Genomic DNA, 57,671 nt, shown 5'->3' with positions numbered 1-57,671 from the left:
TCTTAACCAATTTTGAAGAGCATTGTTTTCTTCCCTACTAAACCATTTAAATGTACCTAATCCAAGAGAATCTAACTCTCCTTGTAGTTGTGCTTTTTGGGCTTCGGATCTAAGCTTGATAACAATGTATTTCAAGTCGCCTTTCCCTAAGTCTTCTTCTGCAATACCTACTTCACCGCCTATTTGTGAGACAATATAGCCACGAATAGTTTCCCTTGGTTTTGTTGTGTATTCAAAAATATGTCCTTCTACAGGATAATAGTCTGTATTAGAATATCGAGAAACTTTACTATCTTCTTCCCAACTATCTTTCCTAGTATCATGACCTGGTGAGCAAATAATTACAGCATAAGCACCAGAATCAGCTTTATCAGTAGGATTTGTTATTTTATAATTTAGGGTTGTCCCGCTATCCCATGCTTGCCAGCTAGTAAAATCTAGCTTGGATAGGTTTGTATAGTTAAGTGGATTTGGAGTTATTCCTAATACCCCATCTTTTTTAACCCAAATGACATCTTTGCCCCCATACAAGGATATTTCATCATAGATAATAGGCATGATGACATTACCCTTCTTATCTATTAAGCCAACCTTATCATTTTTATATACTACTGCCATACCATTGTAAAAATCGGAGGCACCATCATAAGTCATAGGAATAACAACCTTACCTGTCTTATCTATAAAACCTGCTTTACCATCTTTGCTCACACTTATTACGCCTGTTTTATAATAATCTGAAATATAATCGTAAATAAGAGGTACTATGGCTTTGCCAGTTCTGTCTATAAGCCCATATTTTTCGTCTTTCATAACCAAAATCAATTCTTCATCCATAATTTCTATATAATCGTATATAGTAGGTACTATCTCTTTACCAGTTTTATCTATGCACAACCATTTATCATCTTTTCTTACTCGTGCCACTCCATTAATAAATACTACCTCTTGATCATTATGAGAATAGTCGTAATAAATATATTCATATACTATTGGTGCAACTACTTTACCCGTCTTGTCTATAAGGCCCCATTTGCCGTCTTTTTCTACCCTAGCCAATCCTTGATTAAAATTTCCTGCATCGTCATATATAAAAGGTATAATTTCCTTACCTGTATTATCTATATATCCATGTTTTTTCTCTTTGGCTACATGTGCTAATCCTTCACTAAAGAAAAACGCATCATCATAAATCATTGGAATAACTAATTTACCTGATGTATCTATGTATCCATTTTTGTAGCTCACATTGTAATACTGGTTAACCTCTTCTATACTAACAATTGCATAACCATTTTTAAAATAAGATACGCTGTCATATATAGCAGGTACAACCTCTTTACCTGTATCAGACACAAAACCGTATTTACCATCTATTGTCATCCTTGAAAAGCCTTCGGATATATCAGCTACACTATCAAAATTAGTAGGTATAATTGTTTTACCCTTATTATCTATAATCCCCCATTTGCCATTTACCTCTATTTTAGCAAGTCCATTTGAAAAGCTATGTGCATATCCCTTAAGATTTATAGTTACCTTTCCTGTTTTGTCTATAAAATCCCATTTGTCACCTTTTTTAACTAAAGCCAAGCCATCTCTAAACGCATAGGCCTCATCATAAATAGCTGGTACTACCATCTTACCATTAATATTTATGTAGCCCCATTTGCCATCTTTTTCAATGTTTGCCAAGCCTTCGTTAAAATAGCTATATTCCCCGTCCATGTTATACCCTTTGCCTAACCAAATAACATTGTCTGTTCCTGCTGCAAAAGCATTAGAATACATAGATAAGCTTAGAATTACTAATGCTACTAGCACAGCTGTGCTCTGTTTAAATGTTTTTTTCATAAATTTGCCCTCCTATTGCTGATTTTTTATATAGACACCATATATTATGGTAATCTTTTCACATCAATCATTCTCACTCATTATTGTATTGAACAAAGTTATTATTCAATGATTTTGTAGATCCAAGCTACCTCCCACGGGAGATTGTTAATATACATTGCTATTTAATTTAAATTTTTTTGCTTTTTTTATTTCTTGAGTATGCATAGGCACCTCCAAATAAGGCAACTAGTGCTATTGCACTCCCTATAATAATTCCTATAGGACTATTAGGCTGCTGCTCTATTTCCTCCATCTCAACTTCTATTGGTGAAGTTTCGTATAGTAGCATAAATAGCTTATATAGTATTTCTAAGCCTTCCCTTCGACTCATCTCCATTTGTGGCATTAAAATACCACCATTATCTATTAATCCATTTTGCACCGCGATTGCTATGTCTTCTATAGCCCAGTCAGCAATTGAATCACTGTCTACAAAACCTAAATAGTCCTTTGGGTTTTCTGGATATACATACCCTTTTTTATCTACAAGAGTTCTACCACATAATGCAATAAGCTGCTCTTTAGATATATTGATTTCTCCTCTAAATGTATTGTCAGTAAAGCCCTTTACTATTTGGTCTTTTTGAGCAGAAGCTACATAAGGATAGTATTGATTTAATTTTTCAATATCAGTAAATGTTGCTTCAAGCTCCCTATCTAATGCAAAGAACATTTTTACAAGGGCCATTGTAAAGTCATAGCGATTTAAAGGAGCTTGTCCGTTAAATTTATCTCCATCAAGCTCAAAGTATCCCTTAGACACCATAAACTTAATTGCCTTTTGCTGACTTTCTGTCAGTTCTCCTATATCACTAATATTGATATTATTTTCTATTATACTATACTCTCCTGAATACCTTGTACTAAACTCAATAGACTTTGTAGTACTGTTATACTGACCTCCCCAATTATCATTGCCACCCTTATAGCTTACAAATATGGTTGCAAGCTCATTGTCTGCTGGAAATGAAAAGCTAATAGGATATGGCAGTTCACTTATCTCTTTTCCATTGCTATCTACAAATACTATTGTATAGATTCCTTTGTCTTTACCCTTTTGTATTTGCAATGTAATATTCCCTATTTTGTTTCCAAGATTTCTTACATCCTCACTATTTATGTAAACTGTATGCTGATTATCTCCCAAAAGGATACGTATGCCATTTGCTGTTCCTAATGAGTCAACAGCTGATTTATCAATAATTACAGACATTACCTTGTTTGAGTTTAGATTTTCACCCCTTACTCTAAGTACAATTTCAATATTCTTGTTTAAGGTAATATGATTACTTTCTAGGATTTTATTGAACTCTGACTTTGTACTTTCTGCACTGTTTAATGCTTGTTTTAAGGTGACCTTATCAATAATGACTTTATTCTTGCTGCTTTTCAAAGCAGTAGTACTAGAATTTTCTATTGCATATTGAATATATGTTACAAGCTCACTATTGGCTCTATCATTTGGTTGTTCGCCTTTTAATCCTGCTATTATATCTCTCAGAAAGTTTATGAATTCTCTGCTCTCTTTAAAATCTTTAACCTTAGAGTAATCAAATGATAGGTTAGGTTCTGGATTCACCTTTGTTATGTACTTACTGAGCTGCTCCTCTGTTAAATACTCTCCATTTTTATTGTACTTTATAAGCTGATAAGACTTTTTGCCCTCATTGTTGACTGCTTTGATGATGGCATGCCCCTGACCCATTTGATAAAAATTTGCTCTTATATTATATGGTAATTCTTCATATAAGCTGTTTAATATAAGATCCATATTATCATAATCCCATGTTTCAAAGGTTTGAATATGAATATAGAACAAATTATCTCCTAAAGGATAGATTTTATTTATCTTTGTAGTAAATAATGATGATGCGTCCCAAGGTTGATGTACATATACATATCCGTCTTTATAGCGTTCTGGTAAATGTTTTTGAAAATCCACATTTACGCCAAATAACTCCACAGCTTTTTTATTAATATCTATTTCTTTATATTTCTTTTGTTCTTCCCACTCTTCATATTTTTCATCATCTAAGTCAACATCTTCATATTTAAGCAATGTTTCCTCTCTCGAAAGCAAATCAATCATAAACCATGCAAGGACTTCCTGGTCTAAGTTACTAATGTCAAATTCTTCATGATAGAAGAACCTAAAATTATTTAAGAAATCCATAATATCCATTTTCTCTTCTCTACTTTTATCTTTGTATATGTCTTTCATATTAGAAGACATAAGCATGCTTTCTAAATTGTTTATAAAATCATCTAAGCTATAGTCGTATATCTCTATATAAGGTGCACCCCTTGAGTTGTTAATTAAAATCTCACCTTCATTCAAAGAATATTTATTATAGATTTCTTTATACTCCTCTGCAGTTATGAACTTTCTATTTTCGTAATTTTCTCCTTCAGAGTATTCTTCAAACTTTAGTCTTTCATATGATTCATCATAATGCAATATGCTATATAAATTTGCGGTAGCTTTTAATTCTTTTCCTTCTACTTCCTTCACTATAAAAACAATGTCCTCTATGAACATTTCTTTATCATCTTGAATATCTGAGCGATAAGTAATGTCTTCATAACACAAATATGTCTTGTTTCCCTCTTGTTTTAAACCAATGCTTACATTATTCATTGTTCCATAAATAGAATATGTATTTTCACCTATTATATATGCCTTTGAACCATTAAAGCCCCATATTATGTCTCTATGTGTGAAGCTATCCTCAGCATAAAGTAAATATAATTCCTTCTGTCCGTCTCCATCAAAATCTATTAAATCTGCATAATATAGTCCTCCGCTATTTCCCACTTGATAATCTTCAATAATAGCTACTCCATGTGTATCTGTACTTGATTTAATAACGTCTAAATATGCTTGTGCCATTTGTGGTGAGACTTTATCTCCCCTTTCAGTATTCATAGCTTTTGCTGGTACTGATGTTATAGAAATCAATAAAGAAAAAACGAGTACTAGACTGATTAATTTTTTCATAATTCTATCTCTCCTTAGCTACATTATACTTCTCAAAATTTTAAACTGCACAAAATAAAAAACCTTAAAGCATTACTTATTAATCATTTTTATGTCGTATATATATTAAGATACAAATAACGCCCTCTAGGTTTTATTTATTAAAATATTTTTTATAATAATATTCTATTTATTATTTAACATCTCTCTTAAAGTATCTGCAAAGCCTGTTCCGCCAATTACCATTGCATAGTTTAAAAACATAACCTCATCTATTTCCTTTTCCTTTATAAAGGTTTCAATGTTTAGTTTAAACTGTCTTGGGTCTACTATATATATTTCTTCATAATGTGGTATTAGAAATGGAACAAAAGGATTTGCATATGAATCTTTAATTACAACTATTTTTTTACCATTTTTAACTTCCGTTCTTATCCTGCCCCAAGGTCTATCTCCACTAATAAATATTCTATACTTTCGCTCCTTTGATGCATGACTCATATCTAAAACATTCATCTTTAATGGCCCTTCATAGTAAATATGATATTCATTTTGGATAAATGGTTTATATAAATATATTGTGTCTGGTGATTCTTTAACTTTTTTGTCTAAGGTTATTGAATATAGGGAACCCAGATAATTCTCTACCTTTTCCACCTCGTACTTGTCAAGAGCAACAGGCTCATCATCTATATGCTTTGCAAAGGCTGTATATGCGTAATAGGCTCCAAGTGCTGTCCAATGATGGTCACTTCTAAAGTATATATATTCATCAGCCTTTTCTTCTAAAATATCATATGCATTAACAGGCTCTATTCTATCATTAAAGTTGTCATTGACAAACTTTATTGCATCTTTCTGAGAGGATGATAAATCTTTATATTTTTCACTCTTTATGAATTCAATTTGTGTAGGAACTAGCACAGAGTATATCTTTACATCACTATCCATCTTATCTGAAAAGTCATTAATTACATTAGCATAGGCCTTTCCACCTGCTTCATTAGAATAAAATATTTCCATTATCTTGTTGTTCACAATGAGAACACTACCTACTTTTCTCTCAACATTATTTTCCTTTTCTGCAGGAGTTACATTTTCTTCGGAAGATTTTTTGTCTTCAGGTGCTTCTTCTTTTTCAGGTAGCTTTTCTTTCTCCTCAATGTCACTATCAGAGCTTAATTTTTCGCTTTCTAATTCCTCTGCATCTGCTACTAGCTCTTCACCCTCTCCTTCCTCATAAGAAGGCTCCGTTAATTCCTCTGTATCTATCGGGAATTGACTTTCAAAAATATTGGCTCCTTCATAAGTAACTATACTTACTTCGTCCCCTGTCCCTATACCTTTTAAATCCTTGAGCTCCATACCTAATTTAACCATGCTTTCTCTCATTATAAAGTTATCTGTAAAATAATCTTCAAAATCTCTAAAATAGTTTCCTGATAATACATTCTTTATTGTGAATTCCGGCTTTGATTTAAGACTTCTATTTTCTAACTCGGATATTGTTTGTGTTTTTGGCATAGTTATATTTAGAAATCCTAGTAAGGTTATGGGAAGAATAAAGAGTACTATTCCTAAGTTAAGCTTTTTCATAGGCTCACCTCTAATCTGTAATCTAAAACCTAAAATATAAAAATGGATTATATGTCATACCAATTAATAATATTGTTGATATTGCTAGCATTGTTAAATTAAGTAGTGGCCGTCCTACTTGCATATAACCATCATGCAAAATAGATTTTTTTGATAGCAATAAGTTTATATATTTATGTACGTTCTTTAAAAATGGTGTACAGGCTATAGTAGCCAGCAAAATAATATATATGTTATTGGCAAAATTAATTTTAAAATATGTATCTACTAGCTGACTATTCCCATATCCAAACATTATTCCAATATATTTGAAGGCATGTCCTAAGTCAGTGAAATAGAAGAATACCCAGCCTACAGTAACTGCAAAAACCAGATATATGTGAGAAAATATGCTTGGTATTCTTTTAAGTATATTTGAGAATACCGCCCTTTCAAAGAATATTAAGACAAAATAATACAAGCCCCAAGCTATAAAGTTCCAGCTTGCTCCATGCCATAATCCAGTCAAAAACCATACTATTAGAAGGTTACGAGCTTCGTATTTTCTATTTCCTCCTAAAGGAATATACACATAGTCCCTAAAAAACGAACCTAATGACATATGCCATCTTCTCCAAAATTCTGTAGCAGACTTAGATATATATGGATAGTTGAAGTTTTCTTTGTAGTTAAATCCAAACATTTTTCCAAGGCCTATTGCCATGTCTGAGTAGCCTGAAAAATCAAAATATATCTGAAGTGCAAAAAGGAATATTCCTAGCCATGAGCCTAAAACTGTCAGGTCTGTTAGCTCTGATTTAAGAAATAGCTCTGATATTCCTCCTACGTTATTTGCTATTATAACCTTTTTGCTTAATCCAACGAGAAATCTGTTGATTCCTTGATTAAAGGTTTTAGCCGTAATCTTCCTATTGTCTATATCGTATGCAATATCCTTGTATCTAACTATGGGGCCTGCTACCAGTTGATGAAATAATGACACAAACAGCAGCATTTTAAAGGGTGATTTTTGGGCTTCTACTTCACCTCTATAAACATCAACCACATAGGAAATAGTTTGAAATGTATAGAATGAAATTCCTATTGGTAAGTTAAAGCCAGTGTAAGGGATTTTTACGTTCATTATGTACTCTATATTTTGGATAATAAAGCCTGTGTATTTGAAAAGGATTAAAATAAAAAGGTTTATGGTTATAGATGATATCAGTGCTGCCTTACTCTGCCACTTACCCCTATACTTTTCTACAATCAAACCATGATAATAGTCTATAGTAGCACTAAAAATCATTATAGTTATCCATACTGGCTCTCCCCAAGCATAAAAAGCTAAAGATAAAATTATTAGTATTGCATTTCTGTATGTCTGATTTTTAGAAATAAAATATAATATTAAACTAATAGGTAAAAACAAATAAATAAAAACTAAGCTTGAAAAAACCAATCTGTCTCCCCCTTTAAGTCGTAAAATCTGTGCTTATAATTACCTCATCCTCCTTAATATGACAAGGCGCTACTGTTAGTTTAGCTTCTGTATCTATAATTGTCAATTATCTGTGCTTTTGATTTAATATACTCAAAACATTATTACATCCATCAATTTATACTGTTTTTGAAAAAGGAAAATAAAGCATCAAATTCTAACCTCATTATTTCGTTTTTTAAATGAATAAAGTTAAACTCTCTTTGGATAACAAAATCCTGAATAGTAATTTCAGCTAACTCTCCTCTTTTTATTTCTTCACGGACTGCATCCTCATACATAAAGCTAATCCCTATTTCTTTTTTTATCATCTCCTTTATGACATTAACATTTCCTATTTCAATAGTTTTTTTAAAATCCTTTAAGGTATGATTTTTATCAAAAAGTCCCCTTTCTAGGACTTCTCTAGAACCAGAGCCTGCTTCTCTAATGATTACTGTTTCATCCTTAAGCTCATCTAATAAAACAGGCTTTTTCTTAACTAAATGATGGGTAACAGGTGCTACCAATATAAAAGGAGCCCTTTTACATAGTCTAGTTTCATAGTCAGCTTTGTTAAAGAGACCTTCAATTAATGCAAAGTATATTTCACCATTTTCTAGCATTTGAAGCACTGTCCTTGTATTATCAACATACATGGTTATATTGTATTCTTTGAAGGTGTTCATAAACTCACCTAGTATAGGTGGTAAAGTGAATTCTCCAATCGTCAAGGTAGCTGCAAATTTTAATGTCTTTTTCTCATTATTTATTTCTTGAAGCTTCTGCATAATAACCTGCTCATTTGCTTTTGCATTTAATATATGCTTATAAAAAAGTTCGCCTGCGGCTGTGAATCTTAGCTGTCTATTAGAATACTCAAAAAATTTACAGTTATAATGCCTTTCCAAAGATTGAATATGCTGAGTTATAGCAGGCTGGGTTATAGATAACTCTTTTGAAGCTTTTGTATAGCTTTTATTTTTACATACAGCTAAAAATGAATCTATTCTCATATCTAGCATTTTTCTCACACCTTTATAAATTTATATTATAAACATATAATTATTTATAATTAGATTTTATAATTAGTAGATGTTAAAATCAATATTGAGTTTAATTTTAGGGAGTTGATTTTATGACATTTATAAAAAGAAATACATTAGGAATATTCTTCACAGCTATACTTGCATATATTTCAGTATTTATAAGTAAACTAATGCCCTACAACCTAATAGGTGCGGGAGTTTTTGCTTTATTAATAGGTATGATATTAAATCCTATAGTTTCTAAATACAAAATATTGCATAAGGGTTTTGAATTTACATCTAAAAAAATACTACGCATTGCTATTATACTTATGGGACTAGGTCTTAGCTTTAAACAGGTAGTAGAAGTAGGCAAATTTTCTTTAATCGTTATGATATTTACTCTAGTTACCGCATTTGGTGGTGGATATTTACTTGGTAGGCTTTTTAATATGAATTGGAGATTATCAAGCCTTATTTCTGCTGGAACAGGTATATGTGGAGGTTCAGCAGTTGCTGCTATTGCACCAGTCATTGATGCAGAAGAAAGTCAAATCGCCTATGCAATTTCTGCAACCTTTATATTTGATATTATTATGGTAATTCTCTTCCCTATAATGGGAAGGTTCTTTAATATGTCAGATCTAGGCTATGGACTATGGACAGGAACTGCTGTAAATGACACATCATCAGTGGTTGCAGCAGGCTATGCTTTTTCTGATATAGCTGGAAACTTTTCTGTCATTGTGAAGCTTACTAGAACCTTATCTATTGTGCCTATTGTACTAATTTTTTCTTATATTAATGAAAGGCTCCTTAGAAAAAGCGATAAAAGCTCTTTAGATAATAATATTAATATTAATACTCATACTAGAAAAAAAATTAATCTCAAGAAAATCTTCCCCTGGTTTATTTTAATGTTTCTGGTTATGGTAGCTATTAAAAGTACTGGTACAGTACCACAGGCCATAAGTTATTCTGTTTCAAATATAAGCAAATATTTTATGGTCATGTCCCTAGGAGCTATAGGTCTTAGAACAAATTTTAACAAACTAGCGAAATCAGGTTTTGCGCCAATGCTACATGGATTTATTATATCTGCATTAGTTGTAATAGTTTCCTTCTTAGTACAAATGGCTGTGGGACAAGTATAAAATATGTAATCGTTTTCTATATATTTTATCCCTAGCCTTGTTTTGTAAATAATTTAATCCATTTTTGCAAATAATTAATGTATTAGAAGTTATCATATAAGTAAAATTTGTGCTAGGGAGGAAGATTAATGAGTAAAGTTCTTTATATCAAAGCAAATGCAAAGCCTGAGGGCATCTCAAGAACCTTTAAGCTCTCAGATAGTTTTATTGAAGCATATAAAAGCAGTTACCCAAATGATGAAGTAATAACTCTAGACCTATATAAGGAAAATATAAAACCTTTAACAGAAGATGATATCAGTGCTATTTACAGCCCTAAAACTGACCAGAGCAGGAATCATCCTGTCTTAAGGTATGCATATGAATTTGCAGAAGCGGACAAATATGTTATTGCAGCACCTCTATGGAATTTAAGTATTCCTGGCATACTAAAGCTATATTTTGATTATGTCACTGCTACAGGAATTACATTTAACTATACTTCTGGCGGAGGTGTAGCTGGATTGTTAGAAAATAAAAAAGCAATTCACATTGTGACAAGAGGTGGAGAATATTCAGAGCCGCCAATGTCTGAATATGAAATGGGAGATAAGTATTTAAGAGTCCTATTAGGCTTTTATGGTGTAAATGATATTAGCACATTTGCTGTTGAAAATATGGATCGTAGTGATACAAATGTTGAAGCAGTATTAGAAAAAGGAGTTAAAGAATTACAGGAAAAGGCTAAAGACTTTTGATAATTAATATTATAAAACTGTTTTCAATTTATCTAAGTTATCAGTTAAATCTGATAACTTTTTTTATAATAAAATTTTTAAAAATTTTTTTAAAAAAGAAGGATTTTTCATTTTTGTGTCAAATATATATAATCAAATGTAAACGTTTACATTTTTAAGATTTTTAAAAAATCAGTAGTCTGCACGAAAAAATATAAGATTTTTTATATTTTTTTATCTTAAAATGTAACTGGTTACATAAATAAATTAAAGGGGGATTTTAAATGTCAGATTTAGCAAGAAAAAAGGCAGTTGATACTGAGCACTCGCTATCAGCGGTGGATGCTGCTAGTAGACAAGGTTTCTGGGCAGTACTTGTAGTTATGGTGGGCTTTACTTTCTTTTCACCTAGTATGACAGCTGGCGGTAACTTAGGAATAGGCCTTAACATGAAAGACTTCTTCCTCGCAATGATTTTAGGTAATGCATTTTTAGGTATTTACACTGGAGCCCTAGCTTATATTGGTCAATCTACAGGTCTTACATTAGACTTACTTGCTCGTTATTCATTTGGAGAAAAAGGTTCTTATTTATCTTCCGTCCTAATCAGTTTTACTCAAATAGGTTGGTTTGGCGTGGGCGTTGCTATGTTTGCATTACCCGTAGGAATATTACTAGGTATTAATACTACTCTTCTAATTATAGTAACTGGAGTATTAATGACAGCAACAGCTTATTATGGAATCAAAGCACTTGCAGTTTTAGGTTCTGTAGCAGTTCCTCTAATAGCTGCATTAGGAATTTACTCAGTAAATTATGGTATTAATCAGGTAAATGGTTTTGCTAACGTTTTTGCAGACGTTCCTGCAGCGCCAATCACTATGGCAGCAGCTCTTTCAATAGTAATTGGAAGCTTTGTTAGTGGTGGAACTAGTACTCCTAACTTCACTCGTTTTTCAAAAACTTCTAAAATTGCAGTATGGGCTACTGTAATAGCTTTCTTCATTGGAAATAGTATCATGTTTGTATTCGGCGCAGTAGGCGGAGCAGTTACAGGAACTCCTGACATATTTGATATACTAATCACTCAAGGACTTATGATACCTGCTATTATTGTATTAGGATTAAACATATGGACTACAAATAACAATGCACTATACACGGCAGGACTTGGACTTGCAAACATAACTAAAATTCAAAGTAAACCAATGGTACTTGTTGGTGGTGGAATTGGAACAGCAGCAGCACTTTGGTTATATAACAACTTTGTATCATATCTAAGCTTGCTTGGTGGTATGATACCTCCAGTTGGAGTAGTTATTATAATTCACTTCTTTATGAACAGAAAACAATATGAAACTGAAGGTTTCAAGCCTGTTTCTGTAAATGTTGGTGCTATAGCAGCTGTTGTAGTTGGGGCTGCGGCAGGAGTATTCGTTAAATGGGGTATTGCACCAGTAAACTCTCTTGTAGTTTCTGCAGTAGTATTCTTCATAGCTGAAACTATGAATAAAAAAAGAGCATAAATAAAAATTATCATAAATGCTAAAACACGAATCAAATTAAGAAAGGAGATATTAATATGTTAATTAAAAATGTATTTCTAGAAAACAGCACTGAAAAAACAGACATTCTTGTTAAAGATGGTAAATTTGAAAAAATAGCTCCTAATATTACAGCTCCAGAAGGGGTAGAAGTTATTGATTGTGATGGTTGTATGGTATTACCACAATTTATAGAGTCTCACGTTCACCTTGACTCTGCACTAACTGCAGGAGACCCAAGATGGAATTTATCAGGAACACTATTTGAAGGTATAGCTTGTTGGTCTGAAAGAAAAGAAAAATTAACTAAACAAGATGTTAAAGACAGAGCTAGAGAAGCTATAAGAAAGCAAGCATCAAATGGTATCGGTCATGTTCGTACACATGTTGACGTAACTGACCCAACACTAGTTGCTTTAGAAGGACTATTGGAATTAAAGGATGAATTAAAAGATGAGGTAAATGTTCAAATAGTTGCATTCCCTCAAGAGGGAATTATGAGCTTCCCTAATGGTGAGCAACTAATGGAAAATGCAGTTAAAATGGGTGCTGACGTTATAGGTGCTATACCACACTTTGAATTTACTAGAGAATATGGTGTTGAAAGCTTAAACTTCATAATGAAATTAGCCGAAAAATACGATAAATTAGTAGACGTTCACTGTGATGAAATAGATGATGAACAATCACGTTTTGTTGAAACTTTAGCAGCAAGAGCTTATGAATCTGGATTAAAAGAAAGAGTTACTGCAAGCCATACTACTGCAATGCACTCCTATAACAACGCGTACACATATAAGCTGTTTAGGTTATTACGTATGAGCAAAATGAATTTTATTGCTAACCCATTAGTAAATACTCACCTTCAAGGACGTTTTGATACTTATCCAAAACGTAGAGGAGTAACTAGAGTAAAAGAGCTATTAGCTGATGGTATCAACGTTTCATTTGGTCATGATGATATATTTGACCCATGGTATCCATTAGGAGATGGCAATATGAGAGATGCTCTTCATATGGGATTACATGTATGTCAAATGATGGGCTACGAAGAAATTCTTAATTCCTATAGGATAATTACTCATAATGCTGCAAGAACTCTTAACCTAGGCGAAAGCTATGGAATTAAAGAAGGAAATCCAGCAAGCTTTATAGTTCTTAACTCTGACAACTTCTATAATGCGCTTAATGAGAAAAAAGAAGTATTATATAACTTCACTAAAGGAAAATTAATAGCAAAAACTGAACCAGCTAAAAAATCAGTTCTATTTTAATAAATAAGAGCAAAACAAAAGGAAAGGGGTCCCCTTTCCTTTTGTTTTGCCTAATTATCTATACTACTGCACCCAACAACAGCACTTCTTCATTCTGATTATATATTGTAGGAAATTGAGAAATAGGTAGAGGATTTACTCCCCGCCCAACTTCAATTGTATATCCTGGTCTTCTATACTCTTGAATAAACCAATCCTTATATCCTGCATAAGCTGCCTCTCCTGGGTTCTCAGATATAGGATAGCCACTAGCTCTTGAAAGCATTCGTCCAATAGTTAAGGCCTCAGGGGGAGCTAGGTTTTGAAACTGATAAAAAATCACCTCTCCCTGTGTATGATATGCAATTACCAGCCTGAAATTATGCTGCCTAGTGAAGCTTGCCATAGCAATAGATTCAGGCTCTGATAAGGGATACGGCCCACCGTAGTCTCTAGGAGCAGGCCCTGTTATTCCTTGCTTTATTTCTAATTCTTTTTCTTTTTCCCATAATGCTGGATAATTTAGGTTTAGATCTGTACCTCTAATATTCGCTTTCCATACCCTTGGTAATGGCAAGCCTGTCGTATTTAACCTAGCAGCCTGTTCATATTCTTCATTAGGGTAGTTGGGCCAATAGTTTACTAAATCTACCCCATCAGGATTGACCATAGGTATAATATAGATGCTACTCCTGCTCCAAATATTAGGAACATTATACCCTCTAATATTCTCTTTGTTTGCATATGCCTTAGAAAAGTTTTCAATAAATTTCATTAGTAGGGTTGTAGTTATCCATTCATTTGCATGATGGGCTGCATTGTAGGTCACCTCATTAGGTCCATCACCTAGCTTTATGCAATATAAATTTTTGCCCATAGAGCTATTTCCAATGGAGCTTACTTCAATAAATGGATATCTCGCCTTTAATCCGCTTATTTGCCTTTCAAGAATATCATATGTGTAATCAATATCTGTAAATACAATATCAATCCCATAAGGCACTACTATTCTCTGACCTACAGCTAGATTATTAGGAGCAATTCCCGGATTAGCAGTTAATATTGCACTTACAGTTGTGTAAAACTTAGAAGCTATACTGTATAATGTATCTCCTGATTTAATAGTATAGGTATCATGCCCTAATAAAAGTCTGTCGAATACCTTCCACGTTGCAGGACCTACGATGCCATCAGGGGTTAATCTATTATTTCCTTGGAAGGCTATGACAGCCTGCCTAGTTTGAGCACCAAATATTCCATCTACTGCTCCTGGATTATATCCTATCTTGTTAAGAAGACTTTGAACCAGCTTGACATTTGGACCTCTTGAACCTAAAGTCAAAGTTTCCATTATCATTCCACCTTTTCCCTTTTTAATATATCTTATAAATTAGGAATGAATTTGTGGCTGTCCAATTTCCTTTTATCTTAGGGCCAAAATTAAAAACCTGAAGATTTTACTCTTCAGGTTCTCTTTTCTTAGTCAATTATAATATTGTAATGTTTTCAGCTTGTGGGCCTTTTGCACCTTCAACAACATTAAAGCTTACTTTTTGACCTTCTTCTAAAGTTTTGAATCCTTCTTTGTTGATTTGTGAAAAATGAGCGAAAACGTCATTTCCTTCTTCTGTAGTGATAAATCCAAATCCTTTTTCTGAATTAAACCATTTTACTGTACCAGTCATGCTTTATTACCTCCGAAATTTTTATTCCTTTAATTCTCTGTAATATTAAATAATAAATAAAAATTCCGAAAATCTGTACTCTAACTTAGCTTTGTTCTTAGATACTTCGAAAAATATTCATATATAATTAATTTACTTCCGAATTAAGGTTCTCTATTAGTATATACCATATAAAAAATATTACAAGTGTTTTTTTGATTTTTATAAGAAAAACATATCTTTTTTAGAAAAAACTCCAAAAATCCCACCTGTATGAATAAATAATATTTTTCTATAATGCTTTAGTTTTCCTTTTTCTATTTCCCCTACTAACCCAAGCATTGCTTTTCCAGTATATACAGGATCTAATATTATTCCCTCTAGCTTTGCAAATCTATGTATGAATCTAATTTCCTCAGGACTGCTTATAGCATATCCTTTGCCTACATATCCATCCATAATATTAATATCATCCTTAGAAAACTCTATTCTTTCTCCTGTATATTTAAAGCTATCTTCTAGAATATTCTTTATTCTCTCTTTAAAATAGCTGCTATCATCACAAACATTAAATCCTATTATTTTTGCACTGTTTTTGTATGCTAAATTTGCATAAAACAAGCCTGCATAAGTGCCTCCAGATCCTACAGCCGTAACTATAGCATCAAATTTAAAACCTAGATCAACTTCCTGCTTCAATATTTCTTCCATTGCTCTATAGTATCCAAATGTGCCTATACCATTAGATGCTCCCTCTGGTATTACATATGCCTTGTGCCCTTTTCTATTCAGCTCATCTGCTAATTCTAGCATTATATCTGTTCTTCTTTCCCTGTAATCCTCCGGTGCAATGAATTTAATATCTGCCCCTAAAATCTTATCTAGAAAGTAATTTCCCTCTATATCATCTTCCCTAGTCCCTCTAAGTACTAAGTATGATTTTAACCCTAATCTAGCAGCTATTGCAGCCGTAGCTCTTGCATGATTTGATTGGATTCCGCCACAAGTAATTAAGTAGTCGCATTTTTGCTCTAAAGCTTCTTTTACTGCAAACTCTAGCTTCCTTATTTTATTTCCCGATATTTCTGTTCCTGTCTGATCATCTCTTTTAATATAGATCTCTACATCTCCTAGCTCTTTAGACAACCTGTCTAGCTTTTCAATCTTTGTAGGCAAATTCGCAAACTTCAAAGCACTAGGTAAACTCATATTATCCCTCACTTTATATATTATTTGTATTATATTAGCTTATGATAACAGTCTCCTTATATAATAGCTTATCTTGTCTATTATAATTATCATTAAAGAAATACCTAAAAGCAAAAAGCCTACTCTTTCCCAGTTCCTCCATGTAATGTTCATAGATAATATGGTTCCTATGCCTCCAGCTCCTATAACACCTAAAATAGTAGAATTTCTAATATTAGATTCTAATCTATATAATAGAAGGCTTATAAAGGTCGGAAAGGTGTGTGGTAATAGTCCATTGCTATAGCTTTGAAGGTTTGTAGCACCAGTTACTATTACACTATCTTGAATGTTTTTTTGTGTGCTTTCTAGTACTTCACTATACATCTTTGTAAGTACACCTGTAGTATATATGCTAAGTGCCATGGCTCCAGCTAAGGGTCCAGGTCCTATTCCTCTAAAGAAAATTATTGCTGTTATTATAGGTGGGAATGTTCTTAAAACATTGATGGCGCCCTTTAAAAACAAAGATACTCCTTTGTTTGGAGCTGTATTATATGCAGTTAAATAGGAAAGCGCTAATGCAAAAATGCCTCCAACAATAGTAGCAAAGATGGCTATGAAAAAGCTTTCTTTTATACCCTCTATGAATTTAGGAAAATATGAAAGGTCTATTTTTATCATTCTCCCTAATATCTGTCCACCTTGTCCTAATCCAAGGATAAACCTGTCATAGGATATATTTAAGGATTTAATAACTAAAAACATTAGTCCAATTATTATTAGAGGTATATATATACTCTGTAGGGCTTTATATTTTTTATAGGAGCTTATGGATTTAAAATTAATATATGATTTCTTTAGGTAGCTTCTGATAAATAAACTAGATAAATCTATTAATAAAATTGTTGTGAATAAGATTAGTATCAAGGTTGATAAGTTATCGTATCTTAAATGATTTAAATCTCTCCACATAATTTGTCCTATACCACCAGCACCTACCAGTCCTAAAATAGTAGCACTTCTAATATTAGTTTCGAAAACTATAAAAAAAACTGAAATAGACAGCTCAAACATGTGTGGTAAAACGCAATACCTTAAAACCTGCAAAGAACTTGCTCCTACAGATATAGTTGAATTTAGCTGGTTTTCATTAATTGACTGGATATATTCCCTAAATAGCTTTAAAGACATTAAAAATGCAATAATAGTAAGAGCTATAATTCCCGAAAATTTTCCTATGCTAAACACGCTCACTAAAAGTGCTGCCCAAATTAGGCTAGGAATAGTTCTTAAAAATGAGAATAAAGCTGATAACAATACTGAAAATTGCTTGTTTGGAGCAATATTGCTAGCAATAAGTAATGAAAAGGGTACTGCAATAAAAACACCTGTAATAGAAGATATTATTGCAATTTGTATAGTTTCCATTAGCTTCCCGAACACTTCATTCCTATATGACATATTTGGGCTTAACATTCTTTCAAAAAGATTTAACATACTAGGGATCCCTTTAAATAATCTTATGAGGCTAAAATTAACTTTGTATCCAAGAAATATTAAGATTACTGCAGTTCCTAATATACATAAATATTTATATGCTTTCTTCTTAAAGATATATTGCTTCAAGGAGTTCATCCCTTAAGTCACCTGCACTTCCATCATAGACAACCTTCCCATTTTTAAGCCCTATAATCCTCCGACAATACTTCTTAGCTAAATTTACATCATGAAGATTAATCATTATTGTAATATTCTTTTTTTCATTTACCTTTTTAAAATAATCCATTATAGTTTGAGAAGTAGACACATCTAAGCTAGAAACTGGCTCATCTGCTAGTATTATCTTAGGTCTTTGGCAAAGAGTCTTGGCTATAGCAACTCTTTGCTTTTGGCCACCACTTAATTGATCTGCCCTTTCAAACATTTTTTCACTTAATCCTACTTGTCTTAAGGCGGTACTGGCTCGTTCATAATCCTCATCACTAAATATACCAAAAATCGATTTAAAGGAAGACTTGTAGCCAAGCCTTCCTACTAAAACATTGTCTATAACAGTAGATCTATCGATTAAATTATAGTCTTGAAAAACAAAGCCTATACTTTTTCTAATACTTCTTAACTGAGAATTACTCAACCCTGTAACATCTACATTGTCAACTAATACTTTTCCCTTATATGGTCTAACTAATAAATTTATTGTTTTGAGTAAACTGGATTTCCCACTGCCGCTTGAGCCTATTATGCCTACAAATTCTCCTTGCTTTACTTCTAGATTTACATTGTCTACTGCTAATACCTTTCCATCATACAGGACAGTAATGTTCTCCAACTTTAGCATCCAATCAACTCCTATTGACCTTCTTTTAAGTCCACATTCATGGTTTCTGCAGTAGTTCTTATAATATCATAATCTGTATCTGTAGCCTCTTCAAAGCCATACATATTAAACAGCTCCTTTAGAAGTGAGCTGCCTTCCTCTGTACCTGCTATTTTTAATAATGCAGCCTTAATCTTATTTTGAAGCTCCTTATCCATATCTCCTCTTACGGTTACGCTTATATTAGGAATATAATCTGTATAATCTAGAACCTCTGTTTTCTCCATTGCATCAGGAAACTCATTTGCATACCTTTCTCTAACATCTACAAAGGTAACTGCAACGTCCACATCCCCATATAAAAGAAGCTGTAATGACTTGTCATGCCCGCCACTATAAACATAATCTATATCCTTTTCAATATCTATTCCTTCCTTGATTAAATGTGCTCCTGGGAAAAGATATCCTGATGTTGAAGATGGATCTACAAAAGCTACTGTCTTACCTTTAATATCCTCAAAGCTTTTAATTTCTCCATCTTTTCTTACTAAAAACTGTGAGCGGTATTTAGCTTCACCGCTTTTGTTTAATGCTGTAAGTATAACTTGTGCATTGCTCTCTTTGTTGGCTAAAACATATGCAAAAGGCGGTATAAATCCAAAATCAACTTGACCAGAGCCTAATCCCTCTACAACTCCAACATAGTTAGTAGCTGTAAATCCCTCTACCTTTATTCCAAGCTCTTCAGAAAGCATATTAGTTAAAGGTTCTACAGATTCTATTAATTTGTCTCCGTCTCTCATAGGAACAAAACCCATCTTAATGACCTTTTCCTCTTGTTTTGTACAACCAAATGTTGAGATTACTAAAGCTATAATTAATGCTACAAAAATTATTCTTTTCATCTTCATACCTCCTAGTAATTATATCAATTATAGAATATGTTATTAGCATAACATTTGCAATATGGTTTTTTTATTGGATATTATTTTTCCTAGGACTGATTCTTCTCTTGCCTATTATAATATTCTTCCCAATCAAAAATATATTCGTTTACGTAATCAGTCCATTCCTCACATAATTGCTCAGCATTTTTACCATATATCTCCTCATATTTTGAATTGAGATCTTCTGCATAATATATCTCCATAAATTTATCTATTCCATACTCATCGATTAGATATTTTACGAAGGAATAGCTTAATGTATAGAATGAATCCACAAGTTCAAATGAATCTCCATAAAAGTCTAGCTCCAATTCCTCCAGTTTACTAATAGCATCGATTGCTATTTGGTTTTCCTCTGTTAGATAAAACTTGGAATAAGGAATAATAATTTCGTGTAGATGAATTGATAGGTCCATGTTGCTGAACTCCCCTTGTATCACTTGAGCTAAACCTTCAGTTAAAGCTAAATGGCTACCATTTCGTGCAATAAGATGGGCCAATTCATGTGCCAAAGGTGGAATACCTTCCTTAAAATCATCTGCATTTATATTTACTTCTAATATAAAATAATCATACGTAACAACAAAGGAAATATTTCCATAGAGAAACTTAAAATTTATAAGACCATCAAAAGCTTCTCCTTGCTTCTCTTTATATTCATCAAGCCAGTTTGGTTTATTTAGATATTGACTAATAGATTCTACTAAATAATCTACTTCAGTTAAAAATTCTATTACATCTTTATACCTGTGCTCTACATGAGAAAATTTTTCCCATTCTCTAACTTTGATTTTGCCATATTTAGATATGTAATATCCTTTTCTTTCTTTAACAAAAAAACCACTTTCCTTATCCTCAAATAAAAAAATTCCTTCTTCTATAGACCCTGTGTGCTCTAATGGCTTTTCTAAATCTAGTGATTCTACTCCATTTATTTTATTATTTAGGTCTGAATCCGCCTCTCCTTCTGCTTCAACATCACTTGACAACTCTGTATGGCTGTTTTCACCAGATATTAAGCTGCTCCTATTTCCACCTAACAAGCCATTACTTATTCCTATATAAATTATTATAGACACAATAAGGATAACTATGGTTAAAGAATATTTCTTCTTCATATTGTTGTCTCCTTTATAGTTTTGTGTAATCTTAAAACCTTCACTTTGATTGAAACTTAGTTTTATATATCTATATTAGCAAACTGACTTTGATAAAGGTTGTAATAATGGCCACCTTTGTCTAACAGCTCTTCATGACTACCTTTTTCTACTATTTCTCCATGATCTATGACCATAATAATATCTGCATCTTTTATAGTGGACAACCTATGGGCAATTATAAATGTCGTTCTATTTTCCATTAACTTAACCATAGCCTCTTGGATTTTAAGCTCTGTCCTAGTATCTACTGAAGATGTTGCCTCATCTAATATTAATATATATGGATTAGCTAGGATTGCTCTTGATATGGCTATTAACTGTCGTTGTCCTTGGCTTAAATTGGTTCCACCTTCATTTATATAGGTATCATAGCCTTGAGGTAGCTTGTTTATAAAGTCCTCAGCCCTAGCTAAGGCAGCGGCATTTTTTATATCCTCATCTGAAGCCCCTAAGTTCCCATATTTAATGTTTTCCCTTATAGTTCCCGAAAACAAATAAGTATCTTGTAGTACCATGCCGAATATTTTTCTTAAGCTATTTTTTTCATAGTCCTTTATATTGATTCCATCTATTTTTATATCGCCCTTATCTATTTCATAAAAGCCCGTCAATAAATTTACTATAGTGGTTTTTCCTGCTCCAGTAGGTCCAACTAATGCTATATTAGTTCCCGGATTTACCTTAAATGATATATTCTTTAAAACTGGTTCGTCCTTCTTATATTCAAAGCTTACATTTTCAAATTCTACCTTACCCTTAATATCCTTTATGATAATAGCATTATCACTATCCTTTCTTTCTTCTGATTGGTCTAATATCTCAAATACCCTTTCTGCACCTGCTATACCTGATTGTAAAGTGTTAAATGTATTTGCAAGCTCATTTAATGGTCTTGTAAATTGCTTTGAATAAGAGATAAAACTAGCAATAACCCCCACAGAAATAACACCTCTAAGGGCTAAGCTTCCACCAAATATGGCTATAATCCCAAAGCCAAAATTGTTTATCACATTCATGAGAGGCATGATAAATCCAGACCAAATCTGTGCCCTTACTCCCACTTCTCTCAATATCTGATTTTGAGCTTTAAACTCATCTATTACCTTTTCTTCATTGTTAAAGGCCTTTACCACATGTATTCCTGCTATGGTTTCTTCAATATGTCCATTTAATCTACCTAAGGTTTTTTGCTGCTCTCTAAATAAAAGCTTAGTTTTTTTTGCTATAAATCTAGTAAGGAAATATACCATAGGTACAGTAATCATGCTTGCAGCAGTCATTAATGGGCTTAAATAAATCATCATGGCCAATGAACCTAGTATACTAACCGAAGATGCCATAAACTGTATAATAGATTGAGATATGGTAGTGCTTACATTGTCAATGTCATTAGATAGCCTACTCATAATCTCTCCATGAGTATGGGTATCAAAAAACATAATAGGTAAGGATTGAAGCTTTTGAAATAGGTTTTCTCTTAATGTGAAAACCACTCTTTGAGCAATACCTGCCACTAAATATTCCTGTAAAAATGTAAGCATATTATCTACTATGTATATTGATAATAATATTAACATAATGTGCCTTAGCTTTTGAAATTCGACAAGATATTTCCCTGGAAATATGGCATCTATTGCTTTACCAATAAAATAAGGAACTAATAATCCTAAAAGCCCTGATACCATTATAAATAGAAAAGCTATAAGCAGCTGTTTCTTTTCGTTTCTAAAGAAATGCCATAATCTTTTTAAGGTGTATCTAATATCCTTTGCCTTTTTTGCAGGCATAATAACACCTCGTCCCCCTGCAATGCCTACAGGCCCTCTTTGTCCATGTTTAGGAATCAAGACTATGCACCCCCTTACCTATTTGGGAACGGTATATATCACCATATACTTCACAGCTTTTCATAAGCTCTTCATGTACCCCTAAGCCTACTATTTTTCCTTTGTCTATTACAATAATTTTGTCTGCATTCATTACAGATGTAATTCTTTGGGCAATTAGTATGGTTGTAGTATTTTTCAAATACTCATTTAATCCTTTTTTAATATTTCTTTCAGTTATTAAGTCTACTGCAGAGGTACTATCATCTAAAATAAGGACCTTAGGCTTTTTTATAAGTGCTCTGGCGATGGATATTCTTTGTTTTTGACCACCCGATAGGTTCACTCCGCCTTGTCCTATATATGTATTATAGCCATCATTAAATGATGTAATAAAATCATGGGCTTGAGCTATTTTAGCTACCATTTCCACTTCTTCATCTGTTGCATTGTCGTCTCCCCATTTTATATTGTCTTTTATGCTTCCTGTAAACAATAAAACCTTTTGAGGGACTATAGCTATTTGTTCTCTTAACTGGCTAAGACTAAACTCCCTTATATCTATATTATCAATCATTACTTTACCCTTAGCCACATCATAAAATCTAGGTATTAGATTTATTAGAGTAGATTTCCCCGAGCCAGTAGAGCCTATTATTGCAAGAGCCTCACCGGGATTTACGGAAAAGCTAATATTCTCTAATACATATTTCCCACTGGAGCTATATTTAAAATACACATCATCAAATTCTACTTTTCCCTTTAAGCCTTTTATTGGAGTAGGCTCATCTTTTACGTCTATAGTATCCTTTGCTCTAAATACTTCTCCTACCCTCTCTGCTGAAGCCCTTGCTCTGATAAACATATTTAATACCCTAGTCATTATCATGAGAGCAAATAAAACTTGAGTCATGTAGTTTATAAAGGCCATTATTTTACCTACCTCCATATCACCTACATTAACTCTTAAGCCACCAAACCATAGGACCATTACTATACCTATATTAACTGTTAATGCAACTAAAGGATTAAATACTGCAACTATTCTCATACCTTTTAAGGTAACCTCTTTTAAATCCTGATTTACTTTTCTAAAGCGGTCTTTTTCATAATCAAACCTATTAAATGCCTTAACCACCCTAATACCAGCCAGGTATTCTCTCATTACACCATTTACTTTATCTAAGGCCTTTTGAATTTTTGTAAATATAGGATAGGAAATCTTTAGATTTATACCTATAATTAAGCCTACTACAGGAACTACTCCTAAAAGTATAAGTGCCATTTTAGGATTTAATAAAAATGCCATTACTATGGCTCCTAAGCCTAATACAGGAGCTTTTACAAACACTCTCATCATTCCATGAGCAAAATGCTGTATTTGATTTATATCGTTTGTCAATCTAGTAATCAATGAGGCATCCTGAAATTCATCTATATTGTCAAAGGAAAATCCCTGAATTTTTATATACAAATCCTCTCTTAGGTCTGCACCAAAGCTTTGAGATACTCTGGAAGATACTATGTTTCTAATAACTGCACATACAGCACCTAAACCAGTCATTAAAAGCATAATACCTCCTAGTTTAAGTACATAGTCCATATCTCCTCTTTTTACACCATTGTCAATTATCTTTGACATGATAGTAGGCTGAATTAAATCTCCAACAGTTTCAAGAATTAGAAAAGTCAGTGCAATTAGAAATTGTCCTCTGTATCTATTAATATATTTATTTAAATAGTTCATATTCATATTAGACTCTCCTCAATTTGATATACAATAATATTATATTATTTAGACACTCTAAATACAAATGTAAACTATAGTTAATACTAATGATTGTAACAAATAAAACTATAGGCACATTTAAAACTTTTTATATTGTTTATCCGTCTATGTATTGTAAGACAATTAAGATACGTATCGAAAAAGGGGACCTCGACTTTATGAGAAACAAAAATTTAGAAAAAGTACTTTCAGAACAGATATTAAACTATAAAGAAAAATACTATAGGCTAGCATATAGTTATGTAAAAAATACTGATGATGCTTTAGACATAGTGCAGGAATCTATATATAAAGCTATTACATCCTTAGATAAAATCCAAAACCCAGAATATATTAAAACTTGGTTTTATAGGATTGTAATTAATACTTCATTAGATTTTTTGCGAAAACAAAAGAAAATTGTAATAGCAGATGCTGAAACTTTGGAGTTTTATAGCCCTGGGGCAAATGACAATTATAAGGATTTAGATTTGCAAAAGGCATTAGATAATTTGCCCCCTAATTATCGTAGTATTATAGTGCTTAGATATTTTGAAGATTTGAAGATAGAAGAAATAGCAGATATTTTAGAGCTAAATGTTAACACAGTAAAAACCAGGTTATATTCTGCACTTAAAAAGCTACGATTAAATATGGAAGAATAATGTTTAGGAGGCATAGTATGAATGATAAGAAAATAGAGGAGTTAAAAAAGCAATATATGAATACACCGATTCCCGAAGAATTAGATTTTTTAGTAAGAAAAACTTTAAAAGACGGAGGAATAAAGACTATGAAGAAAAATAATAAATACAGATGGATTAGTATAGCTGCTTCAGTAGCTGTAATATTTACTGCAAGTGTTAATATTAGTCCAACCTTTGCAGATGCATTGTCAGAGGTTCCTGTTATCAAAGGCTTAGTTAAAGTACTTACCTTTAGAGAGTATAAAGTAGATGAAGATACCTATAATGCTAACATTAAAATACCTGCTATAGAAGGTTTAGAAAACAAGGATTTGGAAAATAAATTGAATGAAAAATATCTACAGGAAAATAAAAAATTATACGAGGATTTTATGTCTGAAATAGAAGATTTAAAGGCTAATGGTGGAGGACATCTAGGTGTAGATAGTGGATATGAAATAAAAGCTGACAATGATAGAATTCTCTCCATAGGTCGTTATATAGTAAATACTGTAGGTTCTTCATCAACAGTATACAAATTTGATACTATTGATAAAAGAAATGAAGTTTTAATTACATTACCAAGTTTATTTAAAGATAGTAGCTATATTGACATAATCAGTGAAAATATTATAGATCAAATGAAAGAACAAATGGAATTAGATGGAGAAAAAATTTATTGGATTGAAGGATATGTAGAAGAAGGGTTTACAGAAGTATTTGAAAAAATATCAGGGGAGCAAAACTTTTATATAACTGAAGAAGGCAAGTTAGTTATTTCCTTTAATAAATATGACGTGGCGCCAGGCTATATGGGAGTAGTAGAATTTGAAATTCCTACTGATGTAATTTCTGACATATTGGTTAGTGATGAGTATATTAGCTTGAGATAATTACTAATTAACTAGTATTTCAAGGACAGACCTGATAGTTTAAGGTCTGTCCTTTTAAATTCATGACATTCAATGGAGTAATACATCATTACTTTTATTAGTGAGTCATCTGATAGTAAAACTATTTCCTCCAATTCCTCAGGGTAGCTCTCAAAAGGTCTTGTAATCTCTACTGCTACAAAAACTCTAGTGTGAAAGCCTTCCTTTCTAAATACAAAAGCAAATCTTTCCTTACAGTTTAGCCTAATTTAGATTAACTAAAGATTTGATCTTGGATTTAATTTCATTAAGTCTGCTTAATGAGTTATTATCCGTATTTTTGCATTTTAATATCTCCATATACATATTAACTCCAGTTTCGTATTCCATCAGTTTATTTTCAATACAATATTCCATGACATAAATTAAATCTTTATAAGTCTTCTCATAATCGAATGAAAGGTTAGAGTTTAAAATGCCTTCCAATTCTTCATACATTATTTTCCTTAATTTGTTTTCTTCTTCCTCTATAAACTGATTAATCTCTTCTATGCTTTCTTTGTCCAAAAACCAATTTAAAGCTAAGCTGTTTTCTTCTAAATGATTTATATCAGTGGGCCCTGTAAGACCTACAATAACTCCAGGATTTTGAATTGTCCACGAAATGGCTAATTGAACTGGTGTCTTTCCGTGTCTATTTCCTATCTCCCTTAGTTTTTCTGCTATTCTCATACCTGAAATCAATCTAGATTTCTTAAATAATGGATCAATGCTTCTAATATCATTATTTGTAAATTGTGTGCTGCTGTTAATTGTCCCCGATAGTAAACCCCTACCGGTTATACTAAATGCTATGATTTTAAAATCATATCTTGCTTGCAATTGATGAAGCTCTCTATACCTACAAGTACTAACTGGACTCATTTCAGCTAAGACAAAAGATATTTCTCCTAAATCTAGATATTCTATAGTTTTGTCAAAAGGTAAGTGGCCAACTCCGTAGCATCTTATTTTTCCATCTTGTTTCAAGGATTCTAAAGCTTCAAGAGTTTCATCTACAGGTGTATTAGGATCATGGTAATGAACTTGATAGACATCTAAATAATCAGTTTTAAGTTTTTTTAGACTTGTTTCACAGGAGGCTTTGACAAATTCTTTGGATAGATTAACCTTATTCCCTGCAGCGAGCCCGACTTTAGATGCTATGGTAATCTCATTTCTAAAGGGTTTAGTAGCTTTACCAAGTATCTCTTCTGCGTCCGGATAGCTGCTTGAAGTATCATAAAATCTTATACCTAGTTCGTAAGAATGTTTTAATATTCTTATCATTTCTGCTTCTTCAAGTTTAGCTCCATAAGCTCCACTTAATGCATAACAGCCATAGCCGAGAGGTGAAATAGGCAAGTCTAACAAAGATTGTTTTTTAGTCACTATTATTCCTCCTTTGAAGGTTTTCTATTTTCCCAATAATTTTTTCTAAATGCATTTTTACTTTCTTCAATTGTTTTTCTTTCTCTAAAATTTCTAAATGCTTTGATTTTACTCCCTCAAGCAAGGTGTTAATATCCTTATTGTCTATGGTTCTATTTTCTAATCCTCTATCAATCCTTTCATCAATTTCTAAAAGTTTCTTTATATCCTCCAATGTAAACATCATTTCCTTCATAGCCATGATGTTTTGTAGTTTTTTAATATCTTTTTCAGTATAATGTCTATTGTTTTTTCTTCTTTCAATAGTAAGAAGCCCAATCCTATCATAATATCTAAGCGTTTCAATTCCAATGCCATATTCCTTTGAAACTTCTCCAATTAGCATACTAATCACCTCTATAAATAGTATATACCCTTGAGTTAACTACAGGTCAAGATAATATTTCAAATATAATTAACTTATAGAATCTTAATTTTATCTATAAAAAAACAAGGTAGACATTTTTCACTATCTACCTTGTTGCCCTACTACAGTTAACACACTTTCTAAGCCTCTTTAAGTCTTGTAATTGTAATCTTGCCATCTACTTTACTTAAAGTTTTAACTTTTAAAGTTGGATTTACTACTCCAAATTCTTTCATAATACTCTCAAGTATTTTGAATTCTTTTCTTTTGATAATAACTTCAATTTGATATCTTTTCTCCTCATTATTTCCTCTAACAAGAGAATTATTAACTGTATATCCTGTCTCTCTAAGTCTCTTTGATATTTCTATAACCTTGCTTTTATCATTCAAAAATAAGTCTACTTCCAAAATACCTAAGGCTAACCTATCTTCAATTTTATTACCAATGAAAACCCCAACAGTCTTACCTAAGGCATATGCTATGGTAAATTGAAGGCCTTCCGAACTAGTAACCTTACTAAGAATAGTTGCAAAAATCATAGCATCTGCAAAAACTAATAAATAAACCGGATTCATAATTTTTTTAGACATTAATATTGTTTTTAAGGTCGCTAAAACATTTGTAAAAGCAGTTACCAAAAATAGACCTATAAGTGCAAACATAAGATTTGTTGTCATTTCAACACCTCCCTTTAGAATTTTTAGTCATCAAAAAAACTAACATACAATTTGTATGTTAGTTAGTATTTAATTAGTCGTATACATACTTAAATTAATCCGTATTGAAAATTCAAGATTGAATAAATCTGATCTCTTTAGAGATTATATGTATAAAATAAGCGATAAGTATGAAAATCATCATCATATTCATAAAGTAATGATAGGATTATTACAAACAATATTTTGTGATACTTCAATTGCTTTTCAACTATTAATCTAACCTTTTTATTATACTACACATTTCAGCTATTTGCAAGTATGATTGTTGTAAATATTTCAATTTCATCTATAAGAAAAAACTGCAAAATATCATAAACTCTTAACTTCATTAGTTATTTATCATTACATGCAGTATAAAGCTAATAAGGCTCTTGTTCCTAATTTGTAAATTATTTGATATATTTACTAAGTTTATATATAATTGATGTAATTATACGCACAGGAGGTACAAGCCTTATGGAGAAAAATAAAACTATTTTAATTTTAATGTCTATAGTAGTTTTATCTACGGTATTATATAACGTTGAGATATCAAATGCTGATGCTGCCTTTGATATAGACTCTATTAGTTCTAAGCTAAAGGAAATGGTTTATCCTTTGACAACTACTAAAGCTGGCAATGGCTTTGAGGATTTGCAGCCTTTAAAAGAAATATTAAAGGATGTTAATATCTTAGGAATGGGTGAAGCTACTCATGGTACTAAGGAGTTTTTTGAAATGAAGCATAGAATGTTTGAATTTTTAGTTGAAGAAATGGATTACAAAGCATTTGCCATAGAGGCTGAGTTTGGATGTCACAAAATCATAAATGATTACATACTTCATGGGGAAGGTGATATTGAAAAGGTTATAAAATCAATGAAGTTTTGGACCTGGTCAACTCAAGAAGTTGCAGATATGATAAATTGGATGAAGAATTATAATCAAGATCCTAATAATAAAGAAAAAATAAGATTTTATGGCTTTGATATGCAAGGTATTGATAATAGTCTTCAAAATCTTATTAAATACCTAGAAAAGGTTGATGATAGTAGTGAATTAATTTCAAAATCAATTTACTTTGCTGCACCGGATGAAAATAAGTCAACTATTGTCCCTTTATTAGAGCAGACAGAAAACTCTTTTAAAGAAAATAGGGAAGAATATATACTTAAGTCCTCTGTAGAAGAATATGAACTTATCCTACAGGATTTGAATACAATAAATCAAAATATAAAATATTCCGATTCAGTCCCAGCTCAATTTTCTATTGACTCACAGGTTTCCTCTGAGTCCTTTTCTACTATGTTTAATGCTAGAGATTATTATATGGCTGAAAATGTGAAATGGATACATGACTATGAAATAAAAAACTATGATAACCATAAAATAATGCTATGGGCTCATAATGGACATATAAGCAATCATTTCCCATATTATTTGTGCATGGGAGAACTTCTAAAAAACAACTTCAAGAATGAATACTATTCCTTAGGCTTCGACTTTTACAAGGGTAGCTTTGTTGCATATGGACAGGCTCGCTCAGATATGCGCCTGGGAATAATAGATATTGGCGAGCCTAAAAGAGATATATTTTCTTCTTATTTTAAGGAAACAGGCTATCCTATAAGCTTTCTAGATTTTAAGACCGCTTCTGCAGATAGTAATATAAAAGCTTGGTTATCTAGTGAGCAGCTAATGTATACCATAGGTGATAGTCTTCATGAAGGTTATGAGTTCGCTAATACTATACCCATTGAAAGCTATGATGGAATAATCTATGTTGAAGACACTAATGCTGCTGAAAGCATATATGTAAATGTTTTATCAAGCGTAAGACCTGTGCCTACGTCTCTTGGTAAAAAATCAAATGTGCAGAAGTCTACTGAAGAGGAGAATCCCGCTTCCGAGACAGAAGCTTCTACAGCTGTAGAAGAAGCAAGTAGCTCATCATTTAACCCAATTATTATTGTAGTTACTCTCTTTATCCTCATTTTAGGCTTTTATATTATTAAGAGAAATAAGAATAAAAATGAAGATAACAATTTTCCACAGTAATTAAATGCAAAATAGTATAGGGGACAAATTTGTCCCCTGTTGTCATTAAGCTATTTTGTTCTTAATATTAGTATTTATAGTAAGGAAATAGCCTAAAGCATAGCATATGGATATAACTACACTAAGTATTAAAACTTGAAATGCATTTATTCTAAAAATAATTAATTCATTTAAAAAGAATACTATAGATTTTATCATTTTAAAGGTTACGCCAAAGACTAACATAGCACCAAGGATTATCCATATTTTATATCCAAACCTATAATTCAATGCCCCTAGCAAGTTTGTAGCTGATACTACTACTAGAAAGAAGAAAAACAATGAGAATATTATAAATATAAGATTATCCTTAGTTGTATGGAATAGCATAAAATCTAGCAAGGGCTCCCTGTCTATCATTCTAACAAATATAGGATCTAATTTTAAAAGTATACCTTGTATAATGGCAAATATAAATGATACTAGAATATTATTCACTATTAATGATTTAAAAAAATCCTTACGAGTTACACTAAAGCCTATAGCTATGGGAAAGCTTTCATAATACATAAGGTAGCTATAGACTATAAAATATACTATTATTGACATCATATTAGACCCTGCAACAGAAAGTTGTCTTATACCGTTTATTCCGTTACTAATGCCAGCATACATATTGTCACTATAAAAATTCATTATATAGAAAAAAATATTAGCTGCTAATACTACTAGCCAAAATACTATAATAGACTTTTTTGAATCTAAGTTTTGAAACCTAATTGCTCGTCTAGTACTGTCCATTTATAAAGCCTCCTTTACATGGGAATTTTCTGTAAGATATACAAATAGCTTCTGTAACGGCATAGGGCTTATGTCTATATTGTTATCTTTTAGTCTTTGCTTTTCTTCACCTGTTAATCTATGAAATAATCCTACTATAACAGATGTACCAAATTCTTCTTTATGGATTACTCTTTTTCCCTCTATTATAGGGGCAATATTTTCCTCTTTTCCATTTAGAAAATATGCTTTCTCTATTAAATTATTTACCTCATCTTTTATATAAACGCTCTCGTCCTTTAATATAATTACCTCTTCAAATAAATTTGTCACCTCATCAATTAAATGAGTAGAAATAATTATTGTTCTTGGATAATTTTCTATATCTTTTAAGAGTAAATTGTAAAATTTATATCTATGAGCAGCATCTAAGCCAAGGGATGGTTCATCAAATATGGTTAGCTTTGATCTTGAGGCTAAGCCTAATATAAGCCCTACAATAGTTTGATTTCCTCGTGATAGCTTATTGTATTTTTTATTTGTATTAAAATTAAATTCTTTTATTAAAAAATTTTTATAATCCTCGTCCCAATCCTTATAAAGGATCTTAGCCATGTTGAATATTTTTTTTACCTTAATATCCTCTACTCCAATACCTTTTTCTCTTACCATACAAATATTCTCTAGAGCTTTAGGATTTTCAAATACTTCTTCACCGTATAATTTTACTTCACCGCTGGATTTACTTATTTGATTAGCAATTATGCTCAATAATGTGGTTTTTCCTACACCATTTCTTCCAAGTAGTCCATAAACCTTATTTTCCTCTAGCTCTAAGCTTAAATCTGTCAAAACTTTTGTATCTCCATAAGATTTATTTAAATATTTTATTTCAAGCATACTATTCCCTCCCTTTATACTTTAATAGATATTCAACAATATCCTCCATAGGTATTCCAAGCCTACTGGCTTCATTAATTATTTCAGGCAATATCTCCTTGAAAAACGAATCCTGTCTTTTCTTTTGGACTATCTTTTTTGCATCTTCTGCTACAAACATGCCTAGGCCTCTTTTCTTATACAATATTCCTTCATCTACTAAAATATTTAGACCCTTTCTAGCAGTGGCTGGATTTATTTGATATACGTTTGCAAATTGATTAGTAGATGGTGCCTGGTCTTCCTCCTTTAAGTTGCCTAAAAGTATTTCATTTTCTATTATTTCAGCAATCTGTACATAAATTGATTTATCAGAATTTAAATCAAGCAAGTTTCCACCTCCTGTTAATGCAAATGTTCATTGGTTGGTTAGCTATGTAACTAAGTATATATCTTTTTAAAGTTTTTGTCAATATATTCTGGAAATATTTTTCAAACGAATAAATTAAAGCCCTTCAAATTATTTGGCTGAAGGGCTTTTGATATAATCCTAAATATTTAGGTAATTATTCTTAATCTTTCTATTCTATTTTTTTCTACATATTCAATAATAAATTTTATATTATCATGCTCTATGGTTTCTCCTGATTCTGGTACTTTTCCTAAAAGTCCCATTACAAATCCGCCAATAGAGTCGAAATCCTCTGATTCTATATTTGTACCTATCATATCATTAATATCTTCTATTTTAATATTTCCATAAACAAGGTATTCATCTTCTTTTATTACTTCTATTTCTTTGACTTCTTTGTCATATTCATCTTCAATGTCTCCAACTATCTCCTCAATTAAATCTTCTATGGTTATGAGACCTTCTGTTCCACCATATTCATCTAATACAATAACCATATGAATTCTGTTTGTCCTCATCTCATCAAAAAGCTCAGTGATTAGTTTAAATTCATAAGTAAAGTATGGCTCTCTCATATATTTTTTAAGGTCAAATTCTGCCTTGCTATTTTCTAAAAACAATAAATCTTTAACATGTAAAATACCAACTATGTTGTCTGTGGTGCTTTCATATATGGGAATTCTAGAGAATTGTTCTTGCTTAAATATATGGATAATTTCTTCATAGGAAGAATTGATTTCGATTGCAACCATATCAGTTCTGGGGGTCATAACATCCTTAGCTTTAGAATCACCAAACTCAAACACGTTGTATATCATGTCCTTCTCTTCAACCTCTAAAACTCCTTCTTCATGACTTACATTTACTATTGTTCTTAATTCTTCTTCTGTAATAAAGGGCTGCTTTCTATCTGTCTTACCCCCCATTAGTCTAATTAATAAGTTTGTTATACGCGTTAAGAATAAAATTATTGGATTCAATATAATCGTTACAATATGAATAAATTTAGCTACCCTAAGAGACACTTTCTCAGAGTTTTGTGCAGCTAAGGATTTTGGAGTTATTTCTCCAAATATAAGCACTAATAAAGTCATTATTCCTGTTGATATACCTACACCAGTACTGCCATAGTAGTCAATTGCTAGAGATGTTGCTAGGGCAGAAGCTCCTATATTAACTACATTGTTTCCTATCAGTATAGCACTCAGTAGCTTGCTTGGATTTTTAACTAGCTTATCTATTGTTTCCGCGCCTTTAATATTGTCCTCTAACATCTTTTTGATTCTAATTTTGCTTAAGGTCATAAGAGCAGTTTCTGAAGCGGAAAAAAAAGCTGAAAAAAACAATAATAGGATTAAAAAAATAAACTTCCACATGGCCTCAGGGTCCAAAGTTTCATCACACTCCCAAATTTTATATATGCTTTTAAAGTTATTATACTTTATTAATAGCATAATATCTATATAAAATTTTTAAAAGGACTTTTAGAGGATACAATTATAGCTCTATTACAAATTAAACTAGAGGCTACTTTATTATTACGATTTAAACTAATGCATTCTTTCTAATTTCATTTAATTCTTCTTCATTAAATAAGCCTAATTTAAATAATTTTAAAAATTCTTCAGAAGCTCCGCTGTGGAACAGCAATAAATCATCTGTGTTTATTGTTATCCGTATTCCTTTATCAAAAAGTTTTCTAGCAGGGTGATTTTTTATATCTTTAACAGCTCCTAGTATATAATTACTGCTTGGACAAATATTTAATCTAATGTTTCTTTCTTTTATAAGATCAATTATATAATCACTAGATGCTGCCCCTATACCGTGCTGAATTTCGTCTATCTCTAATAACTCTATAGCTTTTTTTACATTTTCCTCTGATAAGAATTGTCCTGCATGAACTTTAAGCTTAAGACCTTTTTCTCTAGCATATTTATAATATTCCTTTAGTCTATTGTATCCATCTAAAGTTTCCTCTCCATATGCGTCTATAGACATAAAAACTCCGCTTTCTATACAAGGAATTAAAAACTTATCTAAATCCTCTCTAGACGTATTTATAGCCATTCCTACTTCTGGTCTAAAATCTATATATTTATTATATTTTTCTTTAATATGGATTATTGTATTGAAAAATCTTTGATTCTCAGGGAAATGCATTAGCTCATGACAATCTATACTAGTTTCTAATATCTTTACACCGTCTTCTATGGCTTCCTTTACAGTTGCCTCTATTAAAAATGCTACATCTTCTTCCTTGCTAACACGTTTATTTACTTCGTTGAATATATAGCTATTTAATTCCTTAACTCCATCCATTTTACTAGGAGCTTTGTTTGCATTCCCACCTGCCCACTGGTTAAAGGTGGTAAACCTCATGCCTGTGCTGCAGTGATTATGTACATCTCCTTTAGAAACCTTTCTTAGCTTCAATAAACTTTCTTCTTTTAATCCTTCCTTAAACAATAGGTTATCAGCTTTGTTCATATGCATACTCTCCTTTCAGTTATGTTGCATTTAAACCTTAACTACACCTTTTTTACAAATTCTGATTTTAGCTTCATAGCCCCAAAACCGTCAATTTTACAATCAATATCATGATCTCCATCAACTAAACGTATATTTTTTACTTTTGTACCTATTTTAACGACTAGTGAGCTTCCTTTTACTTTAAGGTCTTTAATTACAGTTACAGAATCACCATCGCTCAATACATTTCCATTTGCATCTTTGATAACCTTTTCATTTTCAGTGTTTTCAGCTCCTAGCTCTGCAGTCCATTCATAGCTACATTCCGGGCAAATTATAAGATTTCTATCCTCATAAGTATACTCAGAATTACATTTTGGACAATTTGGCAATTTAAACATAACATTATTTCCTCCATTTCTTTTTTATCTAAATATATTAAATTTACTTTTCTTATGGGCTCTTAAACAATATGTTTTTGGTTTTATAATCTATATACAACAACTCCCTATAGGCTTATATATTATCACAGTTTCCTCATAGTGACAAACCTCTTAATATAGGCCCTTGTTACAAGCAATTAAATGTTTGCTAATATCTTTTCTTAATAGATTATTTTCTTACTGTTTTTTTCGACATAATTATTCAGAAATATGAATATTATAGGAGTTTTATACTATTTATTTTTTCTATTTTTTGTCGATATTTAAATATATAAGGTTTTTTATAATATTACTTGTAGGGGGATGATATCGTGACCATGGAAAACACGAAAAAAAGAGTAATGGATTGGTTTAAATCTACTAATATTAACCAGGAACAAGATAGTGTAGAGCAACAAATTTCAATAGCAGAAGCTACAGAAGAAGAGCAACTGCTCAATATTAAAAAAATTGAACAGGAAAATGAGCAAAACAATAATCATATTTTTTCAAAAGATAACCAAGACAAGGTGGTACTTGATGTAATTGTTTCTTTGGAAAATATGATAAAGGATCGCCAATTAATACTCTATAAAAACAAAGGGCTAGAAGAGCAATTATTTGCTGCAAACGAAACAATTAGTCGCATTAAGCAGGAATTAATGAAAAAAGACCAGCTACTTCAAGAAAAAAGCAAAGAAATCCGAGGATTAGAAAGCAGTTTAACAAATAAACAAATGAGCTATGACCAACTACTTGAAGATTATAAAGAATATCAGAACAATTCAAGAATTGAATATGAAAAGATTTCAAACCAGCTTGAAACGGAAATTAATAAATACAATAAGCTGAACGAGGAATCTATAAATAATCAATATCAGAGTATGCTGAAAATTAATGAGCTTGAAGAAAAAGTTAGAAGTCTAGCCACGGAAAATCAACAATATGTTCAGCAGTACAAGAAGATTCTTGATGAGAAATCTGAATTAATGAAAACCATAAATGATTTTACAGAAAGAATGTCCTTCTCCTTCTCTCAAAAGACAACAGTTTCTGCTCCATCTGATTCAGAGTAAATAGCTACAAAACACTTATTACTAGATGGAAAGGGGGGCCGCCAATGTCCGTTTACCAAGAAAAATTACTTGAACTAAAGTCAATTGAAAATAAATCTAACAAATATTTTCTGAAAGTAAGGCTCTCATTTAAGCAAGATATTGACATGCTTTGGGAAGTAGATGAGTCTACAGCTGAAAATTTAAAATCCATTACTCGATTTGATGAAAAGCATAAATATAGATTATCCTTCAACACTTCTCTGGATTTTGTCCAGAATCAACATATGGGTTTTTTAGTACCAACATATTGCGAGCAAAGTAACTATATTTCATTTTTATGCTCAGAAGATTATATAAACAAACTAATGGCTATTAAATATTGTCAGGATATTAAGGACTTGGATAAGATACCTTTTGTATTTGAAAATTATGAAGAAGAAAAGAAGCAGGAACAAGTAATTATCAAAGAAAAAGTACATAAAAAATATATTCCTAAGTTTACATTTGGTTCTGTTACCCTTATGAGTATTGTGTTTGTCATATTATTTAGCTATATAAGCCATATATATCTAAACAAAACTACATTTAATGAAAAAGCACTGGCTCAAGCAATACAACTAGATAATGAGATAATCCATGAGCAAAAAGAAAGCTTAGAAATAGAAAATGTTATAATAATTGAGGATTTTTCCTTTAATCAACCTACTATTCCTGCTATAGAGCTTGATAATACATTAACCTATAGTATTCCAAAGGGAAAAGTGGCCCTTACATTTGATGATGGTCCTTCCCAGTATTCAAAAGAGATAATGGATGTATTAAAGTCATACAAGGTTGGTGGTACATTTTTCTTCACTGGTACCAATGTCAAGAAGTATCCAGATTATGTTCAATATATTTATTCCAAGGGTTATTCCATAGGTAGCCATTCAATGACCCATGCTAATATGAGAACTCTTTCTTATGAAAAGCAAGAATATGAGATTATACAATCCATTAAATTGCTTGAAGAAATAACAGATGGAAAAATAAACTTATTTAGGCCACCCTATGGTTATTTTAATAAGCAGGCTAGAAATTTAGCGAATGAAAATGGCTATAGAATGGTACTTTGGAATAACGACCCAAAGGATTGGAAAACTCTAGATGCTGACAAAATATTTAACCATATTAAAAGCTCAAATGTTTCAGGCTCTATTATCCTTTTGCATGAATCTCAAGCTGTTATTGATGCTCTGCCAAGAATAATTGAGCATTTACAGGGTATGGGCTTAGAGATTGTGAGTTTGCAATAAAGCCCCTTATCTAACAAAAGCTTATATGATCCCATTAGCTAAGCAGCCTTTATTGAAACTAACTAGGTAAGTTCTATAATAGAAATAAAAAGTAAAACTTTCTTTTTCCTTATAAAAAAGATAAGAAGCTTTAGTTCTAATAGCTATTTTGAAATTATAAGTTCTTCATCATGATAAATACAGGCACTCCACTGATTGTTTCTTCTTTCTATTAATGTATGGTCACAGCTTATACATTCTTCTGTAGCGAAAGGACAACGTGGACCAAATCTACAACCTTCTGGTAGATTAATTTGATCTGGTAGTTCATCATCTATTTCTATACGTTCTCTCTTATGATCTGGATTGGGTACGGGTACAGAGGATAATAACACCTTAGTATAGGGATGTTGTGGATTCTCTATTACTTCTTTAGCATCTCCTATTTCTACTATCTTTCCTAAATACATAATAATGACACGGTCACACAAATATTTAATGGTGGATAAGTCGTGGGATACATAAAGCATAGTTAAGCCCATATTATCTCTTAAATGCTTTAAAAGATTTAAAATATCCGCTCTAATAGAAACATCTAACATAGATACTGGTTCATCAGCTACTAAAAACTTAGGCTCCGTTGCGATACCTCTGGCAATAGCAACTCTTTGTCTCTGTCCTCCACTTAACTCATGTGGATATCTAAAAGCATATTGCTCTGCCGGCTTCAATTCCGCAATCTCAAGAACTTCCAGTACTCTATTGTATATTTCTTTCTTATCCTTAATGCCATGAATCTTAAGAGGCTCTGCAATAGTTTCAAATATAGTGAACCTAGGATTTAAGGTCTCATAGGGGTCTTGGAATATCATTTGTACTTCTTTACGAAATCTTTTCTCTTCTTCTTTTGAATTAGCTATAAAGTCATGGTCATCAAAAACAATATTTCCATCTGTAATATCTTGAAGTCTTACTAAAATCTCTCCTGTAGTAGTTTTTCCCGAACCACTTTCTCCAGCTAAACCTAAAATTTCGCCTTTATTTATTGTAAATGAAATATCATCTATAGCTTTAACATAGGATTTTTTTCTCCTGAAAACATCTCTTATTCCTTTATTGATAGGGTAATATTTTTTTAAATTCTCTATTTGAATTAAAGGTTTGCTATTCATTATTCATCACCTCTATCTTCTAATATAAGTCTTTCCTGTACATGCTTCCATGTTTCTCTCTTTTTAGCTTTTCTTCTAAATGTGTTTATATCCTCAGTATAATGGCAGGCAACAAAATGCTCTTTGTCTACTTCCTTTAATTTAGGTAGCTCATTTTGACAAAGCTCTGTTCTAAATGGACAACGAGCCTGAAATCTACATCCCTTTTGCTCCTTCATTAAATTAGGTGGTGAACCTGGTATAGAAATCAACTCATCACTAATTTCTAATATACTTGGAAACGCATTTTGAAGTCCTAGAGAATAAGGGTGGTATGGAGCTTTAAAAAACGTCTTTGTACTGGATTTTTCCATAATCTTCCCACCATACATAACTATAATTGTATCGCATATTTCTGAAACGACAGAAATATCGTGAGTTATAAATACCATTGAGCTATTAATTTGTTTTTGAATTTGAAGAATTTGATTTAATATCTTATCTTGTACAACTACGTCTAATGCAGTCGTTGGTTCGTCAGCTATAATCAAGCTAGGATTTAAAGTTAAAGCCATAGCAATAATAGCTCTTTGCTTCATGCCTCCACTCATTTGGTGTGGATAGCTCTTTAAACGCTTTGCCTCAAGTCCTATGATCTCAAATACTTCCTCTGCCCTTTTAGTAGCTTCTGCTTTGGTCATGTTACTATGGGCGCGGATTCCTTCAATAAGCTGTTCTCCCACAGTATATACAGGATTTAATGCATTCATGGCACTTTGGGAAACCATTGCAATTTCTTTTAGACGTAGTTTTCTTATCTCCTCATTGTTTTTTTTAACTATGTCTTCTCCCTTAAATATCATTTCTCCACTGCTAATTCTCCCGTTTTTAGGTAAAAGCCTCATGATTGACTTAGCTAGGGTAGTTTTACCACAGCCGCTTTCTCCAACTAGGCCAAGACTTTCTCCCTGCTTTAATGTAAATGAAACGTCTTCTACAGCGTTTAAAATTCCTTCTTGAGTTACATATTCTATGTTTAAGTTTTTAACCTCTAATAAATTCATCCTCATCGCCTCCGTAATCTAGGGTCAATAACTTCTTCTAAAGCCCTTGCTACAAAGAAAATAGATATTAGCAGTAGCACTATAGATAATCCTGGGGGTATAGTCCACCACCAAGCATTTCTGGAGTTTCCTGTTACAAAGTTAATATGAAGTATTTGCCCCCAACTTGGTTTATCTGGATCACCAAATCCTAAAAAAGCTACACTTGCTTCTGCCATTATAGCCCAGTTTACCATGAAGGCCATTTCAAGCAATATTATAGGAATTACATTAGGCAAAATGTATTTAGTCATAATTCTAAAATTTCCAGCACCTGCTACTTTAGCCGCCTTAATAAAAGGTCTTTTAGATATGGATAATACCTGTGATCTGACTAGCCTTGCCACTGTACCCCAGGATAGTAAAGTTACTGCTAGAATAATATTTTTAATGCTTGGGCTTAATACGGCTGCCAATACAATAACAAAAGGGATAAAGGGTATAGAATAGAAAAAGTCTACAACTCTCATTAGTACAATATCTATAGCTCCTCCATAATACCCTGATATGATGCCAACAGTAGAACCAACAAAGGTAACTAAAACAGCTGCTAATATTCCTACTATTAGAGCAGTTTTGGTTCCTAAAACTACCTGTGTAAATACATCTCTACCTACATCTGTTGTACCAAACCAATGATTTTTTGAAGGCGGCTCAAGTCTTCTAATTTTTCCATCTTCATTATAATGACGCTCCCTTGGTTCATATGGAGCTATAGATTCGCTAAAAACTCCTATTATTAAAAAAAACATTAACAATACTACACCCATAAGAGCCAGCTTGTCCCTCTTTAGGTTTTTTAAAAACAATCCTCCGATTCCTTGGCTATTTCTCTTAATTGAGGCTGATTTCTTTTTATTAAAAATTTTAATAACCTTATTCATACTTTTCACCTCTCTGCTCTATTCTTTACTGCTACTTGTCATATGAAATTCTAGGATCTAGAACTGCATATAAAACGTCTGCCACTAGATTCATAATCATTAGTATAGATGAGATAATAATAAATGCACCTTGTGCCAAAGGATAGTCATGCCTTGTAACTGCTTGAACTATTTCTCTACCTAATCCAGGCCAGCTAAAAACGACTTCAATAAGAACTTGTCCCCCTATGGCAGAGCCTATGAATAGAGCCCCTGCAGTAACAACTGGTAATAGAGCATTTCTTGCAGCATGCTTATAAAGAATAGCTCTTTCTCTAAGACCTTTAGCATGAGCCATTTCAATATAATCCTCTGATAAAACCTCTAACATACTATTTCTCATAATCAGTAGTGGTGTAGCTATAAAATATAAACCTGCTACTAGAGATGGTAGAATTAAATGCTTTAGAAAATCTAAAGTTAAAAAAATTTCTTTAAAGGTCTCACCTGTATATCCTGATGTCCTCATCCCTTGAGCTGGCAGCCATTTTAATTGTACGGAAAAGAGTAATATGGCCATTAACCCTACCCAAAACGTAGGTGCAGAGCGAAAAAGCAGTGCAAGTGTTATTCCTGTTGATTCAGCTACACTACCTCTTTTCCAAGCCATCCATGCACCACCAAAAATACCAATTAAATAGGCAAATAGCATGGCTGTAAACATCAAAATTAGTGTAGCTGGCATTCTTTCCTTAATTATTTGAATAACTGGTTTTCCATAAAAAAAGGAATCTCCAAAATCCAGCTTAATTAAATCTTTGATGAATATTGTGTACTGCTTCCACTTACTATCATTCAAACCATATCTCTCTAGCATTAATTCTCTTGCTTCCTGTGATATTGAAGGATCAATTATAAATGCAGTTGGGTCACCTGGCATGGATCTAAACAAGAAAAAAATCATCGTAGAGACTAATAAAATCATTATAATCATTATTGATACTCGTTTTAATATGTATTTGAGCACTGAGCCACCGCCCTTCCTATTCCAATTGTCTTACATAATATAGAATCTATAAAGCATCTAAATTATCTATGCACTATAAACATAAAAGTCGAAATTCATCGACTTTTATGTTTGTAGCTTTATTTTTAAAAGTATTATCTTTTATTCTAGAGGCATGCGTAGTTTTCCATCTTTATCCCAAGTAAATCCTGCTTCCTTTAAGATTTCTCTTGCTTTTTCAGGATCGTATTTATCATATTTAATAGCATTTGGATTGTGCCAGAATTCATTAACAGGACTTATAACTAAACCAGCACCACCACGTCCACCATATCCATTTAAGTGTACATCTAATGCTAAATCATAATCTACTAAATGTGCAGTAGCTATTCTAAATGCCTTGTTATTAAAAGGAGCTCTATCTAAATTCATTCCTAAGTAGAAAAATCCTATGTCATTTACTGACGTTACTTCTAAATGACTGAATTTTCCACCTTCATTATTGCTTAATTGCTCTATATGTGAAGGTACTAGGTCAAAGGATAATAAATCTGTACTCCCTAGCTCTAAGGCTGTCAAGACACCTTCTGGAGAACCAAATATCTGGAATATGTATCCATCTATATTGATATCTTGGAAATAGTCTCTATTAGTTTCTGCTACTAGCTCTTCACCTGGTCTAAAGTTTTTAAATACAAATGGTCCACTTCCTATTGGATTACTGTTATCATAATTACGTGGGTCTTCAATATTTTCCCAAATATGCTTAGGTAGTATAGGAATTTGTGTCAATGTATTTGTAATGAATGGAGCATACGGATTTTTAAGATTAAATCTAACTGTATTCTCTCCTGTTATTTCGATTGTATCTATTGGCTCTAGGAATGACATAAAGTATTCTACTTCGTTTTCAATAAAGGACTCATACGTAAATTTAATATCTTCTACAGTTACAGGTTTCCCGTCGTGGAAGCTCATTCCTTTTCTTAAATGAACATCTACAGTAGTATCATCTATTACATCCCAGCCTGTTGCTGCCCATGGTTGTGGTTCAATTTCCGGACTCAATCTTATAAGCTTGTCATATATAAGTCTTAAGTTTCTCCATTCGTAAACACTTTTTGCCTTCATAGGATTTAATGAATCTAGGTTAATATTACTTGCTACCTTTAAAACTTTATCGTTAGTTTTTGGTTCAATAAACATTGGTGTCCATTCATTAAACAATCCTTCACCAGGTATGTTGATAACTCCTTTGTACTTGTCTTTATTATAAGCTTGCACGTTTGCACGGCTGTATAATGTAATTCTAGGAACATCTTCGCCTAATATTTCTTGTGCTTCAAATACTAGATCTCGTCTTTTCATAACATCCATTTCTTGTCTTTGAGCATCAGCAACTGCATCAAACTCATCGCTTCTATATCTATCTGTATTATTACCGCCTGGCTTAGCATTACTTGAATGATTTATAGAATGGATAAACATATCAGGATCTAGTCTTTCTATTCTACCAGACCATCCTATAGTATAAGCATCATAGTCTTCGTCATCACCATAAATACGATCTATTAATACTGCAAAATCAATAGGTTCAGCCTTAATATCTACACCAAGCTTTCTTAGCTCCTCAGCAACCTCATTAGCCATTTCATAGTTCACCATATTCGCTTCTGGCAGAGAACTTAAAATTGTTATGGATGGTACAATCTCTCCCATATTCTCATCTGATTTAACAACATTGCCGCTATCGGATTTGCCACATGCTGTCAGTGTTAAAATTAATACAAGTAATAAGATAATAAATAATTTTTTATTCAACACCATTCCCCCTCGTAATTAATGCATGAATTTTCTGTATTTTCTGTATAAGTCCATTCCGGAAGACTTTTGTCAATAGTATATGACTATTAAATAAATGTCAAGCCTGTATTTTTACAGGTTTATGCAGGAAATCGTTCCCATAAATGGAAGCTAATTTACTTAGTCCATACTACATCAGCCTTAGAGCTATTAATAAAATAAATAAAAAAATTTTAAATTTTCAGTATATTTCTGATATTTATTACAAAAAAACAAAAGACGTACTTATAAAAGCACGTCAACAATTTATTGATTTAAGAGAAAATCTTCGTTATTTTTCTATATTTTAATTAGGAAAATATAACTTTAGTACTATTTTAAAATAAACGACCTTCTAAGGTACATAGTGTCCTAGGATGATTTTTAATTGACCGTCTTTACCTATGATAAAATCATAAAAAAAGTCTTTTAGATGCTCGTAGCTTTCAATAAAAACTTCGTCTAAGGGATATATTCCATAAGTGCTATAGGTGCTATAGTTTGGTGCTACAAGTGGTGCAACTAAAACACTGGATTCTAGGGAATATCCTTCAATCTTATTTAAATCTTTAATATGAAAGCCATTAGGATTTTTTTCACCATCTGGCCCATCAGATATGAACTCCATTACCTTAATATTAATAGCCACAGGGACTCCATTTTCCATCTGAATATCTTCTATCTTCCCAAATATTTTTTTACCTCCGCCATCAAGGTATAATCCTGCTGTAGATTGCAAATCTACAACATTATAGGGGCCATCTGTGAATAAGAAACTTTCTTTAATTTTTTCTTTTGCTGTTTGATCTAAATCATCAGTAAACAGCTGTATCCTCGCTTTTCGCTGTATCTCATCATTTGTCATATGTATTATATTTTCATCACCTATATTTTCTTCTGTTGACTCTATAGCCTTATATGGAACCATATCAATATATCCTATCCTGTCATTGCCTTTATAAATATCCCATAACAGCACAGAATCCTCAAAGGTTTTTATGTCACAGTCACTTGGTATCTCTAAAGTAAAAAAGCTGGTTCCTACTACCTTAAATCCCTCGTTTAATGCCTTAGGCTTTTGATTCCCAACACTTGATATACTTTTGATGATTTCAGAAACCTGCTCGGACATAGACGTGTATTCTTGACTTAGTTCTTCATTATCAGGCGGATACTGTACATCAGATGGCATTCTTATAAAATAGGTGTATCCATTATCTTGTAGAACAATTTTCTGCCCAACAGGTGCTTGCTTCATATCTTCTTCTGTAATCAATTCTCCTATTACTCGTCTTAAACTAAAAAGTAATCCTCCTTGGTAGTTCTTTTTACTAAAAATATCAATACCATCCTCTAATTCTTCTATGATATATCTATCCTTCCATTCCTGTGGAAGTTCCATTGAAAACCCAAGTTCCTTGTTTTCATAAATAATCATATCATTAGATTTAGAATCTGTGCTCTGAGTACAGCTAATACATAATCCTAAAGTGCTAGCAAGTAGAATTATCATTAAAATAAACGTAAAACCTTTCTTTTTATGACGCAAATCAAATAAACTAGCAATTCTTTTTCTAAGCATATTTTTTCCTCCTCAAACAAATGTAGAGCTTCATTTTATATATATTCTACATTTGTAAAAAATATATATCAAGATATTATTTGAAATAATTTACAGTGTAAATATGGTAATTTTCTACTATATATTTTTTCTAAATCTTATAGGATTTATATAAGGGTTGCAAAAATAATCAAAATAAAAAAACTAGTGGCTTTCTATTATAATAAGCCTACTAGTTTTTTTGTTAGCAAGAAGATAACTCATTGCTACAGTTCATCTCCAGCTTTTAGTACTTATATAAATTGCATATAAATAATATACCCTAGTTATATTTTACAAAGGCAACCCCGTTGTAATCATCAACTTTTGCCATTCCATTTTTTTGATAAAACCCTACTGTTTTTTCAGTTTGCTCTGTCATTAAAACGATCTGACAAATTGATTTATATTTCTTTAGAATTAGTTTTAATAGTTTGCTGCCAATACCTTGTTCTTGATAGCTTTTTAGAATTAAAATATCTTGTATATAAATTATTGTATGCCCATCTCCTACTACACGAATTAACCCAACTAGCTTTTCATCATCCCAAGCAGTTACTACCTTCAGCGAGTTATCAATAGCTTTTTTCAGATTTATCTTGTCAGCTGTATAAGCATGCCATTCTACGTCATTATACAAATATAGCAATTCTTCAGTACTAGGCATAACATCTTCTTTAATTATTATTTTATTCATTATTATCCTCCTCAAATTTTATTATTTAATTTGAAGATGATTTCTTAGTCTACACACCTTATTCACTCCTTAGTAAAAGTAAAGTTTTTAAGTGCTATTTAATATTTACAGCATGGATGTATATATTATAGCATAGATTCTCAAAAAACCACATTTTTGCTTTGTAAATTCAGTTGCTTGAAAATTGTAATGTTATCCTATATATTAATAATATTATCCAATAAAAAATTCTATTATTCTTTAATATATGGCCTCGCATATAGATCCTTATTAACACCAAACTTCTTAGCTTGGGTTTCCCATCCTCTGTTGGCAATAAAGGTATACATACCTATGGGAATTAATTTTCTTGACATCAAATCTATAGCCTCCATAGGAATACTCTCATTATTGCTTATTGCTTCTGCTGCCATATCTAAAGCCTTTACTATATTTCTAGTCATTCCACCTAGATTTTTAATAGGATTTCCACTTATAGCTCCTCCTTCTCCTAATGCAAAACCTCCTAGCCATTCAAATTTGTTTCTACATGCAAAGTTTTCACATATCCTAAGAGCAGTGTGATTATGAAAATATTCAGGAAATCCACTGTTTACTATAGCAATTAAACTTTGTTTTTTATCTATTTTCTTTTCATTTCTGTTATTAGCTATAAGTTCAAATGCTCTTATCAATGGTGATGGTAAACTATCTACGTATAAGGGAGAGGAAATTATAATTATATCTGCGGCATTTACCCCACTGAAAAGTTCTTCTACGTTACTTTTAAGTATAGAACGTATATGAAGCCTTTCACTTGTATATCCAACTTTAATTAGCCCTTCAAGCAAATAACCTCCTAAGGATTCTGAGGTGCTATTTTTGACCTTAGGGCTTCCAATTAATAATAAAGCTTTCTTCTCCTTTAACATTTTCCCACCTCCAAAGCAATAAGCCTCTGCTTTAATTGGCTTATAATATCATCTTCTAATGCGTTTTTTATTGTTCCTCCCGTAAATGAATTATACCAATTTAGAGAATTTCTCCTAATAAGGCTGTTAAATATTTCTTCCATTTCACTATCTTCTTCTGGCATCACGCCAAGCACTACTATCTTTGGGTAATTTTTATATCTTTCCTTATGATGTATTTCACCTTCAATTTTTTTAAAGAATGGTAAGATCAGTGGAATTATTCTATCTACAGCTTTTTTGAGTTCAGATGAATATCCTCCATAGACAACAGGAGTAAGATATATTACAGTATCCATATTTATAATAGCTTCTGTAAGAGAACGACCATAGTCATCTATTATACAAATTCCTGGTGTCTTTACCCAGCAGCCAAAGCAGCCTATACACTCGCCTACTTGTTTTTCACGAAGTAAAACAGATTTCACCTCATATCCTTTTTCAACAAGTATTTCTTCTGTAAGTTTGTTTATTATTCCAATACTATTTCCTTCTTTTAATTCCCCATTAAGTATCAATGCCTTCAATTTACACAGCCTCCTTTATATACTATTTAAATCATTTGCAAATTTTCTATACCAGTCAGCCATGAATTTTAAATGATCTATCCCAAAATAAAGGGTTGATATTTCAAAATGTCCTGCTCCGTTCTTAATCATAGTCTCAAGATTTTGGAGTTCTTCTATTTTTTTATTGATATCATTGATTAATTGCTCTAAAAGTTCTTTAATCTTTTCCTTTGGGAGCTTTCCATAAAAAAATACCTTAGCAAGAATGTCCTCATAAGATCTCATAAAATCTATAGGCTCTTCTAACCAAGTCATAAATTCTTCTTCTCCAGTTTTATTAATAGTATATACCTTTTTAAATCTTCCATTTTCGATAACTTTTGTTGAGCTTATTAGCCCTTCTTTTTCTAATTTATTTAATGCAGGATATATGCTACCAAAGCTGGCACTCATAAAATTTGAAGTGCTATAAGTCATCATTTGTCTAATATCATAGCCTGTAAATTGCCCACAAGTTAGGAAACCTAAAATTATAAATCTTATCATTTTATCATTCCTTTTTATATATTTATAAGATATGTATCGTATTGATATATATCTTATAAATATTTGCCACAAAAGTCAATCTTTTTTAAAGATTTTTTATAAATGACTTTTTGTATAACCTATCCTTGCACCAATATCTTGTTCTTAATAATTTAGTATAAAAAATACCGTAAAATTCATTCCTGAATAATACGGTATTTTAATGGTATTAACCTGTTTATTTCTTCTTATGCCAAATATTTTTTATCATACTAGGTTTTAAATATTTTATTATTTGTTTCAGTAAATTAGATTATTACAATATTATCTGATTTAATTAAGACCTAACAAAAGATAAAGTACAACTCCCTTCAACATCCTCATCCTTCAAATATTGAAAATCATAATGCCTACTTGACAGAATCAGTTCAATGTTTAGCTGTCCTATTATATTTTTTAATATCTATATTTGGGACTTAACATCTATCGTTTATATATATATAATATCATATGAAGGAAAATATATCTCTCACAATGGAGGGCTTTAATGACAATCATCGGCTTTTCACTGATTATTTTTTCTGCAGTTTGTCATGCTACATGGAACTATGCTACGAAAAAGATTAAAAGTGATTCAACCTTCATTTGGTTATTTTCACTTACTTCTTCTATTATTTATTTCCCATTCGTTTTAGCATCTTTATTTATTTATGATATCAATTTCCAATTTCATTTTATTCCTTTCATTCTGGGAAGTACAATATTACATTCTGTTTATTTCATATTGCTAAACAGAGGCTATCGTGTTGGAAATCTATCTATAATATATCCTTTAGCTCGTGGGACAGGCCCACTATTTTCAACTATAATAGCAATTATTTTCTTAAAGGAAAGTGCATCTTTAGTTGCAATAATTGGTATCCTTTTAATCATATTAGGAATTGTTTCAATTACGGGAAATCCTGCCTTAATTATTAATTCAAATAAAGATAGCTCTCTAGTTTATGCTTTTTTATGTGGTCTGGCAATTGCCTCTTATACTATTTTTGATAAGATAGCCGTGAGCAAGCTTATGTTACCGCCAATTCTTCTAGATTGGTTATCAAATTTAGGAAGAGTCCTACTTCTTACACCCTATGCACTAGGTAGAAAAGATAAGCTCAAACAATTAATACTTCATCATAAAAAGGGCGTTCTTACCGTAGCAATATTATCCCCTTTATCTTATATTTTAGTGCTTACGGCTATGGTCTCTATTCCTGTTTACTACGTGGCTCCTATAAGGGAGCTTAGCATACTGATTGGTACATTTCTTGGTGTTAAATTTCTTTCAGAAAAATTGACTAAGATAAAGCTAGTTGGTATATGTCTAATGACAATAGGAATTATTACGCTTTCTCTTGCGTAAATAATCATAATTCAAAACTTAAAGACTTTATAACCAAAGAAACATTGAGTAACGAAAACTAAAGCAGCAATTGCTAAAATAGTTGCTATTTTGATTCAATATTATAGCGTCTGTAAGCTAACAACAGACTTTGTTCAATATTAGCGGAGCTTTTAGGTGAAAGCGTGGTCTTTGAAGTTCCTGACATAATGTTGTTGTTTGCTAATACCCCTACTCCTTGTTTTGCCCAAGAAGATACACTGTTTTTGTCTGTATATCCTTAAATGCTATCATTTTTAGTCGTAAATTCTTTACCTTTTTCCTATAAAGCATTAACTCTTTTGATTAGTTTTTGTTACTTATATGTTAGATACTAGCAATGCCTTATAGGTTTTATTTTCTGAAAACAATTTAATTTTTTTATTCTATTGTCTTTTAACGTTTTATAGACTCATGGATTTTATTCATTACAGCTCTATATTCTTCTCCTATGTTTCTTCCAAAATGATTGTAATTTACTACCACACCTTCAATATCCATCTGTCTTTTTGCCCATTCATCTTCTGAAAGAGATATTCCTGGAGAATCATAAACTTGTAGTATTTCAAGAGCTGGTAAACTTCTAAAGGTTTCCCTGCCTTCTATTTGCTGAGTACTGCCTATGCTTATAGCCATTAGTTGGTTCAGCCCTGCAAGTGGAGTTACATCGTATATAGTAACACTATTTAATTCCAAGGCCTTCAATTTCTTAAGTTTTGATAAAGGACTTAAATCCTTTATGATTACTCCACTAAGCTCTAACATTACTAAGGACTCTGCCTCAGAAATTGATGAAATATCCATGGGTACAATATTATCATCCATATAATTTGGTGACATTCGAAAGCTTTTTAACTCTTTTAATCCTGACATACTTGGCAGTTTGTTGAAAGGTGGTTCTAAGGAGTATGAAATATGTAAATTATTTAAATCTGATAAACTTCCCAAGCTGTCCCAATCATCTGCATCTGCATTAGATAATATTAAGTTCTTAACTCCTGTAGCAGAAAGTGGTTCAAATGTATCTATTGAAACATTATTTATTGCAAAATAATCCAATTTATTTAAATACATTGCATCCTTTAGAGAATAGGTTTTTTCTATGCTTCCAGATGGCTCTTCTGAAAGCCAAGTAAGGTGTTCTTCATGACCTTGAACAAATTTAAATCCTTCCTCAGTAACTTCCATTCCCCAAACTTTTTCTAAGTCCTTCTTATAAATCTCTCCTGTTGGTCTGTTTATTGCTGCTCTAATTCCTGCTTCGAAGGCTGGATCTTCAAAGCTTAAGGCTGGAGAAGAATTAACAATCATTGTCGCTCCAGACACTGCCACTGTAACTCCTATTATTCCTGCAATAACTTTTGCCTTTATAGTAGCCAAAATACCAGCTTTTGCTGCACCACTTGCTGTACTTCCTGCTACAGTGCTTACTGTTGTAGTACCAGGCTTGGATATTCTAGAACTTATTTCATCCCACATTCTTCCTGTGTATTGCGTACTACTAAATGTGTCCTCTGGAATATCTTGAAATAATGCAGCAATGGCACCAAATGGTAGAAATGTATATAACCTAGTACCCTCCTTTTCTTCCAAATCTAGGACCGCTTGTTTAATATATTTTCGTCCGTAATTTAATCTGCTTTTTATTGTACCCTCGCTGCATTCCATAATCTCTGCAATTTCTGAGACTGACATTTCACTAAAATAGTATAAAATAATACATGTTCTCTGAGCATCTGGTAGGTTGTCCACAATATTCATAATAAGCCTACGTGATTCTGCATTATCTATAGCATCTTGCGGCAAGAACTCATAATTTTCTTCTGATATGTTATCAAGCGGATTATCGTCTTCATTATTAAAAAAAATAGTTTTTTTGTTATTTATAAAGAACTTATTGCAGTTATTTGCTGTTATCCTATACATCCATGATAGAAAAGCCTCTGGATTTTGCAAAGTATTTATCTTAGAAAATGCAGCAATATAGCTATCCTGTACAATGTCTAATGCGTCATCTGGATTTTTAACCATTTTAAGTGCTAAGTAATATATTTTGTTGTTTGTTAAAGAATAAACCTTCTCAAATGCACTAGCTTCTCCTCCTTGAGCCTTACTTACAAGTTGAGCAAGCGATAACTCCTCTACCATAGTCTTTTCCCCTTTACTATAACATTTTACTTGATTTTACATGGTTCTGCTTATTACCCTTAATTTTCTCATACAGTACTATATTACCATGGCAAAATTCCCATTTCAATTATGTTTGATTATATTAGTAAAACCAAAAGGAGTTATTTTCTATCCTATTATTATATGAACTTTTATTAGAAACTATTTTTTAGGGGGTGATAGCTTGAAAGGCTTTTGATGATTCTAATACTGATTCAAGTTTGACATCTATATTCCAAACAATGAAACAAGTCTTATATGAAGATTTGTCTAGGCACATATTATCTAATCAAGCAAAAAAAGAAATCTGGAATAAGATATTCCAAGTGCTTAAAAAGGATAATAGCAGCTAGAGTGTATGGTAGGACAAGAAGATGGGAAATATGAAAAGCCTGGTATGTTCCTACTATGCCAAGCTTTTTATTAACTGCTTTAAATTGTTTTTTCCATAACTTTAATTTCCCAGTTCCTTTCAGGATGAATTGTACTATTTATTTCTTTTACTACTTTAAATCCCATTCTTGTCCAAAACTCTAATCCATTTTTATTTTGCTTTAGTACACCCAGTCTTAATCTGTGATACCCCTTTTCTCTCATACCTGCTGTAAACTCTTCAATAAATGCTCTTCCATATCCTTGTCTATGAAAATCTCCATGAATTATTAATAATCCTATGTATACTGCATCTTCATCTGGATAGTTCATTATATAATCTATAATTCCAATGTCTTGACCATTTATAGATATTAGTTTGTAGTTCTTGTCTCGAAAATTTGAACCTGGTGGTATATCATTTTTATCTTCAATAATAGTTTCTATTGAAGGCTTTCCATTCATTGAAATTTTAAAATACTCTTCATTTGTATCATAAATATTTAAAACATTTTTAAGTAAATCCTCAGTAACTATATTCAAAATAAACTTGTTTTCAATATATTCCAACTTCCTCACCTCAAAATAATTTCTTTTAGGATTTTTCACTTATTCCAATGTCATCTAAAGCAGTAAAGGAGTTATTACTTACTGTTTCACTACAAACGAGTATAATGTAGACTTTTTTAGGTATATTTCACAAAAATATAACAGCCAGATTTCAATTTCAATCCAGCCTTATAGTTGTAAATCATAAATTGTTACACCTTTATGGAATCAATCCGTCTCCTATAGGTTTTTTATTTAATCCCACTGTCCTGGGAATCTTAATTTTTGAAGTTGTGGGAAATTTTTATTATATTTTTCCACTTCTTCCTTTGGAAGATTTCTGAAAACTTCCGATTCGTAGAACTTTCCTTTTATACCTTTCATACTGCCTTCTGTTAATTCAATTCCCATAAATGCATCAAAGTTTTTACCATTAGCAGTTGTAATATTAAAATTATTACATGTTTTAAATCCTATTCGAGGATAATAGTCTGGTTCTCCAAAAATTACAATCCCTTTATATCCTTTATTTGCAGCTAGGTTCATTGTTTCTCTTAATAATAACTCACCAACTCCGCATCCTTGCCATTTAGGATCTACACAAAGAGGTCCAAAGGTTATAATTTCATGTATATCTGCATCATCAACAATTTGTGCCTTTGAATACATTATGCATCCTATTACCTCTCCATCCTTTACTGCTATTCTGCTTAACTCTGGAAGATAGTCTTTATGTTGACGTAATTTATGCACAAGGTAATGTTCGGCACAGCCAAGATGATGTTTATTCCAAAATGCATGCTGTGTCATTAACTCTACATTGTACCAGTCATCCTTTGTTTCCATTCTAATTTCTATTTCTTTATGATTTAATCTTTTCTTTTCTTCTGGAAACCATCCAAATTCTAATCTTACTTCTTTTCTTTGTAAGTCATTGTTCTTGTAGCAACAAGTATCCATACCAATCAAGCTAAAGCCTTCGTGCTGATAAAAATCTATTGCATTGACATTACAGGATTGTGTTTCTAATATAATAGCACGACGACGCTCTCTTCTTGCTTGCTCCTTTGCCACTTCAATTAACGAATGACCTATTCCTTGATTTTGATATTTCTCTGCTACCCAAAGCTCTGTAATTCTTAGACGATTAGACCATAATTCTTGTTCAGTTTCTATTGCAGCAACTAATTCATCATTAACTAAAACTCCCCAAGCATAGGAATTCTCCCAGTGATCTGCATATAATTTATCTGGGAAATCATATTCTTCTGGTGTATGGGTTACTGGCTCTATAAATTCTTTCTTTTCGATCTCAATAGCAAATCCTTTATCTGTTTTATTTACTATAACATCGTAATATTTATCTGTCGTATACTTTATTGGAATTATAGTTCCCTTCCATTTCTCTTTTGGTAAATGTATAATTTCATATTCCATAATTTTAATCCCCTTTTGTCATTATAGTTATTGCCTTATATGCTTTAGTTCTCTTGCTTTTTCCATAATTTAAAATTGACTAGCCCCTGGAATTAAAATAACATCTGATTTTTCAACATCTGTTTCAACAAATATAAATTCGCTTATACAGTCAAATGGATATTTCACTTATTTGCACCTCCATTTGCTACATGTAAAATAAAGAATGTGTCATTATGCAGGAGACCAACGGTCTCCCTTACGCATTGATATGCCTATTGTAGGGGCTAGCCTTGCTGGCCCGCTTACGGCACACTTATCTACTTATACGTATTATACCATTAAATAACAATTTGTTATAGTCATACAAAGGAGACCAAAGGTCTTCCTATAACCCATAGCTTGTCCATGTCTTATGGAATTTATAGCTACTTGTCTTATGGAATTTATAGCTACTACACTTGAGAAAAGTTTTATCTTTAAGCTTCGTATTTACCCCTTATGGCTTTTTTCCTAAAGTATAAGGCACTCATATTTAAACCATCAATTAAATTGTGTATTATGACCGAATAGATTATGCTTCTTGAAACCTGAAAACTGTATCCCAACACTAATGCCGCAATTAACCTAGTTGGTATCATGCTCAAAAAAGCTTTCCATGTCTCTTGTTTATATAGAACATTGCCTATATGAATAAGGACGAAGACCATACTTGATATAATTGTAGCAGAGGTAAATGTAAATAAATGCCCATCTATCATAGAATCCAATGTTCCCTGTACAAATCCCCTGAATATAATTTCTTCTACGACTCCTACAAATATCCATGCATAAATGAATTCCCATTTGACCTGTTTTTCTCCATATTTAACTTCCTTAAGATTTTCTTTTGGTATAGTAAATATCAATCCGCCACTTATTATAGCTAAAGGTAAACCTATAAAACATACTGATCTAAATCCTTCTTTGACATCCCCTAAAATGAAACCTGCCTCTTGAGAAGATAGGCCGATAGTTCTTATCAATATTAAAGAAAATATTATGCTAATTGGTGCAAGAAAAACACTCTTTTTAAAATACTTTATGTTAAATTTCTTTGAAGTTATCTCCCCTATTTTTTTCATTGCAAACCAATGAAAAATTAATAAAATAACCATAAATATAAACTTCACTTCTATTGCCCCCTTACCTACATACTAAATTTCTTATAATACTATAATGAAAATAATTTGATTAACCCTTTCGTTTTAGACTAGACCAGCAGATTTTTAATTTTTCTTAAAATTAAACCCGTATTTGAATATTAATTGAGTTTTCTCCAAGAAGGGATATATTTGTATATTATTGCTGTCGTTATTAAAAATATAAATAAAAGAAGAATGATAGCTCCTGATTTTGTTAATATTAAAGGGACAATTCCTAACGTTAAATTACATATTGTATGAAATAAGATACATGCTAATAAACTGCAGTTTGTATTGATATAAAGTATTGTCATTAGCAATGATATACAGGTGGTATAAAGAAAATAGCATAAAATTGCAATGATTAGGCCGTTTTCAGCCAACTCATTCTGGATTGTTCCTTGTATAAAAAAAAGAGGTATATGCCACATCGACCATAGGATTCCTGTGATCAACCCTGCTTTTAATGGACTGCATATTAACAGCATTCTCTTTAGGGCAAAACCCCTCCATCCAAGTTCCTCACCTAGAGGTCCCATTAAAACAAGAATATATAAGAATGCAACCGGAATAAACCACACTGGAAAATGAGATGTTGGCAAATCGCCACCCGTCAGTCTAAAGGCTATATAGGATAAGAACGCAATAGAAGGAAATAGAAATAGTGTATAAAGCACCCATTTTAAATCTATTTTTATATTTGAAAGAGAATTTATTAGCCCTTTTATGTCACTTATCCCGCCAAATAAATAAGCACAAATCAGACCTGTAATAGAAGGAATAAGGGTGCCGATCCTTATGATCCGGGCTGATGAGATTAATAGGAAAATTCTTGAGGTAGATGGAATAAACACCATTAACCATAAAAGCCATGTAACTATAAATGTGATACTTGTATAAACCATTAGCTCTTTAGTTATTTTTATTTTTGCAATTATGATAACCCCCTCTTAAAAAATAATCTTCTTTACATAGAGATGATCTTCTCTTACTGGTCAATTCAAATCTTACTAACGATTCCTTCAATCAATTTAATATTATTTTGCTAAAAAATCTCGTATATCTCCTACGGTAATGACCTTATCAAGTGAAATCTGTTGCATTATATTATCGTAATCAATAGGTAGAGCAAAACACATGCAAGTTCTGCAGTGTTTTTTGATGCTGGAATATTCGTGCTAGATAATGATGATTAAGCATTTAAAATCAATGGAAGTATGGCTAACATGTTAACTAAATTTAACGTACAATGAGTAACAATTCCTATGTAAATACTTCGCTTCCACCATCCCGCATATACCATAGTTAAAAGCATTACAATTCGTGTAACATTTTGCCATGGTGTAAAAAAGTGATAGAAGGAAAACAAGATTACATTTCTGGTAAACCTCGCAATAAAGATAGCAATACTATTTGTAAAATACAATTGTTTTCTTCTTTTATATTTTCAATCAAATTCATCTACTTCTTTTCTTATTAGGTTACTTTCAGTTAAGAGACAAACATGCCAAATCAGTAAATGGATAGTGTCCTATTAAGATCAGAGCAGTATATCTGCAACAGTCTCAAATCTCCTCTGGTGTGCATATAAAGGATATGTCTTATTAATATAGTTCATAATCTTTTACATAAATGATAAAGCCTATGTCCTTTAGGACAATCCTCTAATACACCAAAAATTTCATATCCTTTTTTTAAATAAAAGTCTTTAGCTTGAAAATCATAAGTACTCAGATATGCAATATAACATCCCATACTTATCGCCTTATCTTCTACAATAATCAACAATTGATTAGCAATTCCTTGATTGCGAAATTCCTCTTTTACCCATAATGTATCAATAGATAAAGTATGCCATAATGCCATACATGCCAAAATCCCGCCAATAACTTCTCCGTTTTCATCTTTTATACATCTGTTGATACTAATGAACGGCTTTTCTTGGGTAAGCGGTTTTGATTTTAGATTAAATTGGAGTAACATATTACCTATGTACTCAGCTTCCTCTTCTATCGGGATTGATATTTTATGTCTGAAATTCATTTTTCTACACCTCGTATAATATGTTTAGACCCAGATTTTCAGGTGTCTAAGCATATTTATTTTTATTTAATTTTAATTACAATGTTTAATCGAGATATCCTAATGCTAAAATAGAATTAAGAATAGTTAGCGAAGGATAATTCTTCCTCACCTTGCAAAACCATTTGGTTATTGCTTAGAGAGCATGCTTCCTGACTTACTCGTCATATTCTGCTTACTTCAGTTGCTGCATCTCTTTGATTAGACCAACAGCAAGGTAGTTTTCAAAGATGAATGCTAATAATGCGAGGTTGCAGTTAGCGGTTAAGATTGGGATATCTCTTTTACTAATTGTTCATCA

Annotated in this window: 50 protein-coding genes and 1 pseudogene (1 of these 51 running past the window's edge); 11 read left to right on the top strand and 40 right to left on the bottom strand. The window is 31.9% G+C overall.

Features of this window, described 5'->3' with window-relative positions; all coding sequences use genetic code 11:
- The 5 genes from BLV37_RS04630 to BLV37_RS04610 all read right to left on the bottom strand — a co-directional run.
- Positions 1-1,854, bottom strand: partial view of a WG repeat-containing protein gene (locus BLV37_RS04630; RefSeq protein WP_091727943.1) — the 5' portion only. It extends 51 nt beyond the left edge of the window; 1,854 of the gene's 1,905 nt are visible here — the first part of the coding sequence; it begins with the start codon at positions 1,852-1,854; the stop codon falls past the left edge of the window.
- A gap of 169 nt (positions 1,855-2,023) precedes the next feature.
- Positions 2,024-4,894, bottom strand: a complete 2,871-nt coding sequence (locus tag BLV37_RS04625) for an S-layer homology domain-containing protein (protein WP_091727940.1) — start codon at positions 4,892-4,894, stop codon at positions 2,024-2,026.
- Between the two features lie 165 nt (positions 4,895-5,059).
- Positions 5,060-6,469: a DHHW family protein gene (locus tag BLV37_RS04620; protein ID WP_091727938.1), complete on the bottom strand. Its 1,410-nt coding sequence runs from the start codon at positions 6,467-6,469 to the stop codon at positions 5,060-5,062.
- A gap of 22 nt (positions 6,470-6,491) precedes the next feature.
- Positions 6,492-7,910: an MBOAT family O-acyltransferase gene (locus BLV37_RS04615; RefSeq protein ID WP_091727935.1), complete on the bottom strand. Its 1,419-nt coding sequence runs from the start codon at positions 7,908-7,910 to the stop codon at positions 6,492-6,494.
- 152 nt (positions 7,911-8,062) lie between these two features.
- Complete coding sequence (locus BLV37_RS04610; protein WP_091727932.1) at positions 8,063-8,953, bottom strand: LysR family transcriptional regulator; 891 nt, start codon at positions 8,951-8,953, stop codon at positions 8,063-8,065.
- A gap of 113 nt (positions 8,954-9,066) precedes the next feature.
- On the opposite strand from BLV37_RS04610, the gene BLV37_RS04605 reads away from it, so the two are divergent.
- From BLV37_RS04605 to codA, 4 genes are all read left to right on the top strand, one after another.
- Positions 9,067-10,110 carry a YeiH family protein gene (locus BLV37_RS04605; protein ID WP_091727930.1) on the top strand — a complete coding sequence of 348 codons (1,044 nt, stop codon included), beginning with the start codon at positions 9,067-9,069 and terminating at the stop codon, positions 10,108-10,110.
- 128 nt (positions 10,111-10,238) lie between these two features.
- Positions 10,239-10,847 (top strand): FMN-dependent NADH-azoreductase, encoded by a 609-nt coding sequence (locus tag BLV37_RS04600; RefSeq protein WP_091727928.1) that lies wholly within the window; start codon positions 10,239-10,241, stop codon positions 10,845-10,847.
- A 263-nt stretch (positions 10,848-11,110) separates the two neighbouring features.
- Positions 11,111-12,352 carry a cytosine permease gene (codB, locus tag BLV37_RS04595; RefSeq protein WP_091727926.1) on the top strand — a complete coding sequence of 414 codons (1,242 nt, stop codon included), beginning with the start codon at positions 11,111-11,113 and terminating at the stop codon, positions 12,350-12,352.
- 56 nt (positions 12,353-12,408) lie between these two features.
- On the top strand, positions 12,409-13,644 hold the full coding sequence (gene codA, locus BLV37_RS04590; RefSeq protein ID WP_091727923.1) for a cytosine deaminase: 1,236 nt from the start codon (positions 12,409-12,411) through the stop codon (positions 13,642-13,644).
- Positions 13,645-13,702: 58 nt separating this feature from the next.
- Here the strand turns inward: codA and BLV37_RS04585 are convergent, their stop codons facing one another.
- The 9 genes from BLV37_RS04585 to BLV37_RS04545 all read right to left on the bottom strand — a co-directional run bounded on the left by BLV37_RS04585 (position 13,703) and on the right by BLV37_RS04545 (position 24,481).
- On the bottom strand, positions 13,703-14,974 hold the full coding sequence (locus BLV37_RS04585) for a M14 family metallopeptidase (protein ID WP_091727921.1): 1,272 nt from the start codon (positions 14,972-14,974) through the stop codon (positions 13,703-13,705).
- A 136-nt stretch (positions 14,975-15,110) separates the two neighbouring features.
- Positions 15,111-15,308 (bottom strand): cold-shock protein, encoded by a 198-nt coding sequence (locus BLV37_RS04580; RefSeq protein ID WP_091727918.1) that lies wholly within the window; start codon positions 15,306-15,308, stop codon positions 15,111-15,113.
- 201 nt (positions 15,309-15,509) lie between these two features.
- The gene (locus tag BLV37_RS04575; RefSeq protein WP_091727915.1) at positions 15,510-16,496 is read right to left on the bottom strand and encodes a D-cysteine desulfhydrase family protein; all 987 of its coding nucleotides are present in this window, start codon (positions 16,494-16,496) and stop codon (positions 15,510-15,512) included.
- Positions 16,497-16,535: 39 nt separating this feature from the next.
- The gene (phnE, locus tag BLV37_RS04570) at positions 16,536-18,104 is read right to left on the bottom strand and encodes a phosphonate ABC transporter, permease protein PhnE (RefSeq protein WP_244270469.1); all 1,569 of its coding nucleotides are present in this window, start codon (positions 18,102-18,104) and stop codon (positions 16,536-16,538) included.
- Positions 18,085-18,816 carry a phosphonate ABC transporter ATP-binding protein gene (gene phnC / locus BLV37_RS04565; RefSeq protein ID WP_091727910.1) on the bottom strand — a complete coding sequence of 244 codons (732 nt, stop codon included), beginning with the start codon at positions 18,814-18,816 and terminating at the stop codon, positions 18,085-18,087. The genes phnE and phnC overlap by 20 nt, the downstream gene beginning before the upstream one ends.
- Positions 18,817-18,827: 11 nt before the next feature.
- On the bottom strand, positions 18,828-19,700 hold the full coding sequence (locus BLV37_RS04560; protein WP_091727908.1) for a phosphate/phosphite/phosphonate ABC transporter substrate-binding protein: 873 nt from the start codon (positions 19,698-19,700) through the stop codon (positions 18,828-18,830).
- 89 nt (positions 19,701-19,789) lie between these two features.
- Positions 19,790-20,860 carry a gluzincin family metallopeptidase gene (locus BLV37_RS04555; RefSeq protein WP_091727905.1) on the bottom strand — a complete coding sequence of 357 codons (1,071 nt, stop codon included), beginning with the start codon at positions 20,858-20,860 and terminating at the stop codon, positions 19,790-19,792.
- A 62-nt stretch (positions 20,861-20,922) separates the two neighbouring features.
- Positions 20,923-22,689, bottom strand: coding sequence for an ABC transporter ATP-binding protein (locus tag BLV37_RS04550; RefSeq protein WP_091728044.1), 1,767 nt, complete (start codon positions 22,687-22,689; stop codon positions 20,923-20,925).
- A 49-nt stretch (positions 22,690-22,738) separates the two neighbouring features.
- Complete coding sequence (locus tag BLV37_RS04545) at positions 22,739-24,481, bottom strand: ABC transporter ATP-binding protein (protein ID WP_342026592.1); 1,743 nt, start codon at positions 24,479-24,481, stop codon at positions 22,739-22,741.
- Between the two features lie 194 nt (positions 24,482-24,675).
- On the opposite strand from BLV37_RS04545, the gene BLV37_RS04540 reads away from it, so the two are divergent.
- The gene (locus BLV37_RS04540; protein WP_091727904.1) at positions 24,676-25,161 is read left to right on the top strand and encodes an RNA polymerase sigma factor SigV; all 486 of its coding nucleotides are present in this window, start codon (positions 24,676-24,678) and stop codon (positions 25,159-25,161) included.
- Between the two features lie 17 nt (positions 25,162-25,178).
- The gene (gene rsiV, locus BLV37_RS04535; protein ID WP_091727901.1) at positions 25,179-26,075 is read left to right on the top strand and encodes an anti-sigma-V factor RsiV; all 897 of its coding nucleotides are present in this window, start codon (positions 25,179-25,181) and stop codon (positions 26,073-26,075) included.
- Between the two features lie 243 nt (positions 26,076-26,318).
- Here the strand turns inward: rsiV and BLV37_RS04530 are convergent, their stop codons facing one another.
- The 3 genes from BLV37_RS04530 to BLV37_RS04520 form a co-directional block, all read right to left on the bottom strand.
- The gene (locus BLV37_RS04530) at positions 26,319-27,485 is read right to left on the bottom strand and encodes an aldo/keto reductase (protein ID WP_176967873.1); all 1,167 of its coding nucleotides are present in this window, start codon (positions 27,483-27,485) and stop codon (positions 26,319-26,321) included.
- The gene (locus BLV37_RS04525; RefSeq protein ID WP_091727896.1) at positions 27,478-27,870 is read right to left on the bottom strand and encodes a MerR family transcriptional regulator; all 393 of its coding nucleotides are present in this window, start codon (positions 27,868-27,870) and stop codon (positions 27,478-27,480) included. Before BLV37_RS04525 ends, BLV37_RS04530 begins: the two co-directional genes overlap by 8 nt.
- Before the next feature lie 161 nt (positions 27,871-28,031).
- Positions 28,032-28,571, bottom strand: a complete 540-nt coding sequence (locus BLV37_RS04520) for a DUF5698 domain-containing protein (protein WP_091727893.1) — start codon at positions 28,569-28,571, stop codon at positions 28,032-28,034.
- Positions 28,572-29,069: 498 nt separating this feature from the next.
- Here BLV37_RS04520 and BLV37_RS04515 point away from each other — a divergent pair, with 498 nt between their 5' ends.
- Complete coding sequence (locus BLV37_RS04515; protein ID WP_091727891.1) at positions 29,070-30,650, top strand: erythromycin esterase family protein; 1,581 nt, start codon at positions 29,070-29,072, stop codon at positions 30,648-30,650.
- Positions 30,651-30,695: 45 nt separating this feature from the next.
- Here the strand turns inward: BLV37_RS04515 and BLV37_RS04510 are convergent, their stop codons facing one another.
- From BLV37_RS04510 to BLV37_RS04485, 6 genes are all read right to left on the bottom strand, one after another.
- Entirely contained in the window at positions 30,696-31,430 is a 735-nt protein-coding gene (locus BLV37_RS04510) for a hypothetical protein (RefSeq protein WP_091727889.1), read from the bottom strand.
- Positions 31,431-32,309: an ATP-binding cassette domain-containing protein gene (locus tag BLV37_RS04505; protein WP_091727886.1), complete on the bottom strand. Its 879-nt coding sequence runs from the start codon at positions 32,307-32,309 to the stop codon at positions 31,431-31,433.
- A gap of 1 nt (position 32,310) precedes the next feature.
- Positions 32,311-32,679 (bottom strand): GntR family transcriptional regulator, encoded by a 369-nt coding sequence (locus BLV37_RS04500; RefSeq protein WP_091727883.1) that lies wholly within the window; start codon positions 32,677-32,679, stop codon positions 32,311-32,313.
- Between the two features lie 167 nt (positions 32,680-32,846).
- Positions 32,847-34,091 carry an HlyC/CorC family transporter gene (locus tag BLV37_RS04495; RefSeq protein WP_342026593.1) on the bottom strand — a complete coding sequence of 415 codons (1,245 nt, stop codon included), beginning with the start codon at positions 34,089-34,091 and terminating at the stop codon, positions 32,847-32,849.
- 154 nt (positions 34,092-34,245) lie between these two features.
- Positions 34,246-35,190 carry an amidohydrolase family protein gene (locus BLV37_RS04490; RefSeq protein ID WP_176967872.1) on the bottom strand — a complete coding sequence of 315 codons (945 nt, stop codon included), beginning with the start codon at positions 35,188-35,190 and terminating at the stop codon, positions 34,246-34,248.
- Positions 35,191-35,231: 41 nt separating this feature from the next.
- Complete coding sequence (locus tag BLV37_RS04485; RefSeq protein ID WP_091727875.1) at positions 35,232-35,573, bottom strand: zinc ribbon domain-containing protein YjdM; 342 nt, start codon at positions 35,571-35,573, stop codon at positions 35,232-35,234.
- 353 nt (positions 35,574-35,926) lie between these two features.
- Here BLV37_RS04485 and BLV37_RS04480 point away from each other — a divergent pair, with 353 nt between their 5' ends.
- Positions 35,927-36,670, top strand: coding sequence for a coiled-coil domain-containing protein (locus BLV37_RS04480; protein ID WP_208975199.1), 744 nt, complete (start codon positions 35,927-35,929; stop codon positions 36,668-36,670).
- 44 nt (positions 36,671-36,714) lie between these two features.
- Positions 36,715-37,947 (top strand): polysaccharide deacetylase family protein, encoded by a 1,233-nt coding sequence (locus BLV37_RS04475; RefSeq protein ID WP_091727872.1) that lies wholly within the window; start codon positions 36,715-36,717, stop codon positions 37,945-37,947.
- A 143-nt stretch (positions 37,948-38,090) separates the two neighbouring features.
- Here the strand turns inward: BLV37_RS04475 and BLV37_RS04470 are convergent, their stop codons facing one another.
- The 5 genes from BLV37_RS04470 to BLV37_RS04450 all read right to left on the bottom strand — a co-directional run bounded on the left by BLV37_RS04470 (position 38,091) and on the right by BLV37_RS04450 (position 43,870).
- Entirely contained in the window at positions 38,091-39,098 is a 1,008-nt protein-coding gene (locus BLV37_RS04470; RefSeq protein ID WP_091727870.1) for an ABC transporter ATP-binding protein, read from the bottom strand.
- Positions 39,098-40,141 (bottom strand): ABC transporter ATP-binding protein, encoded by a 1,044-nt coding sequence (locus tag BLV37_RS04465; RefSeq protein WP_091727867.1) that lies wholly within the window; start codon positions 40,139-40,141, stop codon positions 39,098-39,100. Before BLV37_RS04465 ends, BLV37_RS04470 begins: the two co-directional genes overlap by 1 nt.
- Before the next feature lie 2 nt (positions 40,142-40,143).
- Positions 40,144-41,064: an ABC transporter permease gene (locus tag BLV37_RS04460; RefSeq protein WP_091727866.1), complete on the bottom strand. Its 921-nt coding sequence runs from the start codon at positions 41,062-41,064 to the stop codon at positions 40,144-40,146.
- Positions 41,065-41,095: 31 nt separating this feature from the next.
- Positions 41,096-42,070: an ABC transporter permease gene (locus BLV37_RS04455; RefSeq protein WP_176967871.1), complete on the bottom strand. Its 975-nt coding sequence runs from the start codon at positions 42,068-42,070 to the stop codon at positions 41,096-41,098.
- 141 nt (positions 42,071-42,211) lie between these two features.
- Positions 42,212-43,870, bottom strand: a complete 1,659-nt coding sequence (locus tag BLV37_RS04450; RefSeq protein ID WP_091727860.1) for an ABC transporter substrate-binding protein — start codon at positions 43,868-43,870, stop codon at positions 42,212-42,214.
- Positions 43,871-44,016: 146 nt separating this feature from the next.
- On the opposite strand from BLV37_RS04450, the gene BLV37_RS14815 reads away from it, so the two are divergent.
- Positions 44,017-44,202 carry a hypothetical protein gene (locus BLV37_RS14815; RefSeq protein ID WP_143031480.1) on the top strand — a complete coding sequence of 62 codons (186 nt, stop codon included), beginning with the start codon at positions 44,017-44,019 and terminating at the stop codon, positions 44,200-44,202.
- A gap of 44 nt (positions 44,203-44,246) precedes the next feature.
- Here BLV37_RS14815 and BLV37_RS04445 read toward each other — a convergent pair whose 3' ends face one another.
- The 5 genes from BLV37_RS04445 to BLV37_RS04425 form a co-directional block, all read right to left on the bottom strand.
- On the bottom strand, positions 44,247-45,473 hold the full coding sequence (locus tag BLV37_RS04445; protein WP_091727858.1) for a hypothetical protein: 1,227 nt from the start codon (positions 45,471-45,473) through the stop codon (positions 44,247-44,249).
- A 301-nt stretch (positions 45,474-45,774) separates the two neighbouring features.
- A complete protein-coding gene (locus BLV37_RS04440; protein ID WP_091727855.1) occupies positions 45,775-46,188 on the bottom strand; it encodes a GNAT family N-acetyltransferase in 414 nt (137 codons plus the stop codon).
- Between the two features lie 233 nt (positions 46,189-46,421).
- A complete protein-coding gene (locus BLV37_RS04435) occupies positions 46,422-47,099 on the bottom strand; it encodes an NAD(P)H-dependent oxidoreductase (RefSeq protein ID WP_091727853.1) in 678 nt (225 codons plus the stop codon).
- On the bottom strand, positions 47,093-47,665 hold the full coding sequence (locus BLV37_RS04430) for a flavodoxin family protein (protein WP_176967870.1): 573 nt from the start codon (positions 47,663-47,665) through the stop codon (positions 47,093-47,095). The genes BLV37_RS04435 and BLV37_RS04430 overlap by 7 nt, the downstream gene beginning before the upstream one ends.
- A gap of 15 nt (positions 47,666-47,680) precedes the next feature.
- A complete protein-coding gene (locus tag BLV37_RS04425) occupies positions 47,681-48,193 on the bottom strand; it encodes a PadR family transcriptional regulator (RefSeq protein WP_091727847.1) in 513 nt (170 codons plus the stop codon).
- Between the two features lie 526 nt (positions 48,194-48,719).
- On the opposite strand from BLV37_RS04425, the gene BLV37_RS04420 reads away from it, so the two are divergent.
- Positions 48,720-49,580 carry an EamA family transporter gene (locus BLV37_RS04420; RefSeq protein ID WP_091727844.1) on the top strand — a complete coding sequence of 287 codons (861 nt, stop codon included), beginning with the start codon at positions 48,720-48,722 and terminating at the stop codon, positions 49,578-49,580.
- 85 nt (positions 49,581-49,665) lie between these two features.
- Here BLV37_RS04420 and BLV37_RS15540 read toward each other — a convergent pair.
- The 7 genes and pseudogenes from BLV37_RS15540 to BLV37_RS04380 form a co-directional block, all read right to left on the bottom strand.
- A pseudogene (locus tag BLV37_RS15540) lies at positions 49,666-49,824 on the bottom strand (hypothetical protein); the annotation flags it as partial.
- A 170-nt stretch (positions 49,825-49,994) separates the two neighbouring features.
- A complete protein-coding gene (locus tag BLV37_RS04410) occupies positions 49,995-51,746 on the bottom strand; it encodes an RNA polymerase sigma factor (RefSeq protein ID WP_091727841.1) in 1,752 nt (583 codons plus the stop codon).
- Between the two features lie 453 nt (positions 51,747-52,199).
- On the bottom strand, positions 52,200-52,682 hold the full coding sequence (locus BLV37_RS04405) for a GNAT family N-acetyltransferase (RefSeq protein ID WP_208975198.1): 483 nt from the start codon (positions 52,680-52,682) through the stop codon (positions 52,200-52,202).
- 261 nt (positions 52,683-52,943) lie between these two features.
- Positions 52,944-54,125: a GNAT family N-acetyltransferase gene (locus BLV37_RS15285; protein WP_244270466.1), complete on the bottom strand. Its 1,182-nt coding sequence runs from the start codon at positions 54,123-54,125 to the stop codon at positions 52,944-52,946.
- Positions 54,126-54,583: 458 nt separating this feature from the next.
- The gene (locus tag BLV37_RS04390) at positions 54,584-55,276 is read right to left on the bottom strand and encodes a CPBP family intramembrane glutamic endopeptidase (RefSeq protein ID WP_091727835.1); all 693 of its coding nucleotides are present in this window, start codon (positions 55,274-55,276) and stop codon (positions 54,584-54,586) included.
- A gap of 131 nt (positions 55,277-55,407) precedes the next feature.
- A complete protein-coding gene (locus BLV37_RS04385) occupies positions 55,408-56,193 on the bottom strand; it encodes a CPBP family intramembrane glutamic endopeptidase (protein ID WP_091727832.1) in 786 nt (261 codons plus the stop codon).
- Positions 56,194-56,902: 709 nt separating this feature from the next.
- Positions 56,903-57,331 (bottom strand): GNAT family N-acetyltransferase, encoded by a 429-nt coding sequence (locus tag BLV37_RS04380; protein ID WP_091727830.1) that lies wholly within the window; start codon positions 57,329-57,331, stop codon positions 56,903-56,905.
- Positions 57,332-57,671 lie beyond the last annotated feature (340 nt).

Source organism: Proteiniborus ethanoligenes (assembly GCF_900107485.1).
Taxonomy (GTDB): domain Bacteria; phylum Bacillota; class Clostridia; order Tissierellales; family Proteiniboraceae; genus Proteiniborus; species Proteiniborus ethanoligenes.
Note: the sequence above shows the minus strand (reverse complement) of the source record. Positions and strands in the feature narration are given on the sequence as shown.

Coding starts and splice junctions, on each gene's coding strand:
- BLV37_RS04625 (WP_091727940.1), bottom strand. CDS start 4,894: ATGAAAAAATTAATCAGTCTAGTACTCGTTTTTTCTTTATTGATTTCT.
- BLV37_RS04620 (WP_091727938.1), bottom strand. CDS start 6,469: ATGAAAAAGCTTAACTTAGGAATAGTACTCTTTATTCTTCCCATAACC.
- BLV37_RS04610 (WP_091727932.1), bottom strand. CDS start 8,953: ATGCTAGATATGAGAATAGATTCATTTTTAGCTGTATGTAAAAATAAA.
- BLV37_RS04605 (WP_091727930.1), top strand. CDS start 9,067: ATGACATTTATAAAAAGAAATACATTAGGAATATTCTTCACAGCTATA.
- BLV37_RS04600 (WP_091727928.1), top strand. CDS start 10,239: ATGAGTAAAGTTCTTTATATCAAAGCAAATGCAAAGCCTGAGGGCATC.
- codB (WP_091727926.1), top strand. CDS start 11,111: ATGTCAGATTTAGCAAGAAAAAAGGCAGTTGATACTGAGCACTCGCTA.
- codA (WP_091727923.1), top strand. CDS start 12,409: ATGTTAATTAAAAATGTATTTCTAGAAAACAGCACTGAAAAAACAGAC.
- BLV37_RS04585 (WP_091727921.1), bottom strand. CDS start 14,974: ATGGAAACTTTGACTTTAGGTTCAAGAGGTCCAAATGTCAAGCTGGTT.
- BLV37_RS04580 (WP_091727918.1), bottom strand. CDS start 15,308: ATGACTGGTACAGTAAAATGGTTTAATTCAGAAAAAGGATTTGGATTT.
- BLV37_RS04575 (WP_091727915.1), bottom strand. CDS start 16,496: ATGAGTTTACCTAGTGCTTTGAAGTTTGCGAATTTGCCTACAAAGATT.
- phnC (WP_091727910.1), bottom strand. CDS start 18,816: ATGCTAAAGTTGGAGAACATTACTGTCCTGTATGATGGAAAGGTATTA.
- BLV37_RS04560 (WP_091727908.1), bottom strand. CDS start 19,700: ATGAAAAGAATAATTTTTGTAGCATTAATTATAGCTTTAGTAATCTCA.
- BLV37_RS04555 (WP_091727905.1), bottom strand. CDS start 20,860: ATGAAGAAGAAATATTCTTTAACCATAGTTATCCTTATTGTGTCTATA.
- BLV37_RS04550 (WP_091728044.1), bottom strand. CDS start 22,689: ATGCCTGCAAAAAAGGCAAAGGATATTAGATACACCTTAAAAAGATTA.
- BLV37_RS04545 (WP_342026592.1), bottom strand. CDS start 24,481: ATGAATATGAACTATTTAAATAAATATATTAATAGATACAGAGGACAA.
- BLV37_RS04540 (WP_091727904.1), top strand. CDS start 24,676: ATGAGAAACAAAAATTTAGAAAAAGTACTTTCAGAACAGATATTAAAC.
- rsiV (WP_091727901.1), top strand. CDS start 25,179: ATGAATGATAAGAAAATAGAGGAGTTAAAAAAGCAATATATGAATACA.
- BLV37_RS04525 (WP_091727896.1), bottom strand. CDS start 27,870: ATGCTAATTGGAGAAGTTTCAAAGGAATATGGCATTGGAATTGAAACG.
- BLV37_RS04520 (WP_091727893.1), bottom strand. CDS start 28,571: ATGACAACAAATCTTATGTTTGCACTTATAGGTCTATTTTTGGTAACT.
- BLV37_RS04515 (WP_091727891.1), top strand. CDS start 29,070: ATGGAGAAAAATAAAACTATTTTAATTTTAATGTCTATAGTAGTTTTA.
- BLV37_RS04510 (WP_091727889.1), bottom strand. CDS start 31,430: ATGGACAGTACTAGACGAGCAATTAGGTTTCAAAACTTAGATTCAAAA.
- BLV37_RS04505 (WP_091727886.1), bottom strand. CDS start 32,309: ATGCTTGAAATAAAATATTTAAATAAATCTTATGGAGATACAAAAGTT.
- BLV37_RS04490 (WP_176967872.1), bottom strand. CDS start 35,190: ATGAACAAAGCTGATAACCTATTGTTTAAGGAAGGATTAAAAGAAGAA.
- BLV37_RS04485 (WP_091727875.1), bottom strand. CDS start 35,573: ATGTTTAAATTGCCAAATTGTCCAAAATGTAATTCTGAGTATACTTAT.
- BLV37_RS04475 (WP_091727872.1), top strand. CDS start 36,715: ATGTCCGTTTACCAAGAAAAATTACTTGAACTAAAGTCAATTGAAAAT.
- BLV37_RS04470 (WP_091727870.1), bottom strand. CDS start 39,098: ATGAATAGCAAACCTTTAATTCAAATAGAGAATTTAAAAAAATATTAC.
- BLV37_RS04465 (WP_091727867.1), bottom strand. CDS start 40,141: ATGAATTTATTAGAGGTTAAAAACTTAAACATAGAATATGTAACTCAA.
- BLV37_RS04460 (WP_091727866.1), bottom strand. CDS start 41,064: ATGAATAAGGTTATTAAAATTTTTAATAAAAAGAAATCAGCCTCAATT.
- BLV37_RS14815 (WP_143031480.1), top strand. CDS start 44,017: ATGGAAGCTAATTTACTTAGTCCATACTACATCAGCCTTAGAGCTATT.
- BLV37_RS04445 (WP_091727858.1), bottom strand. CDS start 45,473: ATGCTTAGAAAAAGAATTGCTAGTTTATTTGATTTGCGTCATAAAAAG.
- BLV37_RS04440 (WP_091727855.1), bottom strand. CDS start 46,188: ATGAATAAAATAATAATTAAAGAAGATGTTATGCCTAGTACTGAAGAA.
- BLV37_RS04435 (WP_091727853.1), bottom strand. CDS start 47,099: ATGTTAAAGGAGAAGAAAGCTTTATTATTAATTGGAAGCCCTAAGGTC.
- BLV37_RS04425 (WP_091727847.1), bottom strand. CDS start 48,193: ATGATAAGATTTATAATTTTAGGTTTCCTAACTTGTGGGCAATTTACA.
- BLV37_RS04420 (WP_091727844.1), top strand. CDS start 48,720: ATGACAATCATCGGCTTTTCACTGATTATTTTTTCTGCAGTTTGTCAT.
- BLV37_RS04410 (WP_091727841.1), bottom strand. CDS start 51,746: ATGGTAGAGGAGTTATCGCTTGCTCAACTTGTAAGTAAGGCTCAAGGA.
- BLV37_RS15285 (WP_244270466.1), bottom strand. CDS start 54,125: ATGGAATATGAAATTATACATTTACCAAAAGAGAAATGGAAGGGAACT.
- BLV37_RS04385 (WP_091727832.1), bottom strand. CDS start 56,193: ATGGTTTATACAAGTATCACATTTATAGTTACATGGCTTTTATGGTTA.
- BLV37_RS04380 (WP_091727830.1), bottom strand. CDS start 57,331: ATGAATTTCAGACATAAAATATCAATCCCGATAGAAGAGGAAGCTGAG.